General features: G+C 32.8%; 53 protein-coding genes and 1 other RNA gene (2 of these 54 running past the window's edge). 28 read left to right on the plus strand and 26 right to left on the minus strand.

The genetic code is table 11. From position 1 onward, the window contains the following. The 6 genes from ACRHNM_RS10670 to ACRHNM_RS10695 all read left to right on the plus strand — a co-directional run. A protein-coding gene (locus ACRHNM_RS10670; RefSeq protein ID WP_431136399.1) for a glycoside hydrolase family 3 N-terminal domain-containing protein crosses the window boundary here: on the plus strand, positions 1 to 2,488 show its 3' portion. Its footprint begins 431 nt before the window's first position; 2,488 of the gene's 2,919 nt are visible here — the last part of the coding sequence; the start codon falls outside the window, past its left edge; its stop codon occupies positions 2,486 to 2,488. Between the two features lie 139 nt (positions 2,489 to 2,627). Beyond that, entirely contained in the window at positions 2,628 to 3,764 is a 1,137-nt protein-coding gene (gene bshA, locus ACRHNM_RS10675) for an N-acetyl-alpha-D-glucosaminyl L-malate synthase BshA (RefSeq protein ID WP_431136401.1), read from the plus strand. A 13-nt stretch (positions 3,765 to 3,777) separates the two neighbouring features. Next, positions 3,778 to 4,575, plus strand: coding sequence for a tryptophan-rich sensory protein (locus tag ACRHNM_RS10680; RefSeq protein ID WP_431136403.1), 798 nt, complete (start codon positions 3,778 to 3,780; stop codon positions 4,573 to 4,575). Between the two features lie 88 nt (positions 4,576 to 4,663). Beyond that, on the plus strand, positions 4,664 to 5,950 hold the full coding sequence (locus ACRHNM_RS10685; RefSeq protein WP_431136405.1) for a DEAD/DEAH box helicase: 1,287 nt from the start codon (positions 4,664 to 4,666) through the stop codon (positions 5,948 to 5,950). A 1-nt stretch (position 5,951) separates the two neighbouring features. Continuing rightward, the gene (locus tag ACRHNM_RS10690) at positions 5,952 to 6,167 is read left to right on the plus strand and encodes a DUF6500 family protein (RefSeq protein ID WP_431136407.1); all 216 of its coding nucleotides are present in this window, start codon (positions 5,952 to 5,954) and stop codon (positions 6,165 to 6,167) included. Next, positions 6,167 to 6,391: a VF530 family DNA-binding protein gene (locus ACRHNM_RS10695; RefSeq protein WP_431136409.1), complete on the plus strand. Its 225-nt coding sequence runs from the start codon at positions 6,167 to 6,169 to the stop codon at positions 6,389 to 6,391. The genes ACRHNM_RS10690 and ACRHNM_RS10695 overlap by 1 nt, the downstream gene beginning before the upstream one ends. Here ACRHNM_RS10695 and ACRHNM_RS10700 read toward each other — a convergent pair whose 3' ends face one another. The 15 genes from ACRHNM_RS10700 to ACRHNM_RS10770 form a co-directional block, all read right to left on the minus strand. Next, the gene (locus ACRHNM_RS10700; protein WP_431136411.1) at positions 6,392 to 7,306 is read right to left on the minus strand and encodes a YitT family protein; all 915 of its coding nucleotides are present in this window, start codon (positions 7,304 to 7,306) and stop codon (positions 6,392 to 6,394) included. It lies immediately after the preceding gene. Positions 7,307 to 7,340: 34 nt separating this feature from the next. Further along, positions 7,341 to 8,138 (minus strand): class I SAM-dependent methyltransferase, encoded by a 798-nt coding sequence (locus ACRHNM_RS10705; RefSeq protein WP_431136413.1) that lies wholly within the window; start codon positions 8,136 to 8,138, stop codon positions 7,341 to 7,343. A gap of 68 nt (positions 8,139 to 8,206) precedes the next feature. Further along, positions 8,207 to 8,662: a tRNA (cytidine(34)-2'-O)-methyltransferase gene (locus ACRHNM_RS10710; protein ID WP_431136415.1), complete on the minus strand. Its 456-nt coding sequence runs from the start codon at positions 8,660 to 8,662 to the stop codon at positions 8,207 to 8,209. After that, positions 8,652 to 8,876 (minus strand): hypothetical protein, encoded by a 225-nt coding sequence (locus ACRHNM_RS10715; protein WP_431136417.1) that lies wholly within the window; start codon positions 8,874 to 8,876, stop codon positions 8,652 to 8,654. The genes ACRHNM_RS10710 and ACRHNM_RS10715 overlap by 11 nt, the downstream gene beginning before the upstream one ends. Before the next feature lie 59 nt (positions 8,877 to 8,935). Then, positions 8,936 to 9,085 (minus strand): hypothetical protein, encoded by a 150-nt coding sequence (locus ACRHNM_RS10720; RefSeq protein WP_431136419.1) that lies wholly within the window; start codon positions 9,083 to 9,085, stop codon positions 8,936 to 8,938. 116 nt (positions 9,086 to 9,201) lie between these two features. Then, positions 9,202 to 9,930 carry an FkbM family methyltransferase gene (locus ACRHNM_RS10725; RefSeq protein WP_431136421.1) on the minus strand — a complete coding sequence of 243 codons (729 nt, stop codon included), beginning with the start codon at positions 9,928 to 9,930 and terminating at the stop codon, positions 9,202 to 9,204. An 82-nt stretch (positions 9,931 to 10,012) separates the two neighbouring features. After that, complete coding sequence (trpA, locus tag ACRHNM_RS10730) at positions 10,013 to 10,795, minus strand: tryptophan synthase subunit alpha (protein ID WP_431136422.1); 783 nt, start codon at positions 10,793 to 10,795, stop codon at positions 10,013 to 10,015. Between the two features lie 237 nt (positions 10,796 to 11,032). After that, positions 11,033 to 12,217: a tryptophan synthase subunit beta gene (gene trpB / locus ACRHNM_RS10735; RefSeq protein ID WP_431136424.1), complete on the minus strand. Its 1,185-nt coding sequence runs from the start codon at positions 12,215 to 12,217 to the stop codon at positions 11,033 to 11,035. 60 nt (positions 12,218 to 12,277) lie between these two features. Beyond that, on the minus strand, positions 12,278 to 12,904 hold the full coding sequence (locus ACRHNM_RS10740) for a phosphoribosylanthranilate isomerase (RefSeq protein ID WP_431136426.1): 627 nt from the start codon (positions 12,902 to 12,904) through the stop codon (positions 12,278 to 12,280). Then, the gene (gene trpC / locus ACRHNM_RS10745; RefSeq protein ID WP_431136428.1) at positions 12,901 to 13,686 is read right to left on the minus strand and encodes an indole-3-glycerol phosphate synthase TrpC; all 786 of its coding nucleotides are present in this window, start codon (positions 13,684 to 13,686) and stop codon (positions 12,901 to 12,903) included. Before trpC ends, ACRHNM_RS10740 begins: the two co-directional genes overlap by 4 nt. Before the next feature lie 102 nt (positions 13,687 to 13,788). Further along, positions 13,789 to 14,781, minus strand: coding sequence for an anthranilate phosphoribosyltransferase (gene trpD / locus ACRHNM_RS10750; protein ID WP_431136429.1), 993 nt, complete (start codon positions 14,779 to 14,781; stop codon positions 13,789 to 13,791). A gap of 85 nt (positions 14,782 to 14,866) precedes the next feature. Continuing rightward, positions 14,867 to 15,430 (minus strand): anthranilate synthase component II, encoded by a 564-nt coding sequence (locus ACRHNM_RS10755; RefSeq protein WP_431136430.1) that lies wholly within the window; start codon positions 15,428 to 15,430, stop codon positions 14,867 to 14,869. 273 nt (positions 15,431 to 15,703) lie between these two features. Next, positions 15,704 to 17,104 carry an anthranilate synthase component I family protein gene (locus ACRHNM_RS10760; protein WP_431136432.1) on the minus strand — a complete coding sequence of 467 codons (1,401 nt, stop codon included), beginning with the start codon at positions 17,102 to 17,104 and terminating at the stop codon, positions 15,704 to 15,706. Positions 17,105 to 17,366: 262 nt separating this feature from the next. Further along, a complete protein-coding gene (locus ACRHNM_RS10765) occupies positions 17,367 to 17,939 on the minus strand; it encodes a YceI family protein (protein ID WP_431136434.1) in 573 nt (190 codons plus the stop codon). Next, positions 17,936 to 18,400, minus strand: coding sequence for a MarR family winged helix-turn-helix transcriptional regulator (locus ACRHNM_RS10770; RefSeq protein ID WP_431136436.1), 465 nt, complete (start codon positions 18,398 to 18,400; stop codon positions 17,936 to 17,938). Before ACRHNM_RS10770 ends, ACRHNM_RS10765 begins: the two co-directional genes overlap by 4 nt. A gap of 102 nt (positions 18,401 to 18,502) precedes the next feature. Here ACRHNM_RS10770 and ACRHNM_RS10775 point away from each other — a divergent pair, with 102 nt between their 5' ends. From ACRHNM_RS10775 to ACRHNM_RS10795, 5 genes are all read left to right on the plus strand, one after another. Beyond that, positions 18,503 to 19,021, plus strand: coding sequence for a TlpA family protein disulfide reductase (locus tag ACRHNM_RS10775; protein WP_431136437.1), 519 nt, complete (start codon positions 18,503 to 18,505; stop codon positions 19,019 to 19,021). A gap of 9 nt (positions 19,022 to 19,030) precedes the next feature. Then, positions 19,031 to 19,645: a thioredoxin family protein gene (locus ACRHNM_RS10780; protein WP_431136438.1), complete on the plus strand. Its 615-nt coding sequence runs from the start codon at positions 19,031 to 19,033 to the stop codon at positions 19,643 to 19,645. Positions 19,646 to 19,765: 120 nt separating this feature from the next. Further along, positions 19,766 to 20,080, plus strand: coding sequence for a rhodanese-like domain-containing protein (locus tag ACRHNM_RS10785; RefSeq protein WP_431136440.1), 315 nt, complete (start codon positions 19,766 to 19,768; stop codon positions 20,078 to 20,080). A 17-nt stretch (positions 20,081 to 20,097) separates the two neighbouring features. Continuing rightward, a complete protein-coding gene (locus ACRHNM_RS10790; RefSeq protein ID WP_431136441.1) occupies positions 20,098 to 20,496 on the plus strand; it encodes a rhodanese-like domain-containing protein in 399 nt (132 codons plus the stop codon). A 146-nt stretch (positions 20,497 to 20,642) separates the two neighbouring features. Continuing rightward, positions 20,643 to 23,054 carry a protein-disulfide reductase DsbD domain-containing protein gene (locus ACRHNM_RS10795; protein WP_431136442.1) on the plus strand — a complete coding sequence of 804 codons (2,412 nt, stop codon included), beginning with the start codon at positions 20,643 to 20,645 and terminating at the stop codon, positions 23,052 to 23,054. Here ACRHNM_RS10795 and ACRHNM_RS10800 read toward each other — a convergent pair whose 3' ends face one another. Beyond that, positions 23,055 to 23,783, minus strand: a complete 729-nt coding sequence (locus ACRHNM_RS10800) for a nitroreductase family protein (protein WP_431136444.1) — start codon at positions 23,781 to 23,783, stop codon at positions 23,055 to 23,057. It abuts the gene before it with no gap. A 24-nt stretch (positions 23,784 to 23,807) separates the two neighbouring features. Further along, positions 23,808 to 24,050, minus strand: coding sequence for a DUF7672 family protein (locus tag ACRHNM_RS10805; protein ID WP_431136445.1), 243 nt, complete (start codon positions 24,048 to 24,050; stop codon positions 23,808 to 23,810). Between the two features lie 114 nt (positions 24,051 to 24,164). On the opposite strand from ACRHNM_RS10805, the gene ACRHNM_RS10810 reads away from it, so the two are divergent. The 4 genes from ACRHNM_RS10810 to ACRHNM_RS10825 all read left to right on the plus strand — a co-directional run bounded on the left by ACRHNM_RS10810 (position 24,165) and on the right by ACRHNM_RS10825 (position 31,291). Next, on the plus strand, positions 24,165 to 26,465 hold the full coding sequence (locus ACRHNM_RS10810; protein WP_431136447.1) for a transglycosylase domain-containing protein: 2,301 nt from the start codon (positions 24,165 to 24,167) through the stop codon (positions 26,463 to 26,465). A 360-nt stretch (positions 26,466 to 26,825) separates the two neighbouring features. After that, a complete protein-coding gene (locus tag ACRHNM_RS10815; RefSeq protein WP_431136449.1) occupies positions 26,826 to 30,056 on the plus strand; it encodes a T9SS type A sorting domain-containing protein in 3,231 nt (1,076 codons plus the stop codon). A gap of 10 nt (positions 30,057 to 30,066) precedes the next feature. Further along, complete coding sequence (locus tag ACRHNM_RS10820; RefSeq protein ID WP_431136451.1) at positions 30,067 to 30,228, plus strand: hypothetical protein; 162 nt, start codon at positions 30,067 to 30,069, stop codon at positions 30,226 to 30,228. A gap of 295 nt (positions 30,229 to 30,523) precedes the next feature. Continuing rightward, complete coding sequence (locus tag ACRHNM_RS10825; protein WP_431136453.1) at positions 30,524 to 31,291, plus strand: hypothetical protein; 768 nt, start codon at positions 30,524 to 30,526, stop codon at positions 31,289 to 31,291. Between the two features lie 144 nt (positions 31,292 to 31,435). On the opposite strand, the gene ACRHNM_RS10830 is transcribed toward ACRHNM_RS10825, so the two are convergent. Together ACRHNM_RS10830 and ACRHNM_RS10835 are read right to left on the minus strand one after the other, a co-directional pair. Then, a complete protein-coding gene (locus ACRHNM_RS10830) occupies positions 31,436 to 32,452 on the minus strand; it encodes an AI-2E family transporter (RefSeq protein ID WP_431136455.1) in 1,017 nt (338 codons plus the stop codon). A 6-nt stretch (positions 32,453 to 32,458) separates the two neighbouring features. Next, positions 32,459 to 32,698, minus strand: a complete 240-nt coding sequence (locus ACRHNM_RS10835; RefSeq protein WP_431136457.1) for a DUF7218 family protein — start codon at positions 32,696 to 32,698, stop codon at positions 32,459 to 32,461. Positions 32,699 to 32,975: 277 nt separating this feature from the next. Here ACRHNM_RS10835 and ACRHNM_RS10840 point away from each other — a divergent pair, with 277 nt between their 5' ends. Next, positions 32,976 to 36,572 carry a metallophosphatase gene (locus tag ACRHNM_RS10840; protein WP_431136459.1) on the plus strand — a complete coding sequence of 1,199 codons (3,597 nt, stop codon included), beginning with the start codon at positions 32,976 to 32,978 and terminating at the stop codon, positions 36,570 to 36,572. 381 nt (positions 36,573 to 36,953) lie between these two features. Here the strand turns inward: ACRHNM_RS10840 and ssrA are convergent. Both ssrA and ACRHNM_RS10850 read right to left on the minus strand, forming a co-directional pair. Next, positions 36,954 to 37,349, minus strand: a transfer-messenger RNA (tmRNA) gene (gene ssrA, locus ACRHNM_RS10845). Between the two features lie 381 nt (positions 37,350 to 37,730). Further along, on the minus strand, positions 37,731 to 38,501 hold the full coding sequence (locus tag ACRHNM_RS10850) for a DUF1206 domain-containing protein (RefSeq protein ID WP_431136461.1): 771 nt from the start codon (positions 38,499 to 38,501) through the stop codon (positions 37,731 to 37,733). A gap of 138 nt (positions 38,502 to 38,639) precedes the next feature. On the opposite strand from ACRHNM_RS10850, the gene ACRHNM_RS10855 reads away from it, so the two are divergent. From ACRHNM_RS10855 to ACRHNM_RS10875, 5 genes are all read left to right on the plus strand, one after another. Beyond that, positions 38,640 to 38,852, plus strand: coding sequence for a DUF2945 domain-containing protein (locus ACRHNM_RS10855; protein WP_431136462.1), 213 nt, complete (start codon positions 38,640 to 38,642; stop codon positions 38,850 to 38,852). Between the two features lie 67 nt (positions 38,853 to 38,919). Next, complete coding sequence (locus tag ACRHNM_RS10860) at positions 38,920 to 40,125, plus strand: NAD(P)-dependent oxidoreductase (RefSeq protein WP_431136464.1); 1,206 nt, start codon at positions 38,920 to 38,922, stop codon at positions 40,123 to 40,125. A gap of 132 nt (positions 40,126 to 40,257) precedes the next feature. Next, positions 40,258 to 42,657, plus strand: a complete 2,400-nt coding sequence (locus tag ACRHNM_RS10865) for a hypothetical protein (RefSeq protein WP_431136466.1) — start codon at positions 40,258 to 40,260, stop codon at positions 42,655 to 42,657. A 283-nt stretch (positions 42,658 to 42,940) separates the two neighbouring features. After that, positions 42,941 to 45,487 carry an adenosylcobalamin-dependent ribonucleoside-diphosphate reductase gene (locus ACRHNM_RS10870; protein ID WP_431136467.1) on the plus strand — a complete coding sequence of 849 codons (2,547 nt, stop codon included), beginning with the start codon at positions 42,941 to 42,943 and terminating at the stop codon, positions 45,485 to 45,487. A gap of 193 nt (positions 45,488 to 45,680) precedes the next feature. Then, entirely contained in the window at positions 45,681 to 46,040 is a 360-nt protein-coding gene (locus ACRHNM_RS10875) for a DUF1801 domain-containing protein (protein WP_431136469.1), read from the plus strand. Here ACRHNM_RS10875 and ACRHNM_RS10880 read toward each other — a convergent pair whose 3' ends face one another. The 3 genes from ACRHNM_RS10880 to ACRHNM_RS10890 form a co-directional block, all read right to left on the minus strand. After that, positions 46,041 to 46,514 carry a GNAT family N-acetyltransferase gene (locus tag ACRHNM_RS10880; protein ID WP_431136471.1) on the minus strand — a complete coding sequence of 158 codons (474 nt, stop codon included), beginning with the start codon at positions 46,512 to 46,514 and terminating at the stop codon, positions 46,041 to 46,043. 37 nt (positions 46,515 to 46,551) lie between these two features. Continuing rightward, a complete protein-coding gene (gene kdsA / locus ACRHNM_RS10885) occupies positions 46,552 to 47,370 on the minus strand; it encodes a 3-deoxy-8-phosphooctulonate synthase (protein WP_431136473.1) in 819 nt (272 codons plus the stop codon). An 89-nt stretch (positions 47,371 to 47,459) separates the two neighbouring features. Beyond that, positions 47,460 to 47,819: a hypothetical protein gene (locus ACRHNM_RS10890; protein ID WP_431136475.1), complete on the minus strand. Its 360-nt coding sequence runs from the start codon at positions 47,817 to 47,819 to the stop codon at positions 47,460 to 47,462. Positions 47,820 to 48,114: 295 nt separating this feature from the next. On the opposite strand from ACRHNM_RS10890, the gene typA reads away from it, so the two are divergent. Beyond that, positions 48,115 to 49,914, plus strand: coding sequence for a translational GTPase TypA (gene typA, locus ACRHNM_RS10895; protein WP_431136477.1), 1,800 nt, complete (start codon positions 48,115 to 48,117; stop codon positions 49,912 to 49,914). A gap of 118 nt (positions 49,915 to 50,032) precedes the next feature. Further along, a complete protein-coding gene (locus tag ACRHNM_RS10900) occupies positions 50,033 to 50,752 on the plus strand; it encodes a glycosyltransferase family 2 protein (RefSeq protein ID WP_431136479.1) in 720 nt (239 codons plus the stop codon). Positions 50,753 to 50,761: 9 nt separating this feature from the next. Here the strand turns inward: ACRHNM_RS10900 and ACRHNM_RS10905 are convergent, their stop codons facing one another. Further along, positions 50,762 to 52,087, minus strand: coding sequence for a hypothetical protein (locus ACRHNM_RS10905; RefSeq protein WP_431136481.1), 1,326 nt, complete (start codon positions 52,085 to 52,087; stop codon positions 50,762 to 50,764). Positions 52,088 to 52,205: 118 nt separating this feature from the next. Here ACRHNM_RS10905 and ACRHNM_RS10910 point away from each other — a divergent pair, with 118 nt between their 5' ends. Genes ACRHNM_RS10910 through ACRHNM_RS10930 form a run of 5 tightly spaced genes read left to right on the plus strand, consistent with a single transcriptional unit; the run spans position 52,206 to position 57,474 of the window. Then, positions 52,206 to 53,162, plus strand: coding sequence for a FemAB family protein (locus ACRHNM_RS10910; RefSeq protein ID WP_431136482.1), 957 nt, complete (start codon positions 52,206 to 52,208; stop codon positions 53,160 to 53,162). Then, positions 53,155 to 54,258 carry a DegT/DnrJ/EryC1/StrS family aminotransferase gene (locus tag ACRHNM_RS10915; protein ID WP_431136484.1) on the plus strand — a complete coding sequence of 368 codons (1,104 nt, stop codon included), beginning with the start codon at positions 53,155 to 53,157 and terminating at the stop codon, positions 54,256 to 54,258. Before ACRHNM_RS10910 ends, ACRHNM_RS10915 begins: the two co-directional genes overlap by 8 nt. Next, entirely contained in the window at positions 54,259 to 55,560 is a 1,302-nt protein-coding gene (locus ACRHNM_RS10920; protein ID WP_431136486.1) for an O-antigen translocase, read from the plus strand. A 41-nt stretch (positions 55,561 to 55,601) separates the two neighbouring features. Next, positions 55,602 to 56,915 (plus strand): O-antigen translocase, encoded by a 1,314-nt coding sequence (locus tag ACRHNM_RS10925; protein ID WP_431136488.1) that lies wholly within the window; start codon positions 55,602 to 55,604, stop codon positions 56,913 to 56,915. After that, positions 56,908 to 57,474 (plus strand): acyltransferase, encoded by a 567-nt coding sequence (locus ACRHNM_RS10930; protein ID WP_431136490.1) that lies wholly within the window; start codon positions 56,908 to 56,910, stop codon positions 57,472 to 57,474. The genes ACRHNM_RS10925 and ACRHNM_RS10930 overlap by 8 nt, the downstream gene beginning before the upstream one ends. Here the strand turns inward: ACRHNM_RS10930 and ACRHNM_RS10935 are convergent. After that, on the minus strand, positions 57,471 to 57,671 hold the 3' portion of the coding sequence (locus ACRHNM_RS10935; RefSeq protein ID WP_431136492.1) for a glycosyltransferase. The gene runs 942 nt beyond the window's last position; only the last 201 of its 1,143 coding nucleotides appear in the window; its start codon lies beyond the right edge, outside the window; it ends in the stop codon at positions 57,471 to 57,473. The genes ACRHNM_RS10930 and ACRHNM_RS10935 overlap by 4 nt on opposite strands.

A 57,671-nucleotide genomic window follows, 5' to 3' on the forward strand; every position in this document is an offset into this window, starting at 1 on the left:
ACGTACAGGATATCATATTGGTGAGCATTGTAAACGAATTGGAGTGCACTTTAATTTTGCTCCAGTAGTGGATATCAATACAAATCCTAAAAACCCGATCATTGGAAACCGTTCTTTTGGTGAAGACCGCAATAATGTCACCGAAAAAGCATTAGCTTTTATGAAAGGTATGCAAGATGCAGGTGTGTTGGCTAATGCAAAACATTTTCCTGGTCATGGTGATACCGAAAGCGATTCGCATAAAACGTTGCCTACGATACGTTTTGATGAAAAACGTATTGATTCTGTAGAATTATATCCTTATCGAAAGCTTATCGAAAAAGGTTTATCTAGTGTTATGGTTGCGCATTTAAACGTGCCTAGTTTAGAGCCTCGTAATGGATTTCCATCCTCACTTTCAGAACATATTGTGACAGACATATTAAAAGATTCTTTAGGATTTAAAGGATTGATTTTTACGGATGCTCTTGAAATGAAAGGAGTTTCAAATTATAGTGTTCCAGGAGAAATTGATTTGGCTGCTTTCAAAGCCGGAAATGATGTACTTCTGATTTCTGAAGACGTTCCCAAAGCCATCGAAAAAATCATTGAAGCTTACAATAAAAAAGAGATTTCTGAGGAACGCTTAGCCCATTCCGTTAAAAAAATATTGATGGCAAAATATAAAGTCGGACTTCAATATTATATTCCAATAGGAACAGCAACCTTGTATGAAGACCTTAATCGTATTGAAGATGATTTGCTATACGAAGAGCTATTAGAAAATGCCATTACAGTGGTGAGAAATAAATCAGAGGTGTTGCCATTACGAAACCTTCAAACAAAAAAAATAGCTTATGTTCAATTTGGTGATGATGATGGAACAACGTTTTACAACGAATTGAAAAAATATAGTAAAGTGCATCGTATTGAAGCTGAAAAGCTAGATGAAATGATTACAAAACTTCAAAACTATAATACAGTTATTATAGGCTTGCATCGTTCTAATAAACACGCTTGGGAGAAGTTTGAATTCACAGATAAAGAATTAGTCTGGCTTTATGAAATAGCACGAACCAATACAGTAATTCTTGACGTATTCACAAGACCTTATGCTCTTATCGATTTAAAAACGGTTGAAAATATTGATGGTATTGTAATGAGCTATCAGAATAGTGAGATTGCTCAACAAAAATCTGCTCAAGCCATTTTTGGTGCTATTCCAGTTAAAGCAAAATTGCCAGTATCTACAGGTGACTATTTTAAGGTTAACGATGGGATTACCTACAATTCACTAAATTCTTTGAGTTATGGTTTGCCAGAACGTGTAGGAATGAGTTCTGAACTTTTAAAACGTGTTGATTCGATTGCAAATTATGCGGTTGATAATGAAATGACACCTGGTATTCAGTTGCTTATCGCTAGAAGAGGAAAGGTTATCTACAATAAAAATTTTGGGCATCATACCTACAGTAAAGAGCAAGCTGTCAAGTTTGATGATGTGTATGATGTGGCTTCACTAACAAAGATATTAGCCACTTTACCACTCATTATGGAATTAGAAGAAAAAGGAGCAGTTACTTTAGATACCAAATTGTCTAAAATGCTACCTGAATATACGTCTTCTAATAAAAAAAATGTCACTATAAAGCAGATGCTTTCACATTATGCAAGGTTAAAGCCTTGGATTCCCTTTTATGCAGCTACTTTAGATTCGGTTACAAAAAAACCAGATCTAAAATATTACAGAAAGGAGGCAAGCTCTAAATTCAATATTAAAGTTGCTGAAAATTTATACCTGAGACAAGATTATCCAGATTCGATTCAAAAAATAATAAAAGACAGTGATTTATTATCCAGTTTACGCTATCGATACAGCGATATGCCATATTATATTTTAAAAAAATACATTGAGAAATATTATAATAAGGGTCTGGATGAATTGGTTCAGGATCATTTTTATCAATCTTTAGGAGCAAATTATACTACGTATAACCCATCGGTTAAGTTTAGTGATTTAAATATTATACCTACCGAAGTTGATGATTATTACCGTTATCAGGAAGTTCATGGCTACGTTCATGATATGGGAGCAGCCATGCAAAATGGAGTTGGAGGTCACGCAGGTATTTTTAGCAATGCAAATGATGTCGCCAAAATTATGCAGATGTATTTGCAAAAAGGTTATTACGGTGGAAAACGATATATAAACACAGAAACCTTAGATAAGTTTAATACCTGTTACTATTGTAACGATGACAACAGACGAGGTATTGGTTTTGATAAACCACAGTTAGGAGAAGAAGGTCCAACATGTGGTTGCTTATCTATGACAAGTTTCGGGCATTCTGGATTTACAGGAACTTACGCCTGGGCAGACCCTGAAGAAGAAATTGTATATATCTTTTTGGCCAATAGAACGTATCCAAAAGCAGGAAAAAACCTGTTGCTTAGAGAGAATATCAGAACCAATATCCAAGAAGCCATCTATGAAGCTATTATAGATTAATGATATCTAAAACCTTTCAAAATGTTAAAACGCTTCTCATTACACTGTATTAATCTTTATCTTTACAGTGAGTCTAATTAATTAGTTGAGTTGTCGGTTTATAGAATTCAAAACACTTCTCAGCTTAAACCCATATTCAATGAGAATAGGAATTGTATGTTACCCAACCTTTGGTGGTAGTGGAGTTGTAGCCACAGAATTAGGATTAGAGTTATCAAAACGCGGACATGAAATTCATTTTATTACGTACAGTCAACCTGTGCGATTAGAATTGTTGAGTAACAACGTGCACTATCATGAAGTTACTGTTCCTGAATATGCTTTGTTTTTGTACCAGCCTTACGAGTTAGCATTGTCTAGTAAGTTAGTGGATATGGTCAAACTTCACAATATTGAAATTCTTCATGTGCATTATGCAATACCTCATGCTTATGCTGCCTATATGGCAAAAAAGATGTTACAGGAAGAAGGTATTTACATTCCAATCGTTACTACACTTCACGGAACAGACATTACCTTAGTTGGAAGTCATCCATTTTATAAAACTGCCGTAACATTTAGTATCAATAAATCTGATGCTGTGACTTCGGTATCTCAAAGTTTAAAGGACGATACATTGCGTTTATTTGATATTAAAAATGAAATAGATGTGGTTCCAAACTTTATCGACTTAGACAAATACGAAAATCATTTTACGGATTGCCAGAGAGGAATGATGGCAACAGATGATGAAAAAATAATCACACATATCAGTAATTTTAGAAAAGTCAAACAGATTCCTGATGTCATTAACGTGTTTTATAATATTCAAAAGGAAATGCCAGCTAAATTGATGATGGTTGGTGAAGGACCAGAACGTGAACCAGCAGAACAGCTGTGTGAGAAATTAGGTATTAGTGATAAAGTAGTTTTCTTCGGAAACAGTAACGAAATAGATAAGATACTTTGCTTTAGCGATTTGTTTTTATTGCCTTCTTTAACTGAAAGTTTTGGTTTAGCAGCTTTAGAAGCTATGGCATCTGGAGTTCCTGTGATTTCAAGTGATACTGGAGGGATTCCCGAAGTGAACACCCATGGTGTTTCAGGATATTTAAGTCCGGTTAATGATATTGAAAACATGTCTAAAAATGCCATTTACATTCTCAGCGATTTGAAGCGTTTGTCTGAATTTAAAGCAAATGCGAAAGAAGAATCAAAACGATTTGATATTCATGCCATTGTTCCGCAATATGAAAAAATATATGAAGATACATTACGCAAATGTTTAGTGCTGTAAAATTATTATACTCATGAAAAAAGTACTTCAAATTGCAAACGGATTAGCGTTAGGTTCGACGGTATTTGTTAATTATTTATCAAATACAGGTATGATGAATGATACGACTATAGGAGAGGTTTCAGGAGGTTTAAGAACCTTATTTACACCAGCTGGTTATGCGTTTGCAATTTGGGGATTAATTTATATAATGCTTTTAGGTTTTGCTATCTACCAAGGAAGAAGTTTAGTCATGAACGTTAGAGATGATGAATTTGTAACTAAAACTGGTTGGTGGTTTGTGCTATCATGTATTGCTAATTGTGCTTGGGTTTTTAGCTGGATTTATGGCTATACAGGATTATCGTGCTTTTTTATCTTCTTACTGCTCATCTCATTACTCAAAATCGTATGGAATAATAGAATGGAATTATGGGATGCACCAATATCAGTCATTGTATTTTTATGGTGGCCTTTCGTAATTTATAGTGGTTGGGTAACCGTTGCGAGTATTGCAAATGTTTCAGCTTATTTAGTGAAGGTGGACTGGAATGGTTTCGGACTGTCTCCTGTAACATGGACCATCATAATGATAAGCATTGCAACACTTGTTAATTTGGCAGTGACCTGGAAACGCAACATGCGTGAATTTGCTTTGGTTGGAGCTTGGGCATTAATTGCTATTGGTGTTGCCAACCAAAACGGAGAACTTATTATTGTAAATATCGCTTACATTGCAGCTGGCATTTTAATCGTTAGTAGTTTTATTCACGGATTTTTAAACCGACAAACGAATCCTTTTAAAAAGTTGATAGCGTTTAAAAACAACTAAATCTTAGGTATCGAATAAATTAGCCTTACCTTTGCTGTTCATTAAAGAGGTAGCCTAAATAATAGTGTTTATCTCACAATTATTATTTATGTCATTTCAATCTTTAGGCTTGTCTGATGCCTTGTTAAAAGCAATTAGCAAAAAAGGATACGAAACTCCCAGTCCAATTCAAGAAAAAGCGATTCCTCCAGTATTAGAAGGTCGCGATGTATTAGCATCAGCACAAACAGGAACTGGAAAAACAGCAGGATTTACACTGCCACTTTTACATTATTTATCTGAAAACCCTAAAGAGAAATTCAGACCAATTCGTGCATTAATATTAACACCAACACGAGAGCTCGCAGCTCAGGTGCATGAAAGTGTTAAAGATTATAGTGAGTTTTTAAACATCAGTAGTATGGTAATTTTTGGAGGTGTCAATCAAAAACCTCAAGTTGCCAGATTGCGGCAAGGTGTCGATGTTTTAATTGCAACTCCTGGACGTTTATTAGATTTACACAATCAAAATCTATTGTCTATTAAACGTGTTGAGGTGTTTGTTCTTGATGAAGCCGATCGTATGCTCGATATGGGATTTTTGAGAGATATAGAACGTATCATGAAATTGATGCCTGAAAAACGCCAGAATTTGATGTTTTCTGCTACCTTTTCTAAAGATATTAGAAAGCTGGCTAATGGTATTTTGAATCATCCAGTTCAAGTGGAAGCCACTCCAGAAAATACAGCGGTAGAAGCTATTTTTCAAAAGGTTTATCGTGTAGCCAAAGGAAAGAAAACAGATTTAATTATCAAGTTGATTTCTGATGGCAACTGGAAGCAGGTTCTTGTGTTTACACGAACAAAACATGGAGCAAATAAACTTTGTAAAAAAATGATAAGTTCTGGAATTACAGCAGCTGCTATTCATGGTAATAAAAGTCAAGGAGCAAGAACCAAAGCCTTGGCTGGTTTTAAAAATGGAAGTGTAAAAGTACTGGTCGCAACAGATATTGCTGCTCGTGGATTAGACATACCTTTATTGCCTCATGTAGTGAATTTTGAGTTGCCCAATATTTCTGAAGATTATGTACACCGAATTGGCAGAACAGGAAGAGCAGGAGCAAACGGACAAGCTATATCTTTGGTAAGTGCAGATGAAACAACGTTTTTAAGAGATATTGAAAAGTTAATCGGACAAGATATTGAAGTAGAAATTTTAGAAGGATTTGAACCAGATCCAAATGCCTCAACAGAACCAATTAGACCTGGTCAAAACAGACAAGCACGAAATTCTCGTAAATCTGGATCTAAGAATTCCAAGACATCTGGAAGAAACAGAACCAATAGAAATAAGAATAATAATTCCAGACATCGTAACGACAGGCGAAATTAAAATGACTCCTATTTTAAAAACTAAAATTTTAAGGGTTTGCGATGCTAAGATTGCTCAAAAAGGAGATGATGTTGGTCTTTCTTTTTATGCCTTTTTCAAAAATAAAAATGACAATCCAGAATTATTAATGGAAGCTGCAATCTGGTGGATTCAAACGCATCAATTAGACCATTTTGAAAAAGCCATAAAAATTAAGAAATTAGTTAAGCAACTGTAATGGAAACACAGAAGAATAATCCGCTTCATGGTATAAAGTTAGAACAAATTATAAGCGATTTGCAAGCCCATTATGGTTGGGAATATATGGCTTACCAGATAAATATTCGTTGCTTTACGCATGATCCTTCAGTAAAATCAAGCCTAAAATTTCTAAGACGCACACCTTGGGCACGAACCAAAGTTGAGCAGATGTATTTAAATTATTTGAAGAATATCAAATAGCTATAAGTTATGTTCAGTAAGAAAAGTTGCAAGTTTTTTACCTTTCTTTTTACTTAAGTAGCGACGCAAAACACCTCCTTTTACACTATTGACATCAAATTCTATGATGAATGCATGTTCATCTATGTCAGCCACAATGCGATACATTTTTTTGATGTCAATACGATTAATAATGGTATGAATGATATCAAAATCTTGAATATTTCCTTTACTTCCAAATCCTTTCTTTCCTTTGTAAATAGTCATTCCTGCTCCTAATTCTTTTAAGATGGCTAGTTTGATCGCTTCATATTCTTTCGATACGATGGTAATTCCTATAAAATCTTCAAAACCTTCTATGATTAAATCGGTAACTTTAGCTGTGACGATGTAGGTGAGAATAGAATAGAGAGCAACTTCAACGGTTAATAAAAAGGCTGTAATGCTAAATAAAATCAAATTAAAAACTAAGATGACTTTACCTATACTTATCCCAAAACGATCATTTATAAATACTCCTAAAATTTCAGAACCATCTAAAACAGATCCATTTCTAATTGCGATTCCAATTCCTAAACCTAAAAATAAGCCTCCAAAAATGGAAATTAAAAGTTTGTCATCTGTTAAGGTTTCAAAGTTTTCAAAATGAATAAATAGCGCTAAGCCTAAAATACTAATGATAGATTTCATTATAATTCGTTTTGAAACAGTATAATAACCTAGTATCAAAAACGGAATACTAAAAATGATTAACAGATAAGACAGGTTAATATCTACAAACGTTTTAATTAATAATGCAACACCAGTAACGCCTCCATCAAGGAAACCATTTGGTAATAAAAAAGCATTTAAACCAATACTTGCAAATACAATAGCTGCAAACAGTTGAAAATACTCAGACAGTGATTTGTAAATTTTAGTACGTTTTGAAAGCATAGGTTTTGTATTTTAAATGAATACTTTTAATATTTTAAAGTTTTTTAAAAACGACAACGTCTTGATAACTGCTGTCTTTTGAATAATTACTATGGTCTTTCCAATAGCCATCAACAATAGTTACTAGTTGAAGATTTTCTCTGTCTAGCATGGTGTTTAAAGTGGTTTTATGGATGGCAATATTTCCAGACTTTACATCTTCATTCATTAAACGATAACCATTTTTTTTAATTGGAAATTTGAATTTGTTTTCAGTGCTAATATGGTTTTCATTTTCATCATCATATAGGAAAAAAGTAGAGAAAGCCAATCCGTCAGTTTTAAGAACTCGGTATATTTCTTTAAAATAATTTTGAATCTCATTAATTTGCATGTGCGTAAAAACTGAAAACGAGAATATTTTATCAAAGCAGCTTTTATCGTATGGAAACACAAATTCTTCGGCTTTTAAAGCTGAAGTATTGTACAAATCATTAAATAGTGGAACATATTTAAACTCAAAGTTTGAGAAATCCTTACCAATTTTAGAATTGCACCAATCGACACCGAGTTGAACAACATCAAACCCTTTGTAATGACCTTCTGGCTCAAGATATTCTGTTAATGCAATAGCCGTTCTTCCAATACCACTACCTATATCTAAAACGGTATCAGTTGGTTTTAAATTGATGTGATTTTTTAATAAAGTAAGTTGTTGTTTACCTTGTTCAATATAAGCTTTTGCATTTGCTGGAGATCCAGTATATATAGAGCCTCTGGGTGGAACATACTGATGACGCTTACCTTGAATTTTATCCAATGTATCTATTGGAAAATAGTATAAACGTCTCATTAAAAAGCGATGTTTAGGAGTTAAGCTATACCAAAATTTCCTTAGAGATTCTTTGTTCATAAAAACGGTTAATTGTTAAGTTGTCTTAATCCTTCATAAATGACAATACTTACAGCATTTGCTAAATTTAAACTTCTGATATGCTCACTATATAGAGGAATTTTGTACAACTGATTTTTATAGGTTTCTGATAGTGATTTTTTTAATCCAACAGATTCTTTTCCGAAGATAAGAAACAAATTATGTTCAAAAGAAATATCCCAATGCGATTTATGACCATGACTTGAAAAGAATGCAAATGTCTTGTCATATTGAATTCTGAAAAAATCTTCAATAGATTCATATATAGTAACATCTAAATGTTGCCAGTAATCTAATCCTGCGCGTTTTAATCTGCTGTCAGACAATTCAAACCCAAAAGGTTTCACAAGATGTAATTTTGAGCCTGAAGCCAGAGCCAATCGACCAATATTACCTGTGTTGTTTGGGATTTCTGGTTCAAATAAAACGATATTAAGCGCCATTTTTACGAAAAGATTTTACAAATATGATACGAATGAGAAGCAGCCATGGCAATCCATGAAGTAAGACATCAAACCAATCTTGGAGTTGCATGCCATTTGCACCTCCAGCAATCCATTTTAATTTTCCCCAAATATGAGGTTGAGGAAAAAAAGGTGCCAAACCTAAGGTTAAGCATAATAAAATGATGAGTTTGTAATTGTTGAGTAATTCCATAAATAAAAAGCCTATTCAAATGTAATGAATAGGCTTGAGAAATCAGGTGTGTTTTCTAATTAGCTATTGGTTTTATTTTGTTGTTTTTTTATCGTTTTTTCATCGATATCAAAATCGTTTGTTTCTTTCTTAGTATATCCTTTCGGATTTGTTGGAGTAGTTTGTTCTACTGTTCTTTCGAATTTCTTTTTATCTTTTATAATTCCCATATCTTTAGTTTTTTATTGTTCACTAAAATATAAAAAAAGTATTCCAATAGGACTCATAAAAACTCGTTAACATTGAGTTTTATAATGTTAAACTATCTTAAAAACAAGCGATTAGCTTATTGAAGTTTTAGTTGATTTAAATCAATGCCTACAATGTCTAGATCTTCATAAAAGACATAGTAATCATTGTCGAGAAGTAATTTTTCTAAAGTGGTTTTCTGTTCATCACTTAAATTGACAACTTCAGCTTTGACAAGTTTTGGATGGAATTTCGAAAAATCAAACATAGTTACAATTTCGTAGTCATAACCTTCTGTATCAGATTGGAAATAATCAAACTCTTTAATATTATAGTCATTAATAATATCCATTAAAGGAGCTGCTTCTACTTTTTCTTCAATGATATCTTCTTCTTTTATAAAGTCATGTTTTGCAAGGTGATTTTTATCAAATGAAGCCATTCCTTTTACCCAATCGGGATAAGTTTCTATTGTGTTTTTATCCATTTTGTAAATACTCACATGAGTTGCGGTTCGGTGAACAGCTTTGTTGATTTTTAAAATGTTGTCATATGATTTGTAATTTTCTGATAATTCATCAAAGTATTCTTTTATAGGTTCGATGAGTGCTCCTGAAATATTGCGATTGACTACAAAATCATATAAAAAGTCGAAACTTTTACCATCATTGGCGCCTATTTGTAAAAAACTGAAAGAACTGTTTTTCGGATAATTTTTTCTAAGGATTCTCTTTGTTGAAAATAACCTCTTTCTAAAAGATTTAAAAATCCCTAGTGATTGATAGGTGTTAGCTAAAAATAAAAGAACTTTATTTCTAAATTTCATAACTGATAGTGAATTGTTTCAGGCAAATATAATTGGAAGTCTTTAAAATTAATAATTATTAACGATTTTAGATATAAGTAAATTAAAGATGCTCTATGTGGTTGTCCTTAATGGAATGAATGAACGATGATATACTCTTGATTTTTTCACATTTCAAATGTTTAATAAAAGCACTTCCAATAATAGCACCTTTACTGTACTTTGTAGCTTGAGTGAAAGTCTCATTATTCGAAATACCGAAACCTACGATGAGTGAATTTTTAAGATTCATACCTGCAATACGTTTAAAGTACGAAGTCTGTTCATCTCCAAACCCTGAATTACTTCCAGTTACACTTGCCGAACTTACCATATAAATAAATCCGTTTGAAATTGAATCGATAAAATGAATACGTTCAGCAGAGGTTTGAGGTGTGATTAAAAATACATTGATTAAGCCATAGGCTTCAAACGTAGCTTTGTATTGCTCATTATAAACATCAACTGGTAAATCAGGAATTATGAGGCCGTCGATACCAATCTCCTGACATTTTTTGCAAAACGCTTCAACACCATATTGCAGCATAGGGTTGAAATAGCCCATAATTATCAACGGAATAGAAACCGTTTTGCGAATATCTTTTAACTGATTAAAAAGAATTTCGGTAGTCATTCCATTTTTTAAAGCTTGAGTAGAACTTGCCTGAATGGTTGGCCCATCGGCTAAGGGATCGCTAAATGGTAATCCGATTTCTATCATATCGACACCGCTTTTTTCAAGGTTTTGAATGATGGGAACGGTATCATTTAAATTAGGGTATCCTGCTGAAAAGTAGATGGAAAGAAGCTTTTTGTCTTCTTTTAGTTTTTTGTTTATTCTATTCATTGTTTTTAATTTCTAATCTAGTGAAATGCTGAAATCGAAGATTCATGAATACCTTAATTTGAAATAGATATTTATGAATAAACGAGTTCAGCATGACGTACTTTTTATTAACATTCGTCAATCTGAACTTGTTTCAGTTTCTCATTATTTATTCTGCGTTAAGGATTGAGGCATTTGTTGGAGCTCCTCGTAGAGAGCGACTGCCGAAAGCCTGACCCTTGTGGTAACGCTATAATTCTATAATTTAAAATAATCAATATAATTCTGTAAATCTTTATCGCCTCGACCAGACAGATTAATGATTACGATGTCATCTGTTTTAAATGATTTATGTTTAAAAATGGCTAAAGCATGTGAGCTTTCAATAGCAGGAATAATGCCTTCTAACTGGCTCAATTCTAAACCAGCAGTCATAGCTTGGTCATCTGTAATTGAGAGAAATTCAGCACGACCAGATTTGTACAAATGCGCATGCATTGGTCCAACACCAGGATAATCCAAACCTGCAGAAATAGAGTAAGGCTCAGTTATTTGTCCGTCGTTAGTTTGCATCAGCAAGGTTTTACTTCCATGAATAATACCTTCGCGACCTAAAGCAAAAGTGGCAGCACTTTTACCAGAATGAATGCCTTTTCCAGCTGCTTCAACAGCAATGAGATTTACATCTGTGTGGTCTAAATAATGATAAAAAGCACCAGCAGCATTGCTTCCTCCACCAACGCAAGCTACCATGTAATCTGGTTTTGTCGTGCCTTCTTTATCGTTGAGTTGCCATTGAATTTCTTCGGAAACTATAGCTTGAAAACGCGCCACCATATCTGGATAAGGATGAGGTCCGACAACACTTCCAATAATATAATGTGTATCTACAGGATTATTTATCCAATCACGAATGGCTTCATTAGTTGCATCTTTAAGCGTACGACTTCCAGATAAAGCTGGTCTTACTTCTGCACCTAACATTTTCATTCGAGCTACATTTGGTGCTTGACGAGCAATATCAATTTCTCCCATATAAACGATACATTTCATTCCCATTAAAGCACAAACTGTTGCTGTTGCTACACCATGTTGACCAGCTCCAGTTTCAGCTATAATTCTTGTTTTGCCTAAACGTTGCGCCATTAAAATCTGACCAATAGTATTATTGACTTTGTGTGCTCCTGTATGATTCAAATCTTCACGTTTGAGATAGATTTTTGTATTGTATTTCTCACTGAGTCGTTTGGCAAAATAGAGTGGAGAAGGACGACCAACATAATCTTTTAATAATTGGTCGAATTTTTTTTTGAAAGAAGCTTCAGCCATTATCTTGAGGTAGTTTTGTCGTAATTCTTCTACGTTTGGATAGAGCATCTCTGGAATGTATGCACCTCCAAATTCACCATAGTAGCCTTTGTTATTAATGTTATATGTTTTCATAAGTTGTCATGCTGAGTGCAATCTCAGCATCTCATTTTTTTCTTTTTTACATATTCCGCATCATGTGCAGAATGACAATTCTCTTTTAAATGATTTTAGTTGTTCTAAATTTTTCAATCCAGCTTTAATTTCAAATTTACTGTTCACGTCAATGGCATAGCAGTATTTAGATTCCTGACTTCGCAAGAATGACAACACGTTTTCAATTTCGTTTAAACCAATACCACCACTTAAAAAGTATGGTTTTGTAGATGGATAATTTTTTAAAATATCCCAATTAAAGAGGTAACCATTTCCTCCTGGCTGTTTCCCTTTGGTATCGAACAGAAAGTAATCACAAACAGCTTCATAAGGTTCTAAAGTGTTAAAATTGAAAGAGTCTTTAATTGAAAACACTTTTATAATTGTACAATTCAGGTCATGAAGTTGTTTACATAGTTCTGGAGATTCATTACCATGTAATTGCACACCTTGTAAATCGTGTTTCTTTACAATGCCTTTTATGTCATCAAAAGTTGCATCGACAAATACGCCAATTTTTTTGATGTGCTCAGGTAATTCTGGAATAACACCATTAAAATAACGAGGTGAGTTTTTGTAGAAGATGAAGCCCATAAAATCTGTATTTAATTGAGCAACATTCCATATGTTGTCTTTATATTTCATTCCGCAAACTTTCAGTTTCATCGTTGTAAATTTTTAATAAATTGAGTTGCACTTGCTCCTGGATCATGAGTTTTCATAAAATTCTCTCCAATTAAAAATCCTTTATAACCATATGGCTGTAATATGTTAATGGCTTCAATGTTACTAATGCCACTCTCAGAAACTTTTACAAAATCGTTAGGGATTAATTCACTAAGTTGTTTGCTGGTTTCCAGGCTTACTTCAAACGTTTTTAGATTTCTATTGTTAACACCAAGCATGTCTATAGTTGGTGTAACTGATTTTTGGAGTTCCTCTTTACTGTGTACTTCAAGTAACACCTCTAATTGTAATTGTTTTGCTAATTTTGAAAATTGCTTAATTTCATTGGTCGTTAAAATAGCTGCAATTAATAAAATAGCATCAGCTCCATAGGCTTTGGCTTCCAGTATTTGATACTCATCGATGATGAATTCTTTTCGAAGCAATGGTAAATTACAACTGGAACGTGCAGTTAGTAAATCGTTTAAACTTCCTCCGAAATATTTTCCGTCTGTAAGTACAGACATACCACAAACACCGGCGTTTTCGTAGCCTCGAGCAACATCAAACACGTTTAAGTTTTGATTGATCATCTGTTTTGATGGTGAACGACGTTTATGTTCTGCGATAACTCCTGTGTTACTATGTCGCAATTTATTTGCTAATGAAATGGTATGACGCTCAAACAAAACAGATTGCTCTAATTGTTTTACAGGAATAAGTTGCTTTCGGAAGTTGATTTCGATGCGTTTGTCGTTTGTTATTTTATCTAGAATATTCATTTTCTTCTAATTGTCATTGCTAAGCAAATTTTATGTACTGTGGCAATCTATTTGTTTTAATAGATTACCACGTTGCGTTGCTCCATATAACGACATTTTTATTTATTTACTTAACTCGATTAATCGCTTTAAACTATTTTTTGCTTTACCACTTTCAAGGCTTTCTTTAGCCATTTGAAATCCGTCTTGATGTGATATTTTATGTATAGTAGCAATCGCTAAACCAGCATTGGCACAAACCACATTGTTTTGTGCTTTAGTCCCTTTATTGTTAATGATATTTTTGAAAATTTTGGCAGCATCATTAACTGTTGTGCCTCCATAAATCTCAGATTGTTCAATTTGATTAATTCCTAAGTCTGACGGATTTAACATTGTTTCAGAAGTATTAGATATAATTCTCGTATTACCAGTTAAAGAAATTTCATCATAACCATCTAATGCATGTACAATGCTGTAATGTTTATCTGTGTTTTGGTATAAATAACCATAGATTCGTTGCAATTCTAAATTAAACACGCCAACCATCTGGTTGTTAGGAAACGAAGGGTTTACCATTGGGCCAAGCATATTGAAAAAGGTTTTAACGCCAAGTTCTTTTCTGATGGGAGCAACATTTTTCATGGCTGGATGAAATAGAGGTGCATGCATGATACAGATTCCGGTTTTATCAATCGTTTGTTTTAATTTGTCAACATCATTAGTGAATTTAACACCTACAGCTTCCATAACGTTAGATGAACCTGATGAAGACGATACTCCATAATTACCATGTTTAGCAACTTTTATTCCAGCACCTGCTGTTATAAAAGATGCCAAGGTTGAAATGTTGAATGTATTTTTTCCATCACCACCAGTGCCACATAAATCAATTGTATTGAAATCTGATAAATCTACAGGAATACAGAGTTCCAATAAAGCATCGCGAAAGCCTTGTAATTCTTCAATAGTGACGCTTCGCATCATATAAATAGTTAAAAAAGATGCAATCTGACTTTGGTTGTATTTTCCGTCTGATATATCTACCAATACACGTTTAGCTTCTTCGCTTGAGATGCTTTCATGATTTATTAATCTGTTAAGTATTTGTTTCATATTGTCATTCCTACGAAGGCAGGAATCTTTTTAATTCAACTTCAATTTATTTAATGGATTCCGCATCAAGTGTGGAATGACAGTGTTAACTGTTTACCCAATTTTCTAAAATTTGTTTTCCGTTTGGTGTTAAAACCGATTCTGGATGGTATTGTACACCTTTGACATCGTATCGCTTATGTCTTAATGACATTATTTGTCCGTTACTATCAAAAGATGTCGCTTCTAATACTTCAGGTAAATTTACATTAACAGCCCACGAATGATAACGGCCAACTTCAATAGATTTATCCATATTTTTAAATAATATTTCATCATCAACTGTGATGTTGACTCTAGTAGCTACGCCATGATACACCTCTTCAAGATTAACAAGTGAACCTCCAAACACTTCAGCGATAGCTTGTTGTCCTAAGCAAACACCTAAGATGCTTTTAATTGGTGCATACCTCTTAATGATGGCTTTTAAAAGTCCTGCTTCATCAGGAATTCCTGGACCAGGAGATAATACAATCTTTTGAAATGCAGCAACGTCTTCTAGAGTTAATTTGTCATTTCGTTTTACGGTTACGTCGCAGTTTAAGTCCTCTAAATAATGGACTAAATTATAGGTAAAACTGTCGTAGTTATCTATTACTAATACTTTCATATTTCTGCCTGCGAAAGCAGGTATCTTTTTATATTAATTCAATTTATTTTGGATTCCGCATCAAGTGCGGAATGACAATTGTTTTAACTCTTTCAATTGATTTGGGACCTGATTTTTTATTTTGGTTGAGTCCCTTTTTCTGTTTTTAATATTCTTTATTTTTTCTCAAAATTTACTTTCAGTTCTAATTTGCGTTAAGGATTGAGGCGTTTGTTGGAGCTCCTCATAGAGAGCGACTGCCGAAAGCCTGACCCTTGTGGTAACGCCATTATTTTAAATATCTTCTGCCATTTTAATCGCTTTAGTTAAAGCACCTAATTTATTATATACTTCTTGTAATTCGTGTTCTGGGTTGGACTTTGAAACTAATCCAGCTCCAGCCTGCCAATGCAATTTGTGGTTTTTACTCATAAAAGTTCTTATCATTATGGCATGATTATAATTACCTTCAAAATCCATAAAACCAATGGCACCACCATAAAACGTTCGACTTGTTTTTTCGTATTTTTCAATCAATTGCATTGCTTGATGTTTTGGAGCTCCACTTAATGTTCCAGCAGGAAATGTATCTGCTACAACTTGCATGGTAGGTGTATTGGTATGAATTTTTCCAGTGACTTTACTTACTAAATGAATCACGTGCGAGAAGAATTGTGCTTCTCTGTAGGTGTCTACTTTAACCTGACTTCCATGTCTGCTTAAGTCATTTCTTGCCAAATCAACCAGCATGACGTGTTCAGCATTTTCTTTATCGTCTTCGGCTAGTTTTTTTGCTAAGATTTGATCTTCTTCATCATTTCCAGTTCGTTTAAATGTGCCAGCAATTGGGTGAATTTCGGCTTGACCTTTATTAACTACGAGTTGCGCTTCTGGAGAGCTTCCGAAGATTTTAAAGTCGCCATAATCGAAATAAAATAAATAAGGCGACGGATTAATACTTCGTAAAGCACGATAGACGTTAAACTCATCGCCTTTAAAATCTTGAGAAAACTTTTTAGACAATACCAATTGAAATACATCACCTCGAGCACAATGTTCTTTAGCCAGTTTTACATGCGCTTTATATTCAGCATCTGTAAGGTTTGATGAGATATTTGAATTTGTTTTAAAATTATAAGACGCAAAATTTTTGGAACTAATTAAGCGAAGGATGTCATCAATATTATTTTCGGCTTCAAAACAATGCGCAAAAATGTATGCTTCATTTTTGAAATGATTAATGGCAATTATATTCTGATATACTGCATAATATATATCTGGAATGACTAAGGAATTTGGTTTTTTGCTAATCTCAACATCTTCGAAATATTTTACGGCATCATAAGCTGTATAACCAAAAATACCATTATTGATAAATTTAAAATCAGCTTCAGAATTTACTTTAAAACGTTTTGTGAATTTGTGAATCTCGTCGGTAACTGAAACTTTTGTGGTGTAGTTCTTTTTAGAACTGCCATCAGGATATTGTTGCTCAATAGTATTATCATTGACTTTTATAGATGCAATTGGGTTAAAGCAGACATAGGAAAAGCTGTTATCGTTAGCATGATAATCACTACTCTCTAATAGAATGCTGTTTGGATATTTATCTCTAATCTTAAGATATATGCTAACAGGAGTAATGGTATCTGCTAAAATCTTTTTATAGTGTGTATACAGGCTAAATGTTTTCATTTTTTTTAATTAAAAAAGGCTTGTCGTGAATGACAAGCCTTTTAGATATTTTTAATTTAAATATACGATAGGATCAGTTCACGAAGATTGATTTTCGAGAATTCCACCACCATGTATGATTTAAAATTGTGTTCATTGTTGTTATAAAGTTCAAATATAGAAATGAATTGTTACAATTTAAAATTTATTTAAAAAATAAAAAAAGATTCCCATTATTTTGGGAATCTTTTTTTCAAGTGGAACTATTAATCAACGTATAGGGTTAAAAGGTTAAGTTTACATTTAAATCAAATTCGTCGTAAATAGCTTTGTCTTTTAAATCATCGAAAAAGCTACCAGATTTATATTTAATGCCATATTTTGTTCTATCAATCTTAAAGCTAGCCGTTGCACTGTTGTCTTTAATTGTCATTTGAAACGTTGCAGGTTTTGTGATTCCTTTGATAGTTAAATCTCCAAAAACTCTGTATGTACCTTTATCACCAGTAACGTTGTTGATTTTGAACATGGCTTTTTTATGGTTGTTTACACCAAAGAAATCATCAGATTTTAAATGACCTTCTAATTTTTCCTTTCCGTTGCCAGCTTCTAAGTCGGTTACTGTAATTGATGTCATATCTATGGTAAAATTCCCACCAGTTAGCTTTTCGCCTTCAAACATTAAAGTTCCTTCAGACAAGTTAATGGTGCCTTCATGCGATCCTGTTACCTTATGACCTTTCCAGGTGATATTGCTATCTTTTACATTGACACTTTTTTCTGATACAGTTGTAAATGATACAATTGTAAGTGCAAAAAGCATGATAAATCCAGTTTTAAGAATGTTGTTTTTCATTGTTCGTTTTGTTTAAGTTTTAATAATAATTTGTTTAATTGTTCTAATTCAGTTTTGGATAGGTTTGAGGTAATGTTTTTTTCAGTTTGGTCGATAATTATATCTAATTTTTTTAAACTATCTAAGCCTTCTGAAGTAATATAAATTTCAATTTTACGTCTGTTTTCTTCACACTGATTACGTTTTACAAATCCCTTTAAAATAAGTTTGTCAACTAAACGCGTCGTGTTACTCATTTTATTTACCATACGTTCTTGAATGTCTTGAAGATTAACAGGATTTCCTTTTTGTCCTCTCAAAATCCGTAAAACATTAAACTGTTCTAAAGAAAGATCGTGAGGCTTTAATACACTCAATAAATCGTTCTTTATCGAGGTATTGGTTAAAAACATGTTTATGACTGTCTGTCTAGACAATGGCAATTGCGATGTTGTTTTTAATCTGCGTTCTAATTCTCTCATATACAACAATTGTATATACAAATGTAATGCAATTATTGAGTGGTTTGTCTAATTTTTTGTTAAAGTTTTAAAATGACACCACAGGATTAATAACTTTATCTCATGAAGTATATATTAGTAACCATTTTGATGTTGTTATTCTCTTGTAAAAATGCAACAGAAAAAGAACAAATTGCTGAGATAAACCAAGAAATAGATACAGAAATATCTCTTGAAGTGTATGATTTTAATGGTTTGCAACAGTTTTTGAATACTAACGATGATAAAACCTATGTTGTTAACTTTTGGGCAACCTGGTGTGCACCTTGTATTAAAGAGTTACCCTATTTTGAAAAACTGACTAAAAACTACTCAAAAAATGTTGAAGTGATTTTAGTCAGTCTTGATTTTCCTAGTAAGTATGACACTAAATTAAAGCCTTACATCGCAAATAATAATTTAAAATCTAAAGTAGTTGCATTAAATGATGTAGATTCAAATACCTGGATTCCAAAAGTTGATGAAAGCTGGACAGGGGCTATTCCTGCAACGGTAATCTTTAATAAAAACAAACGTAAATTTTACGAAAAGTCATTTAATTATGACGAATTAGAAACTGAAGTTAAACAATTCCTTAAATAATATAAAACCATGAAAAACGCACTTAAAACACTTTTTGCAGTATTAACGTTAGCTATTCTTTCCTCATACACGTATTTAGGTGGAGGTCATGGTTATCATGTTGGTGATGTAGCAACCGATTTTGAACTCGAAAATATTGATGGTAAAACCGTGTCGTTATCAGATTTTAATTCTGCTAAAGGCTTCATAGTAATATTTACATGTAATACATGTCCTTATGCTGTTGCTTACGAAGATCGTATTGAAGCATTAAATAAAAAGTATGCAGATTTAGGATATCCTGTTATTGCTATTATGCCAAACAATACTGAAGTTAAACCTGGTGATAGTATGAAAGCAATGCAGGCACGTGCTAAAGCAAAAGGGTTTACATTTCCCTATTTAATGGATGAAGGTCAGAAAATTTATCCGCAATATGGAGCAACAAAAACACCACATGTGTATGTCTTAGAAAAGACTAACAAAGGCAATGTTGTGAAATACATAGGTGCCATAGATGATAATTATCAAGATGCCAGTGCAGTAACAAAGACATATGTTGAAGATGCAGTAGATGCTTTACTTTCAGGAAAAGAAATTAAAGAAACTCAAACCAGAGCAATAGGTTGTTCTATTAAAGTTTAATCTGAAAAAAATATAATTTTAACAATCCGAGGTGTAACACTTCGGATTTTTTTTCGTCTTTATCTAAAGGAAATGTTAAATTTGCATGGTTTTTGATATTTATTATTTTATAAAATTATTATGGCAGATTTATCACAACACGAGTGGATTACAAAACTAGAAGCAGACAATAACGCTGTAGTTTTAGACGTTAGAACACCAGAAGAGGTTGCAGAAGGCATCATACCTAATGCAATTCACATTGATATTTTTAAAGGACAAGGTTTTATTGATGAAGTTCAGCAGCTTGATAAAACCAAAACGTATTTTGTGTATTGCAAAGCGGGAGGACGAAGCGGTCAAGCCTGTGGTGTTATGAATCAACTCGGATTTAACAAAACATACAATCTATTAGGAGGCTTCAGCGAATGGGAAGGTGAAGTATCTTCATTATAAATCAAAATCAATCAAAAATGAAAAAAATCAGTATCGTTCTTAGTCTTATTTTCGCACTATCACTTACCAATTGCGAAAAAGAAACACATTCAGAAATTAAAGTCATTTCTCCAGAAGAAATGCAAACCCTTTTAGAATTAGATGATATTCAAATTGTAGATGTACGCACTCCAGAAGAATATAGAGAAGGGTTTATTGCTAATTCTCAAAATATCGATTTCAACTCACCTACATTTGATGAAGATATTTCTAAATTAGACATCACAAAACCAGTTATTTTGTATTGTAAATCGGGAGGACGAAGCGCAAAATGTTCCAAAAAATTAAAAGAAGCTGGATTTGTAAAAATATATGATTTAAAAGGAGGCATCACGCAGTGGAAATTTAAAGGTCTTGAATTAAAAACTTTAGAATAGCAACTTATTTAATCCGCTTATAAACCGAACAAATTGTTCGGTTTTTTTTGTTTAAAAATTGATATTTGTTAATCAACACTTAATACTGTCTGTTAATCCCTTTGTTTTTTTTAAATTAGCTCCTTTCAAATACCTAATTATTACTAATGAAAAATTTAATAATTACGCTATGTAGCTTCATCGTTTTTTCAATTACCGCAAAAGCTCAAGTGTTCGAACCTGTAAAATGGAATACTTCAGTTGAAAAAATTTCTGATACAGAATACGATTTAATAGCCACAGCTACTATCGACAGTGGATGGCATTTATATAGTCAGAGTGTTCCGGAAGATGGCCCAATTCCTACGACTTTCAATTACACCAGATCATCTGATTTTGAATTAAACGGAAAAACGATAGAAGAGGAAGGTCATATTGTAGATGATCCTGTATTTGAAATGAAAATTAAGTTTTTTGAAGATAAAGCCGAATTCAGACAGCGTATTAAAGTACTCAATCAGGAACTATCTATCGTTAAAGGTGAAGTAGAATTTATGGTTTGTGATGATACTAAATGTTTACCACCAGATTATGTAGATCTTAGTTTTAGTATCCATACCGATAAAAAGGTAAAAGCTAGAGCTTCAAATACAAACCTTTTTCAAACTGATGTTTCCGACGATACCTCTCAAATTCTTGAGCCAGTAAAATGGGAAACAGCTGTTGAAAAAATTTCAGATTCTGAGTTTGTATTAGTTTCTCAAGCAGCTATCGATAAAGGCTGGAAATTATATTCTCAAAAGGTGCCTGAAGATGGACCACTTCCTACTGAATTTATATATAATTTACCTGAAGGAGTTGAATTAGTAGGTGAAACTTCTGAAGAAAAAGGTAAAGAAGTACTGGATAAGGTCTTTAATATGAAGATTAAATTCTTTAAAAATACAGCAGAGTTCAGACAGCAAATAAAAGTGAATTCTACAGATATTAATACTGTTGTCGGAGAAGTAGGATTTATGGCTTGCGATGATGAAAAATGTTTAACGCCGAGTTATGTTGATTTGAATTTTGACTTAACAAAAACAACTAAAGCCAAAACAGTTGAAAACGTCTCTGAATCTTCATCAAATGATAAATCAACACGTGGATTATGGTCTATATTTTTTGTCGCTTTTCTTTCTGGTTTTGTCGCTTTGCTGACACCTTGTGTGTTTCCAATGATTCCAATGACTGTGAGTTTCTTCATTAAACAAAGCCAGTCAAAAGCCAAAGGAATTCGCAATGCCATTATCTACGGATTATCTATCATCATTATTTATGTTCTATTAGGAACAATCATTACAGCTGTTTTTGGAGCAGATGCTTTAAATGCATTAGCAACTAATGTATGGTTCAATGTCATATTTTTCTTATTGTTAGTCGTATTCGCCATATCCTTTTTAGGCGCTTTTGAAATTGTACTACCAAACTCATGGGCTAATAAAGCCGATCGTCAAGCCGATCGAGGCGGTCTTATAGGAATCTTTTTTATGGCTTTAGCGCTTGCTATTGTGTCTTTTTCGTGTACAGGACCAATTGTTGGAACCATTTTGGTTGAAGCAGCTTCCAAAGGTGGAATTGCACCTGTAATTGGTATGCTTGGCTTTTCTACAGCAATTGCGTTACCATTTGCATTATTTGCAGCATTTCCGGGTTGGCTAAATTCATTACCAAAATCTGGAGGATGGCTAAACACAGTTAAAGTTGTTTTAGGATTTTTAGAATTAGCTTTGGCATTTAAATTTTTATCACAAGCCGATTTGGTATTGCAATTACATTTCTTAGAACGCGAAGTCTTTATTGCGATATGGATTGCTATTTTTGGAGCATTGTCTTTATATCTCTTCGGAAAAATTCAATTGCCTCATGACTCACCTTTAAAACATATTTCTGTTGGACGTTTGTTACTTGGATTATTGACATTATCTTTTACTGTTTATATGATTCCAGGACTTTGGGGAGCGCCTTTAAATTTAATAAGTGCCTTTCCTCCTCCATTAGATTATAGTGAATCACCTTATGGCGTAGGTAACTCAAAAGGAGGTAGTACTGTAAGCTCTCTTGATCATTCTGATTTGCCTGATGGAGCACATTTATTAGCACCACATGATATTCTTGCGTTTAACGATTATGACAAAGGTCTGGCTTATGCGAAAGAAGTTGGAAAACCTGTTATGATTGATTTTACAGGTTGGGCTTGTGTAAATTGTCGTAAGATGGAACAAAATGTTTGGGTAAAAGATAAGGTTTTAAATACTTTAAAAAATGACATCGTACTCATTTCATTATATGTTGATGATAAACGAAAACTGCCTGATGATGCTATCTCAGATTCTAAATTAAAACCTGGAAAAAAACTGAGGTATATCGGTCAGAAATGGAGTGAATTACAAACTATTAGGTATAAAACCAATACGCAACCTTTTTATGTACTGATGAATCATAATGAAGAGAATTTGATTGATCCTGTTGGTTACACACCAAATGCTGATGAATATTATGATTGGTTATCTGAAGGTATCGATAATTTTGAGAATTAATTATCTTTCAAAATAAACATCTTCAAAAGGCACACGAAAACGTGGACCATAAATGCCTTTGTCATCTCGAATACCACAACCAATAATCATGTTGATTTCTGCACCACGAGGCAAATTTAAAATTTGTTTCACTCTTAAGGTATCACTGCCTTCCATTGGGCATGTGTCATAACCAATTGCTGCCATGCTTATCATAAAATTTTGAGCTGCTAATCCAGCGCTTTTATGAGCAACGATGCGCATATCACTTTGTCTGGTTTGTCTGTAAATGGGTCTGAAAAGCCCAACAATTTGAAATATCCAGTATTTAATAAATCCTAAAACTCCCAAAACATCAAAATAGATTGTCGGAATCAGTTTTTTATAATAATCAGTGGCTTGCTGTTTTCGTTTTGTCAACCGAGGTTCTAAATCAGGTTTGTCAAATGCGTTATTTAAAAAATCGATATTTGCCTGAGCACGTTTGCGCCATAAATCTTTTCGGGTTACAACAACAACCAATTGCTGTGCTGTTTTTGCTGCATTCTGATTAAAACATGCTTTAGTTAATTTTTCTAAAGTGCCTTTTGAAGTCACATGATAAAACTCCCAGAGTTGTAAGTTACTACTTGTTGGTGCTAATGATGCATTATATAAACACTCCTTTATTTTGTTATCATCAATAGGTTGGTCTCTGTAAACTCGTGTTGAACGTCTATAAGCAATGGCTTCAGATACTGTTTTTTCCATGTAAGTAAAATACGTAATTATATGTTATAAGAAAAACCACTTATAGCACTTTAAACCAATTAAGTAGCCACATCCTAAAACTAAAGGATAACCAAGGAAAAGCCATATATAATCTAGAATTTGGAGTTTAGCAAAAGCTTTTGAACCATCACTGTTAAGTAAATCAATAAAGTCGTACCAAGATTTAAGTCCGACATTAACAATGATTCCATTAGCTATAATGGCAATGATAAGAATGAAAATTCCAATAATGTAAAGTTTTAGCATGATCTATTTTATTATGTACATTTCAATATAATAAAAAATCAGTGAAATATTCTGACACTTAAAACATCGAATCTTTTTTTTCGTTCGTATATAAATCATACCTAATATGTGCTTATGAGTTTGAAATTCAAAAAATCTTGGTTTAAATGGATGCTTAAATTATGTGTAAGCGGTATATTTTTGTTTTTAATTTTCTGGTTTTCAGTATATTTTGGTTTATGGGGAAAACTGCCTTCCAAAGCAGATATTTCAAATATTAAACAGGCAGAAGCCAGTGTTTTACTCGATACTAATAAAGAGTTATTAGGGAAGTACTTCATTTTCGATAGACAAATTGTGACGTATGAGAATCTTCCGAAACATCTTGTTGATGCATTAGTCGCTACTGAAGACGTAAGATTTTATGAGCATCATGGTGTTGATTATACAAGTTTATTTCGAGTACTTATTAAATCTATTTTATTACAAGATAATTCATCTGGAGGAGGAAGTACTATCAGTCAGCAATTGTCAAAAAACATCTATGGAAGAGGTGATTATGGTTGGTTTACAATGCCAGTAAACAAGACTAAAGAAATGATTCTTGCATCTCGTTTTGAAGATGTATATTCAAAACAAGAGATCATAGCCCTGTATTTAAATACTGTGCCTTTTAGTGAAAATGTTTTCGGAATAGAAAGCGCTTCTCAACGTTTTTTTAGTACTTCAGCTAAAGATCTCAATTTATCACAATCGGCTACATTAATAGGCACATTAAAGGCGCCTCATAGTTATAATCCGAGATTATTTCCAGAACGCAGTCAGTTTAGACGTGATGTTGTTTTACAGCAAATGGAAAAATATGAGTATATAAATCAGGATAAAAGAATAAAAACTAGTGAACAACCTTTAATTGTTAATTATAGAAAATTCAATCATGCCGAAGGCACTGCAGCATATTTTAGAGAAAAAGTAAGATTAGACGTCAATAGGATTCTGGATAGTATTGCAACCGTAAATAAGGAATCTTATAATTTATATAAAGACGGATTAAAGATTCATACAACTTTAGATATCGATATGCAGTATTATGCAGAACGTGCTATGGAAAAGCATCTCGCATCATTACAATCACAATTAGAAACCGCTTATGGGAAACGAGCCCCTTGGATTTCTAATACCTCATTAATTGATAAACGAATAAAAGAACTGCCATTATACAAACGATTGAAGGCTCAAAAACTGAGTGAAAAAGCCATCATAGATTCTTTGAATGTTAAAACTAAAAAGAGTTTGTTTTCATGGGAAGGTGAAATCCTTAAAGAGGTTTCTGTGATTGACAGTTTAAAACACACCATAAAGTTTTTAAGCACAGGATTTGTAGCTGTAAACCCTAAAAATGGTGCTGTAAAAGCATACGTTGGAGGTATCAATTTTGAACGTTTTAAGTTTGATCATGTATCTGCTTCAAAACGACAAGTTGGATCTACATTTAAACCCATTGTATATGCTGCTGCCTTAGAAAGCGGAATGGATGCATGTACCTACTACCCAGTAAAGGAAATCACATATACCAATCAAAAAGACTGGACACCAACTAATGGAAATAAAGATGAAGTAGACCGACATCTCAATTATTCGTTTGAAAAAGCCTTAAGTGAATCTGTGAACACAATAGCTGTAAAGGTGCTTGAAGATGTTGGTATAGACGCTGTTATTGAACAAGCTGATCGAATGGGAATACAATCAGAATTGCCAAAAGTACCATCACTAGCTTTAGGAACAGCACAACTTTCAATGCTGGAATTAGTAAGTGCTTACACGAGTTTTGTTAATGAAGGTCGTGTTTCAAAACCATTTTATATTACTAAAATAGAAGACAAATTAGGAAACATCATTTATGAAAAGCCAGAACTTGAAGTCACCACAGAAGCAATTTCTGAAAACACAAGGCAAATTATGGTTGAGATAATGAAATCAACAATCAATACAGGAACTGCAAAGCGCATGCGAAGTACTTATGGATTAACCAATGATTTAGCAGGAAAAACAGGAACAACTCAAAATAACAAAGATGGTTGGTTTGTAGGTTTGAGTCCTAATTTAGTGATGGCATCTTGGGTTGGTAATGACGATCATCGTATTGGTTTTAGTAACACATCTATTGGTCAAGGTGCGAATTCAGCATTGCCAATTGTAGCGTTGTTTTTAAAAGAATTAAACAAAGACTCAAAATTCAATTCCATCACCAAAGCTACCTTCGCAACACCTTCAGAAAAAACTATAACAGCTTTAGATTGTGAACCAGAAAAGCGAGACGGCTTTTTAAAACGACTTTTTACTAAAGATAAAAAAGAACGTGAGTTTGAGACAGATTCTGAAGACAAAAAGAAAAAGAAGAAAGGCATCTTTTCGTTTTTGAAGAAAAAAAGTTAACAGTTTGATTGAATATGATTTAGAGCTTTTAAATACGCTTTTACAACCAATACTCTATTTACATCGATTGTAAATTATCGATAAAACTTCTTATTTAAAATTCTAAAACTCTACTGGAAATCAACGTGGTTTTTACGTCATAAATTTATGAAGCCTATTGCAGATTGTTCTAAATGCTTTCGAATGATCTCTCACTATGGAATGACCTGTATTTCATAAAAATTAGCAAAAGAGTTATTTTTTTAATGGATAGAAATAATAAAAACAGACGTGTTAATGTATCATGTATTTCAAATAAATACTAGGCTATAGCTTAATTTCAAGCAGTCAGATAGCCAAAAACCTATAAATTTTACAACTATGAAAAACATTTACACATTACTTTGTGCCTTATTAATTTCAAATTTTGGATATGCCCAAATTCTTACATTTGATTTTGATGGCCTTGTAGGTAGTGAAGCTACTGCAAATTCAAACTTCAATAATACGAACATTTCAAACTCAACCATTTCCAGAGGATCTGGTTTAACAGCAGCCAATAACGGAAATAGATTTAATGCGACAGGTTGGACTGACTCTCCAGATATTGAAACTGCGGTTACAGATAACGACTATATGGAGTTTACCGTAACTCCAGATTCAGGTTTTGATTTAAATATATCTTCTCTGGAGGTTAACATTCAGAGGTCAGGAACTGGTCCAAGAGAAGTAATACTAAGAAGTTCTTTAGATGGATTTGTACAAAATCTTGGAGGAAGTCAAAGTTTAGACGATACTTCAGCCAGTCAAATTATAACGTTTACGTTTAACCAAAATAACATTTCAACACCAATTACATATCGATTCTACATGAGAGCAGAATCTGATGGTGGCTCTGGAGGTTTTGAAGGTACAGGAAACGATATAACCGTTAACGGTTCGGTTGTGGCCACATCAAATGATACTTCGGTTCAGTTTACGTCCACTTCAGCTTCAGTTGCTGAAGGTATTGGTACGTACAGTTTAGAATTTAGTATTACCAATGAGGATGCAGTTGCGACTACCTTTGATGTCGTGTTAACATCTGGTGATGTATCAGATATAGAGTTTTATACAACAGAAACTGTAATGTTTCCCGGAGGGTCAAGTGCTAACGAAACTGTTGTTGTGACAGTTACTGATGACGGATTGAATGAAGCTGCTGAAAATTTTGAGTTTCAAATACAAAATGTTTCAGGTGGAAATAATGCAAGTGTTGGAGTTAATGATACGTTTACCTTGACAATTGAAGCTAATGATGCACCTCCAGTAACGGAAGGATGGCAAATTATAAATGAAGATACTGAATTTACTATAGATTTTGATAATACCGTTTCTAATGTAAATATCGATGCTTTTAATGGCTCAGGAATAGTTCCGTCACCAACAAGTGGACGATTAGATTCTAATGCGTTTAGAATTGTAGGTTTATCAAGTAATCCTGGATTTAACTTTGGAGATATTGGATCAACTGATGATTTTGCAAGAGGGTCGAGTACAGGAGGTGTTGGTACTGGTGGAGTTTATGCCTTTGAAACAGAAAGTGGTAATGCTGCTTTAGGAATTCAACCAGGCGGAAGTGATTTTACTCCAGGATCTATTACTCTAAAAAGTCAAAACCAAACTGGCGAAGAAGTAACACAAATTCTTGTTGAATATACGATATATACATACAATGATCAAGATAGTAGTATTAGTTTCGATTTTGCTTGGAGCGATGACGATATCACGTTTATTGATGCACCTACATTAAATTTTACTACGCCTGAAACAGCTTCTGGAAGTCCAGAGTGGGTTTCTGAAACTAAAAGTATTCTCTTAGAAGGCTTGAGTATCAGTGATACTAATAATTTTTATTTAAGATGGTTAGGTGACGATGCAGCTTCAGGAGGTTCCAGAGATGAAATTGCTATTGATGATATTAAAGTGACTTTTAACCCTTCAGTAGCCACACCAGTAATTTACACCTATGATGGTTCTAGCTGGTCTCCTTCAGACCCTAATGGAATAGGGACAAGTATTGATAATATTATCATAAATGCTGGTAATCCAACACTTAGTGTTTCAACAACTGTAAATGATATTAATGTAGAGTCTGGAGCTGCCATTACGATTGATGCTGAGGTAAATGTTTCTGAGATTAACTTAGAATCTACCTCTTCAAATTACTCCAGTTTAATAATTACAGAAAGCGGAGTTGTTAATGGAACAGTGAATTATGCAAGATATACAAATCAGGTAGGAACAGGTGTGTCAGGTGGTAATGACCTTATCTCTGCTCCAGCAATAAGTAATGATGCATCATTTTCTAACTTTTTAACTTATGGTTTGCCAAATAATGCGTCTAAATTAGCGACCAATGGTTCTGTTTATGCATTTGGACCTTATGACAATGATTCATCATCACCAAGCTATGTTAATTTTGCGACAGATGCCAGTACTAATTTGGAAGCTGGTGTAGGATATAGAGCTGCAACTACTAGTGGTGAAACAATTAGATTTTCTGGAGATGCTAATACTTTGGATGTTTCTGTTCCTGTCGCTAGTCCGATTAATGGTAGTGAATGGAACTTGATCGGTAATCCTTATCCAAGTTATGTAAGCGCATCAGCATTTTTAAATCCTGTTAACACTGATGTGATGGATAGTGAAGCTGTTGGTATTTATGGCTATAACAATGGACAATATACTGGAAGTGCTCCAACAACTGGAAACTTTACAATTATTAACATGGCGACTTTAAACTTACCAGGAGAAAATTTCAATATTGCTCCAGGTCAAGGGTTTTTTATTGCTTCTAATGATGTTGGTGGATCGATTGAATTTAATACTACTATGCAAACTGCAGATGGATCTGATGATTACATCAGTAATAGAAATTCAAGCCCAAATTATTTACTAAAGTTGAATTTAATCGGTGAAGAGGTTCAAACTACTAGTTTTTATTTTGATGATAATTCAAGTTTAGGATTGGATGTAGGGTATGATGCAGCTGCTCTTAATATTTCAACTACAGATTTAAAATTTTACTCTCATCTGGTAGAAGAAAATTCAGGAAGGCCAATGACACTTCAGGCATTGAATATTTCAGATTTATCCGACTTAAATATTCCTTTAGGTGTAAACATGAATCAAGGTGAACAAATCACAATAAGTATAGAGGATTCAAACATACCTGAATCTATAAATGTTTATTTAGAAGATGCAGTTGAAAATGCGATTGTGTTGCTTAATGACACAGATTATTCTGTAACCTCTCCAACAACGATATCAGGAACTGGTCGATTCTATTTAAGATTTTCAGAAGATGTGTTATCAACTATTGAAAATGATCTAACTAATATAAATGTATTTGCATCTAACAGCTCTCAGCAGATTATAGTTAGCGGACAACTTCAAAAATCCACAACATTTGAATTACATGATATTCAAGGTCGACGTATAATGTCCTCAGAGCTTAATGAATCTGAATTAGAAAATCGAGTAAATGTTTCAACTTTGAGCGATGGTGTATATATAGTCACAATTAAAAACAATACTGTACATAAATCTCAAAAAGTAATCATAAAATAAAATGTATAAGATGAAAGATAATCTGTCTAAAAATAAAATAACCAGAAAAGAAGCCTTAAATAAGATAGGGAAATATGCAGCTTTAACGGCTATTGGAACCTTTGTGGTGCTCAATCCAAAACAAGCTCAAGCGTCTTCACCTCCAGATCCAGGTGGAAATCCCTTCGATTAAACAAAAAAAAGTGTGTCTTAAAAAAGATGCACTTTTTTTGTTTGAATATGTGAAAATAGTGTTCTTATTTATTATTACTCTAAAGGCTATTCGGTAAATATTAAACCGCTCTCGTACATTAATTGGGTGCTTTCGTCCTAAGTTGGTTGTAAAAAGTAAAGTGCTGCCTTACTTTTAACTGTCTTCAAATCTGATCTATATCTTAAATGTAAGCATAACAACTTCATTTATTATACGCTATTAATTTTATTTCAGCTCTTAAAAGGGTATTACTAACCAATAAAAACAATCAATTATGTTTAAAAAATCAATTGCATCTTTAATGATGCTAGCACTGATGTTTACATTCTCTACGACTGTAAATGCTCAAGAATCTGAAGACTATACAATGTGGCAAAGTGTCATGTTAACACCAGACTACACCAAGTTGAAAACATTGGGTGAAAATATGCGTAAACACAATGAGACCTATCATAAGGAAGGACCTTACAAAGCTACAGTGTTTAATATTACAGCTGGACCAAACGCAGGAAGCATGATATGGCAAATGGGACCACTCATGTTTAAGCATGGTGATGATCGGCCTGGAGATGGTGGTCATGATGCTGACTGGCGAGATAATGTCATGCCATACATAAAAAAGATTCATACGATTGAGTATTGGTCTCAGGATGATGAAAAATCAAATACCAGTATGTTAACAAGTCCTGAGTTTAGTCATCCTATATTATTTATCAGGTATTTTGAAGTTTCTGATGATCATGACTATACAATGAACAACCACTTCAAACAAGTAAGCGAAACAATTAAGTCAATGCCAGGAGACAATCCTTGGGGATTGTATTATAATCAGTTTTTACAAGGTGATTTAGGACGTCATGTTGCAGGTGTACGCTTTTACAAAGACTGGAAAGACTTTGATAAGGACAGAGAATTTAAGGCTGCTTACAAAAAATTGTTTGGAGCAGATCAATGGGATGTATTTATAGAAAACATTAATGATACATTTACAAATCAGTGGGATGAAATTTGGGTGTATAATAAGAATTTAAGTGGAGATTAGTCTAATTTAGTTTTATGTTTGAAAAAACCGCTCAATTGAGCGGTTTTTTTAATAAATGGGGTTAATTTAATGTTGATTTTTCCAAGTATGTAAATGCAGTTGTTGTGATATATTTTTCTGTAAAATCTAAAAGCAAACAAGTTACTATAACATGTCATCATTATTGTGCGCATATTCCTCTTTATAAATACGCACAATTATTAATAGAAGGCTAACGAGTAAAGGCCCAAAAATAAGGCCCATAAACCCAAACAACGGAATCCCTACCAATACACCAATAAGTGTAATTAGAGGATGAACATTATCTAGTTTTTTTAACACAAACAATCGAATAAGGTTGTCAGTAGCTCCTACAATTAGAATGCCATAAATTAGAATTCCCCATGCCTGAAAAGTTTCGCCATTAGTAATGCTTAATATAAAAACAGGAATGGTACCGAGCATACTACCAACAAAAGGAATCATTGAGCCAATGGTCACTATTACAGCCCAAAAAAATGGATTTGGTATTCCAAAAATAAAAAATCCAATAAGAGCAACACCACCCTGAGCAACGGCGACAAGCGGTATACCTAAGGCATTAGCTTTGACCATTTCATAAACATCATCTTCCATGAGTTTTAAGTTGTCTTTACCAATTGGAATGTATTTATAAATAGATTCTCTAACCTTATTTCTATTAATCAGCATGAAGTACAATAAAAAATACATCAATGCGATAGCAATAAATCCGTTGAAGGTGCTTCCTAAAAATGCCTGAGAATTTTCCGATAGCCAACCAGATATTTTATCTGTTTGAATTTGTGAGGTGAGATCATAATTTAAAAAAGATTCTAAGGAGTTGAGTTCAGTTTTAAACACCTTTATAATCTTCTCAGAATTGTCTATTGCATTACCAATTTTATTGCTCAACATTAATATAACTCCAGCTAAAGGAATAGTAATAACAATAAAAGAAATAAACATTAAAACGCCAGCAGCAAGCATAGAGTTCCAACCCTTACTTTCTAATTTACTCATAAATTTTTTTAGCAATACAAAAAGTGTTATCGCTCCAAGAACACCAGATAAATAGGGAGAAAGCTCTTTGAAAATTAATATGCCAATCGACAGTATTAATAATAGTATAAAAATCTGTCTTATGGTTTTTGCCTTTATCATAACGTTTTAGTTGTTTCTGAGAACTTTTATTAATTCTTCTTTATTCATCTTAGACCTACCATCAATACCAACATTTTTTGCTTGTTCGTAAAGTTCGTCTTTTGTCCATTCTTCATAAGGGCTAGCTTTACCACCTTTCTTTCCAGAATTGGTTGTATTTGCAATACGCGCTGCTTTTTCCTTACTATAGCCTTTATCTTTAAGGGCTTCATACTGATCTTCATTTTTAATTCTTGAACCTGCCATTTCTCTTTAGTTAAAATAATTTATATCGTTAATTAAATAAAAAGCCTTGTTATGTTTTAACACAGACAAGATAAATATTAGCTGAAATAGATTTTTTAATTATGATTTTCAAGATGTTATAGTTGGTTTTATGTAAAAGAAAATAATAGCATATATAAAAGAAAAACATGAGTGGTTTGATGATATTTATTACAAATGGTTCAATCATAATTTTATTATAGCACTGTTTTAAATAATTAAATGATGACTTTTGCAATTCCTGACTTAAGTTTACAATATGATGATTAATCTATTTTCAAAAGACATTTGGAGCCTCAAATTATTTATAATACCTATTCTAATGTTAGGTTTTAGTCCTCTGATGTATTCTCAAGAAACTTCAAAAGAAATTTCTAAAAGCATTTATATGATATCCAACTTAGGTTTGGATAATAATTATAATTCTGATGCCATACTAAAGGCGATAGTTGAAGCGTCTAAAAATGATTCGAATGCAACTTTTATTGCATTAGGAAACACTACAAGACCTAGTGGTTATAGAAAAAACTATGAAGCTAGAAAAAGTGACGAAGCATTTCTTAGGTCTCAGGTTTTAGAGCCTTTATCTGGTTTTAATGGTCAGATTGTTTTTATTCCTGGAAAAAACGAGTGGAATAAAGGTGGTCATAAAAATATTGATGATCTCGAATCTTTTTTACAAGATAACAGTGAGGCAAAATTTTGGCCAAACGATGGCTGTCCTTTAGAACGGGAAACCTTAAGTGATGACGTAGAATTGCTCATGGTAGATACCCAGTGGTATCTTGAAGATTGGGATAAACATCCTTATATTAACAATGATTGTGAGATAAAAACAAGAGAACAATTTTTTATTGAGTTTAAAGACGAACTCAAAGATGAACAGAATAAAACCATTGTGGTCGCTTTACACCATCCTATATTAACAGCTACACGTCAAGGATTTATTAATCGTATGGGTGGACTTTCAAAACAAGCGTATTATCATGATGACATGCAGTATCTAGTTGGTCGATTAGAAACTTTAGCAAGTCAGTTTAATGATGTCATTTTTGTATCTGGAAGCGATAAGAATTTGCAGTTTTTAAAGGATGATGGTATACCGCAAATTATCAGTGGAGCAGTAGGAAATACTAAAAAAGCAAATCCAGATTTTGAAGATGGTCATTATAGTTCTGCTGAACATGGGTTTTCAAAACTCAATATTTACAAAGATGGAAGCTCAGAAGTTGAAATATATACCGTAACTGGAAACCAGACGGCTAAGGCGTTTTCTTCTATTATAAAGTTGAAAAAAGGAACTCTAGAAGATTTTGAGTACCACACAAAACAAGACTTTGCTTCTACACATAAAGCTTCTATTTATTCAGAAGAAGAAGTGAATAAATCAGGATTCTACAAATGGTTTTGGGGTAATCATTACAGAGAAATTTATGGAAGAGACATTGAAGCTCCAGTATTATTTCTCCAGGATTTACCACATAATGTTAGAGCAATTACTGAAGGTGGCGGAAATCAATCCAGAAGCTTACGATTAATGGATGATAATAAACATGAATATACCGTTAGAGAACTCCGTAAAAGTGCTGTAAGATTTATACAATCTAGAATTAAGGATCATTATGTAATAGAATATGCAAATAATACTGTTGTCGAGGATATTATTCAAGATTATTATACCACAGCGCAACCTTACGCACAATTTGCTATAAACGAACTTTTAGATGCTATAGATATAGCACATGCCAATCCTAAAATTGTATATCTGCCAAAACAAAAAAGGTTAGGTCGTTTCAATAAAAATTATGGAGACAAGCTCTATATGTTTGAAAAACATGTTGGTGATGAAAACAAGAGTTTTAAAACATTTGGTAATGCAGATGACATTATTAGTACAAAAGATCTATTAATTGAATTGCGAGAAGATAAAGATGTAAAAATAGATGAAGATAGTTACTTAAGAGCACGCTTGTTTGATATGCTTATTGGAGATTGGGACAGACATGCAGATCAATGGCGTTGGGCTCTGCACGAGCAAAGTGACGGAACTCAACTTTATAAACCAATTCCTAGAGATCGTGATCAGGCATTCCCAAAATATGATGGTGTATTTCCATTTATACTAAAAGCAGTATCTCCATTAGCACGAAATATGCAGACCTATGCTCCTGAAATGCATAATGTTAAAACATTCAATAATTCTGTATATTATTTAGATAAAAACTTTATCAATAGAGCAGAATGGAACGATTGGAAAAAGCAGGCAGAAACCATTCAGAATGAATTAACAGATAAGGTCATTGATAGTGCCTTTGCAAACCTCTTAGAAGATACTCAAGATGAGAGTATCGATAGTATAAAATCCATTCTAAAACAACGACGTCAACATATGGTTTCGATTGCCAGAGATTATTACGATTATTTTAAGAAGCATGAAATCATAGTGGCTACAAACAAAGACAATACAATTGATGTGTTAAGACATCCAAACGGAAAAACAACAATTACTATCAGTCAAAAAGACAACATCATTTTTGAAAACACTTATCTAAAAGATGAAACAAAAGAAATATGGATGTATGCACTCGATGGTGATGATACAATTTCAGTGTCAGGCGAAGGAAGTGATTACATCAAACTCAAAATTTTTGGAGGCGAAGAGCATGATATTTATAATATAACTAATAAACGAGCCGTAAAGGTTTATGATTATAAATCTAAAGACAACACCTTTAATACTTCGGTGTCTAAAACGCTAACAGACTCTTATGATATTAATAATTTTGATCCTCAAAAACGTCAATATTCAAATAATGTATTGCTGCCAAGTGTTGGGTTTGATCCAGACGCTGGATTTAGTGCAGGAATAGCAAATACGTTTACCACCTATGGCTTATTAAGAAACCCATTTACGACACGACATACTTTAAGTGCTTCATACTATTCAGCCAATCAGGGTTTTGAATTCACTTATAATGGTGAGTTTGCACACGTATTCTATAACTGGAATTTAGCTGTTGATGCTCGTATTACCAGCGCAAATTATGCCATTAATTTTTTTGGTGTTGGAAACGAAACCAATTACGATGAAGACGATGTTGATATGGATTTTAATCGTACCAAAATTAGCCAGTGGCATTTTGAACCTTCTTTAATTTACAAAACAAGTGGTAATGTAAGTGCTCATGTATCAGCACGCGTAGAGTCACATAAAGTTGAAGATTCTGAAAATGGTTTCACTCAAGCATTCTTCAATTCAGATGATGATATTTTCGAGAATCAGGTTTATGCAGGAGGTGAAATAGGAATTAATTTTAATAATAAAAGTAATCTGCTTGCGTTTCCTAGAAGAGGCATGCAATTTGCTTTCGTTGCAGGTTATAAACAAACTATCGATTCTAAATTTGATAACAAATTTTCTTATGTATCACCAACAGTTTCGTTAATTTATCCAATTCATGAAAGCGGATTAGCAACATTAGCCACCAAAGCTAAGGCAAATTTTATTCTTGGTGATTCGTATGCGTTTTATCACGCAGCCACAGTTGGTGGAAATACAAGTTTACGAGGCTATAGAAATGAACGGTTTTTAGGTCAAACCTCATTTTTTCAAACCACAGATTTGAGAGTTTGTTTTATAGAAACACGCACAGGATTCATTCCTCTACGAATCGGAGTTACAGGTGGATTTGATTTTGGTCGTGTCTGGAATGAGAATGGTAATTCTAACAAATGGCATAATAGTTATGGAGGTTCGGTTTTTATAAACGGTTTTCAAGCACTTACCGCTAATATAGGCTATTACAAAAGTGTTGAGGACAGTCGTATTATATTTACAGCAGGATTTCGTTTTTAATCTTTAAAGTGATTTTACATACAGACGTAAATTTTTTCTTATATACAGCGTAAACTCTGCATATCATTCTTTATTATATGTTATAATTAATTACATAACAATAAGAAACTTATGACTCCATTAAAAGAAAAACAATACTGTAAAAATACATTGCACAGAAAAATTAAAACATGAAGAAGTTTTAATGGTTCTCAAGGGTATGAAGCATTAGAGTTTACCTTATAGACAAGGGATTTTAATTTCTGGCTTTAAAAAAGCAGTGGTTGACGTTCTAGTTAACAAAGCTTATGGCGATACTAAAAAGGAATTATTTCATAAAATATCAACAGAACTATCAACCAAAAAACAAAACCCTTGTATTTATTACGATACAAGGGTTAATTGTGGAGTCGGAGAGAATCGAACTCTCGTCCAAACAAGCTATTAAAGAGCTTTCTACACGTTTAGTCTTTTATTAGGTTTTAGATGGTAAGCTGGCAAAAGACAACCTACTTCCCACTTAGCTTCTTTATCTCGAAAAGGTACCGAAGCATTACCTTATCTAAGTCAATATTTACGATGCCTCTAATAAGAACGCCATTAACCAAGGCTTTCTGGAGACATTTAGCCTTCCTACCTCGTAGGAACTAGCACAATCTTACTGTAATTCAGATTACGCAGCTAAAGCGTAGTTATTCTCGCCGTTTAAAAAGTTGACCTAGCCTTTTACGTGTTTCAAAGTCATTACACGACGTGCTTACCATTTAATGAGTCTCGCTGTCAAAACCAGTCGACCCCTTAATGAGATAGCAAACTTTTATTTTGCGTAATCGAATTAATCCTGAATTAATTTATTCATACATACTTATTTTAAATTTAGGTATTCATGAATCTTCGATGTCAGGATCTCATCAACATATCTCTGATAATTATTTTAGCGTTCCCTTACAGGTCAGGCTTTCCGATATATCTTTTTGTTAGGTCACCTTGAGCGCAGTCGAAAGGTCAGTCAAAAACAAAAGGATGTTGCTTCAAATGCCGAGCATTCACGAACTCATATTTATTAAAATAATAATAACGTGAGTAACCCTTAACGCAGAATGCAAAGTTATTGAAAACTATTCATACTTCCACTATTAAAAGTTAAGCAAATAGTATTCCAAAATCACATTCTTGACATTATTGCAGGTTCACATCTGGATATTTAGATTTTATAAGCATAAATACACCATACAGGGCAATGCCTAAGGCTACGAGTCCAAGAACGATAGATCCAAATTCATCTTGTAAAAAGTTAAAGGCATTCGCCCTGTTAACTTTTTCACCATTGCTTTGAAATCCAGCTTTAAAGAATAAAAAAGACATGATAGCAACAACAATGCCTCTTGCTGTAAAGCCCATTTTTCCAGATTTAATTAGCATATTTTGTGCGCTGGCATCAATATCTGTATGTTCAATCTCTTCTCTGTACTTGCCAGAGTATGCCTTATAAAACTCATAAATGCTTTTTCCTGCTAAGGCAATTGCGATTAATATTGCTATGATATTACCGTATTCAGAATTTAATATATCTGTAACATAACTAGAACCATTACTGGAATTTCCCATGCTCATTTTAAACGCTGAAAACGCAAGAAAACCATAAACTAATCCACTAATGAAATAGCTAGCTCTCATAAAATAACCTTTAGCATCGTCATCATGATTTTTTAAGTTTGCAACAGCTTGATAGAATCTATAGAATAAGTAACCAGATAATCCAATACCAATGAGAATTAACAATATCCTTCCATAAGATTGTTCGGCTAAAAATTGAAGTGCATCCTTTTTACTTGTTTTATTTCCACCTTGATTAAAAGCTGCGAGAGCTGTCAATACACCAATAAGAACGTAGACAATACCCTTTGAAGCTATACCAATGCGCGAAAGTGTTTTCTTTTTAGAACCCATTTGAATTTGTTTTTTGTTAGAGTTAATTTAATAAACTTACATTTCATAAATTCAATTAGCGTTATCACAATTTTTTGTAACTTAATTCATTTAAATACAGTTTATTAAAAAACGAATTGTAAGCAATATCAAGTAAATATGATTAAAGAAGGTTCAAAAGTCCAATGGAAATGGGGAAACGGAACAGCAACTGGAAAAGTTCAGGAAACCTATACTAAAACAGTTACAAAAACCATTAAGGGAAATGAGGTTACCCGAAAAGGAGAACAAGGTAATAAAGCATTGTATATCAAACAAGATGATGGTAATTACGTTTTAAAAAGTGAAAGAGAAGTTGAACGAACAGATTGATTATTTAATCAATAACCTGTTTGTTTAAGCCATAAAATCAGCTTATTTTCGTGAAAAATTCTCATATATGAAATTCGCCATCATCAAAGAACGTAAAAATCCACCAGATCGACGAGTGGTATTCTCTCCCGAAAAATTAGCTGAAGCCCAATTGCAATTTCCTCAAGCTCAGTTTGTAGTAGAATCTTCAGATATACGTGTGTTTTCTGACGAAGAATATCGTAAACAAGGATTTACAGTAACCGATGATGTGTCTGATTGTGATGTGATGATTGGTGTAAAAGAAGTACCTTTAGAGTATTTAATTCCGAATAAAAAATACTTTTACTTTTCGCATACTATAAAAAAACAACCCTATAACAGGAAATTGTTAGTCGATATGCTCAATAAGAATATCGAAATGTACGACCATGAAACGATTGTTAAAAAAAGTGGTGCACGATTAATCGGTTTTGGGCGTTATGCTGGTCTGGTTGGTGCTTATAATGGATTTAGGGCATTAGGTTTACGTGATGGCTTGTTTGAGCTTTCTAAAGTAGAAACACTGGCAGATTTAAAGGAAGTTAAAGCCGAACTTGATAAAATTACCTTACCAAATATTAAAATTCTACTCACAGGAACCGGAAAAGTTGCTATGGGAGCAAAAGAAATCTTAGATCACTTAAACATCAAACAAGTGAGTGATGCATTGTATTTAACCTCACAATTTTCAGAACCAGTGTATGTCATGGCAGATGTTATGGAATACAATAAGCGTATCGATGGTAAAGTAGGCGAAAAGTGGGAGTTTTATAAAAACCCAACAGGTTACGAAAGTAATTTTATGCCATATGCTAAAGAAACCGATTATTTTATTGCTGGGCATTTTTACGGTAATAATGCACCTTATTTATTTACAAGAGAAGACGCTAAGCATCCAGATTTCAGAATTAATTTGGTAGCCGATATTTCTTGTGATATCGACGGTCCAGTTGCAAGTACAATTCGACCATCAACCATTGCAAATCCTTTTTATGGTTATGATCCACATACTGAAACCGAAGTTGCTTTTGACGCAGATGAGGCTATCACAGTAATGGCAGTAGATAATTTGCCTTGTGAATTACCTAAAGATGCAAGTGAAGGTTTTGGTGAGATGTTTTTAGAGCATGTCATTCCAGCTTTTTTTAATGGCGACGAACGTGGTATTTTAAAACGTGCTAAAATTACAACTGCAGATGGTAAATTGACTGAACGATTTAAATACTTACAGGAGTATGTAGAGGTAGGGTAAAACCATTCTAAGTTGTTTTATTTATATACGTTAACTTGAGTCGAGAGATGACTTGACTAATTTTATTTACTTTTAACAAGCAACCTTTAGCTGTAAATTGCATCTATTGGTTATAATCAACATCATAACTCTATGAAAATATTTAAAAGTTTAGTATTTATTGTTCTCGTTTTTACAATATCAACGTGTTCAGAAGACGATAACTGGAATACCGATAAACCAGCAGAACAACAAGAAGAAGACTCCAATTTTTCTGAAAATTTTGGAAGTCCATACAATGCACGTTTTATGGGAAAAGTCATTAACGAAGATAATAATCCTGTTTCTGGTGTTACAATTTCGGTTGGGTCTAGTATAACTACGACAGATACTAATGGAATTTTTTCAATAACAGAGGCTTCTGTTTTTGAGAAGTTTGCTTACATAAAAGCGTCTAAAGAGGGTTTTATTGATGGTTCAAGAGCATTAGTGCCTTCATCAGGAGTTAATCAGGTCACTATTATGTTATTAAGTTTAGATACTACGGCAACTGTAAATTCAGGTGAAACCAGTACTGTAAACTTACCAAATGGAACACAGGTTGTGTTTGATGGGAATTTTGAAAATTTACAAGGTGTTAGTTATAATGGAGCAGTTAAAGTTGTTTTAAAACATTTAAATCCAGACGATAATCGTATGGAGTTACAAATGCCAGGAATGTTATTTGCTGAAAACGCTAACGGAAGTCCGAGAGTATTGGAAACCTATGGTATGATAGCTGTAGAATTACGCAGTGCTTCAAATGAAGAATTGCAGTTAGCTGAAGGTAGTACTGCAACCATATCTGTTCCAGTGCCCTTAAATGTAACAGATACACCTTCAACAATTCCATTATGGTCTTTTGATGAAGAAGGAGGTTACTGGAAAGAAGAAGGTCAAGCTACACTTCAAGGGAATAACTATGTTGGAGAGGTCTCACATTTTTCGTTTTGGAATTGGGATTTTCAATATCCTGCTGTGACACTTTGTATTACGCTTACAGATACCAATGGAAATCCGCTGCCTTACACAGCAATGGATTTGTACTCTCCGGCTTTGGCTTCAACAGGGACTTATGGCTATACAAATATTGATGGTGTAGAGTGTGGATTAGTACCGCAAGATGATGAACTAACTTTAGAGGTTCCAAATTTTGGATGTATTGGAACTAGTTTTACAACAACTATCGGACCTTTTTCTTCAGATGAAAATATTACAATACAAGTGCCTGATGCAGATGCATTAATAACAAATTTTACCGGAACTTTTAATAATTGCTCTGGAGACCCAATCACTAACGGTTACATGCAGTTGGTTTATAATGATTCTACTCAAACTATTCCTATTGATAATGGCATGTTAGATGTATCTATTGCTTATTGTAGTGATGATGTATCATTCTCAGCTTTAGTTGTCGATTTGCTAAACAACCAAACCACAGATGTAACAACGGGTAACTTTACAGTGCCAACTACAGATTTAGGCATGCAAATGTCTTGTGTTGAGTTAACAGATTCAGATAATGATGGTATTTTCGATATCGACGAAGATATTAATGGTGATAACGATTTTGAAAATGATGATAGTGATAACGATGGTATCCCAAATTATTTAGATGAAGACGACGATGGTGATGGAGTGGGCACTGCTGATGAAGATCGTGATAATGATGGCGATCCAACAACAGATGATAGTGATGGCGATCAAATACCAGATTATTTAGATGATTTAGATGTTTTTATTTATGCTGCTGAAACTCCATATTCAGGTTGCGCTCCAAATTTTATAATAGATTTTGATGCTATAATTATGCAAACTTATTCAGGTTTAATAAATAATACTTATTCGTTTTATGTGTTAGAATCTGATGCTGAAGCCGAAACAAATGCTTTGCCAAATCAATTTACAGATGATGGAACTATAGATTCCGTTTTTGTAAGGGCAACTAACACTCTAACAAATCAGTCTGATATTTCTGAATTGTTTTTTTATGAAAACTATGTAGATTCTGACCAAGATGGTTTAACCGATTGTGAAGAAATTACTGGTATTGATGAATTTCCTCAAAATTCTAATTGTAATCCAAACGGAAACATTACCGATCCTAATGATCCAGATAGTGATGATGATGGCTTTGATGATTGTTATGAGGCTTTAATTGGAACAGATCCTAATGATTCAAGTAGTTTTCCTCAAGATTCAGATGGTGATTCTGTTCAAGATTCACAGGAGTTAATCGACGGAACAGATCCAAACGATTGGTGCGATTATAACGATGCTAGTTTTGATTATAGCTTAGTTTGGGATACTTGGTATAGTGCTAATTGTGATGGCGATATATCCGTAAATGAATGTGATCCTGCTCCACTAGATGAATGTGATTTTAATTTGAATTGTAATTTTGGAAGTGTTGAAACTGCAGCATGGAATGCCTTAGATTGCGATGGTGATAGTTATACAAATGGTGAAGAAATGGCAGCAGGTACAGATCCTAGTGATCCAACAGATAATTAGATAAATAATATTCAAACAAAAAAAGGAAAGCATTTGCTTTCCTTTTTTTTATAGGTTTATTTAAATTTTAGAATTTGAAATTGTTTTGAGTGATATATTTTAGTTAAAATGATGAGTGTCAGAATAAGATTTACTTTGAGTTTAATATGTTATTTCTTTTGTCGAAATTTAAAAGTTAACATTTAATTGGAGTTATTAACAAGTATGATATTTGTCATATTCTGATTTCAAAGGTCTGTTAATTTTGTTGAGGTTAATTAATCTTTCAAAATCTCTAATCGATATGATCACTCCAACCTTGAAGAGAAAAACATACACCTATAACGATGTTTTTAAACATGCTTTGCCTTACTTTAATAATGACGAACTTGCTGCAACGACTTGGATTAATAAGTATTGTTTAAAAGATAATCAAGGAAATTACTTAGAAAAAACACCTGATGAGATGCATTTGCGCATGGCAAAAGAATTTGCACGAGTCGAAAAAAAATATGCAGTTAGCCAAGCAGCTCTAGATAATTTGTCGGCATATGGAAAACAACGAAACCCTTTAGACGAAACTAAAATTTATCAATTGTTTAAAGACTTCAAATATGTTATTCCACAAGGAAGTGTGATGTTTGGGTTAGGTAACGACCAAGTTATAGCGTCATTGTCAAATTGTATTGTGGTGCCTTCGGTTTTAGATTCTTATGGAGGTGTTTGTTATACCGATGAACAATTGGCACAATTATTTAAAAGACGTTGTGGAGTAGGAGTGGATTTATCAGAATTGCGTCCTAAAGATGCACAAGTGTCTAATGCAGCTGGTTCTACCACAGGAGCAGTGTCGTTTATGAATCGTTTTTCTAATACGACAAGAGAAGTAGCTCAAAATGGTAGACGAGGTGCTTTAATGCTTACTATGGACGTCAAGCATCCAGATATTGAAGATTTTATTACGATAAAACAGGACTTAACAAAGGTCACAGGAGCTAATATTTCTATACGTTTATCAGACGAGTTTATGCAAGCTGTTGTGAACGATACAAAATTCACCCTTCAATGGCCAATTGAAAGCAAAACACCAACCTATACAAAAGAAATTAATGCTAAGGATTTGTGGCAAAAAATCATAACCTGTGCGCATAATACTGCTGAACCTGGTTTGATTTTTTGGGATAGACAACATCATTATTCAACATCTTCTATATATCCTGAGTTTAAAAATAGCTCTACAAATCCCTGTTCTGAAATCGCTATGCAAGGTGGTGACAGTTGCCGATTGATTGCAGTAAATTTATTCAGTTTTGTTGAGGCACCTTTTACTAAAAAAGCAAAATTTAACTTTAAGAAATTTTATGAAGTTGTTTATGAATCTCAACGTTTGATGGACGACTTGGTCGATTTAGAATTGGAAGCTGTTGAAAAGATTTTAGATAAAATTAATACTGATCCAGAACCTGATACAATTAAACGAACAGAAAAAGAAACTTGGGAGTTATTAAAGGAAACAGGCAGAAAAGGACGACGAACAGGCTTAGGTTTTACAGCTTTAGCTGATGCCATAGCAGGTCTGGGAATCAAGTTTGACACAGATGATGCTTTATCAGTTGTAGATGACATCATGAAAACAAAAATGACTGCTGAATTTGATAGCAGTATAGATATGGCAATTACTAGAGGTCAGTTTGAAGTGTTTAACCGAAATATAGAAGATACCTCTGAGTTTGTACAAATGATGGCAAAAGAATTCCCTGAAACTTATGAAAGAATGATGGAATTTGGTCGTCGTAATATCTCTATTAGTACTGTTGCTCCAACGGGTTCTTTAAGTATGCTGGCTCAAGTGTCTTCTGGTATTGAGCCTGTTTTTTTATTGTCTTACATAAGACGTAGAAAAGTAAATACCAACGACGAAAACTCAAAAGTAGATTTCGTAGATGATTTAGGTGATGGGTTTGAAGAATTTACAGTGTATCATAAAAAGTATGAAACATGGATGAACACCACTGGTAAAACGGAAGTGTTTAAAAGTCCGTATGCTGGAGCTACAGCACCAGAAATCGATTGGAAAAAGCGTGTTGAGATGCAAGCTTTGGTGCAGAAATACACAACACATTCTATCAGTTCAACCATTAATTTAGCATCAGATGTTACTGTAGATTTGGTTGGTGATATTTATATAGATTCTTGGCAAAAAGGACTAAAAGGGATTACAGTTTACAGAGATGGTTCACGAAGTGGAATTTTAGTGTCAACCGATGATGATTCCAAAGAAAAGAACACCAAAGTCACTGAAACTTTAATCGCTAAACGTCCAGATGTTGTTGAAGCAGAAATTGTACGCTTTCATAATGAATCTGAAAAATGGTTAGCTGTAATTGGTTTAGTAGATGGACGACCTTATGAAATTTTTACAGGAAAAATGAAAGATGCGTTTAACCTGCCACAATGGGTTGAAAAAGGTTGGGTCATAAAGAATAGAAATGAAGATGATACCTCTCGATATGATTTTCAATACATTGATAACGAGGGTTATAAGATAACAATTGAAGGTTTGTCACGTTCATTTAATAAAGAATTCTGGAATTATGCCAAACTTATTTCAGGAGTTTTACGTCATGGAATGCCAATTCCTTACGTGGTAGATTTAATTCAGAATTTAAATTTATACGATGACCATATCAATACCTGGAAAAATGGAGTCGCCAGAGCATTAAAACGTTTTGTGCCAGAAGGAGCGGAAGCCGTAGATAAAAAATGTCCGAGTTGTAATGATCCTGAAGGGTTAATTTTTGAAGAAGGTTGCTTAAAATGCAAAAGTTGCGGGCATTCAAAATGTGGTTAAAACCTACTTATAATTTTATTGAATATATCATTGTAAAATACAAATACGAACAGATTTTTTTAAACCTTGTCATAGTTTTGTTGAATTGATGTCAGCTTAAATATGATAAGGTTTTTTGTTTAGATAATAAACTTTAAATTTGGTATGTCGCTTAAGGCTTTCAAACTGAAACTTAAAAATACGGACTACTATTTTGAAACCAGCAGAAGCTTATATTTTAAAACAATCAGAACCATTCAAGTCTATATTATTGCACTTGCAAATTCTTATTGAGCATACATTTCCTGAAGCTGAATTGAAATATAAATGGCGAATTCCGTGTTATTATGTGAATTCAAGACCAATATGCTATTTGAATCAGAGTAAAGATTATGTCGACGTTGGGTTTTGGCATTCGGCTCATTTAACAAAATATACCGAACACATGGTTTCTGAAAACCGTAAAGTTGTTAGGTCAATGCGTTACAAACAGCCTGAAGATATCAACGATGACTTATTTATTCTCATTCTGAAAGAAGTAGAGCAACATAAGAATAAGTCGTTTTTAAAGTAGTTAAAGCTCTTTAAATACAATGTAAGTATCAAAAACTTTTCCTTTAAAAGATGTTTTCTGTTTTTTTTCTACATCATAAAAATGTGAATCAAAGAACTCAAGTGCTGTAGTACTGATGTCAGATTTTATAACGTCATGACCATTCATTGACACTTGAGATTCCATTATTCGTAATAATTTAGAGCCTATGGTTTGACGCTGAAAATCTTTATGAACAAATATGTTTTCCAGATAGTATCCGTTTTTTAAATAGGAAAAACCAACAATTTGATTGTTGATTTCAGCGACCAAGAAATAGAATTTTTTAATCCGATCTTGCCACTTTTTGATATCATCTGCTCCTTTTGACCAAGCATCAACTTGAGTTTCAGAATAATCCTTAGAATTAACAACTCTAATGGTATCTCTGTAAATGGTAGTAATTTCTGGCAAATCATCCTGAGTCGCTTCTCTAAAATCTAAACCTTCTATCATTGTTACGAATTTGAATTCAAGTATTGCTTACCAACTACTAAAGATTATTAATTGTTTTTCTAATAGCAACTAGGTTGGTCAATAATTTTTCTAGATTATCAAGATGTAACATATTTGCACCATCACTTTTAGCATTTGCAGGATCAAAATGGGTTTCTATAAACAAACCATCTACATTGTTAACAATACCAGCTCTGGCAATAGTTTCAATCATATCTGGTCGTCCACCAGTAACACCAATACTTTGATTAGGTTGCTGTAACGAGTGTGTGACATCTAAAACTGTCGGAGCAAATTGACGCATGGTTGGAATACCTCTAAAATCGACAATCATATCTTGGTAGCCAAACATGGTTCCACGATCTGTAATCCAGACTTTTTTATTTCCAGAATCTTTTACTTTTTGTGTAGCATGTTTCATCGATTCAGGACTCATAAACTGACCTTTCTTTAAATTTACAACTTTACCTGTTTTGGCTGCAGCGACAACTAAATCGGTCTGGCGAACTAAAAATGCTGGAATTTGTAATACGTCAACATATTCTGCTGCCATAGTTGCATCAGAAACTTCATGAATATCAGTGACTGTTGGGATGTCAAATGTTTCAGAAACTTTTTTAAGAATTTTCAGCGCTTTTTCATCACCAATTCCTGTAAAACTATCTATGCGACTGCGATTAGCTTTTTTAAAACTTCCTTTAAATACATATGGAATTTTTAAATTACTGGTAATACCAACAACTTTTTCGGCAATACGCAATGCCATATCTTCACTTTCTATAGCGCAAGGACCACAAAGTAAAAAAAAGTTATTTGAGTTGAGGTGATTGAGTTTCGGAACGTCTTGAAGATTCATTGAACTTAAGTTTCAAATTAAAGCGCAAAGTTACGAAAATATAACGCGTTATTTACCGATTTAAATTCTAGAATTTCGAGATATTATATTTAAAAAGCACGTTTCATACTATTACGAATCATCCATAAAGACATGACAAAATTTGCAGCTACAAAAAGCCCACCATAAACCATAAGTTGCTTTATGCTAAACGACAAGTTCACAATATTAAGCAAGTCTGAGAGGTATGCTAAGATAAGGTAAGACGATATACATACAAAGGTAATTCCCAAAGTGAAATTAAGATTTTTACTGGGTCTTATCAGTTGCCATATAAATGGAATGCTAAATAGAAGAATTGGATATGCTGTAACACCAGAACTTCTGTTTACGTCTGTAAACCAATATGCAATTACCGCAATAAAGTAGAGGTAAGGAATAAATTTTGAATATCTACTAATCAGTTTCATCTGTTCAATATTTTTTAATTATCAGATGTAAATTGCTCGAAAAATGGCTGGTTGAAGTGGCTATTTACTATTAATCAATTACAGAACGTAAATTACAAACTGAAATTATATCTTAAAATAATTATAACATTTAATTAACTAAATAATAGTGTTGAGATATTTCGATTTGCTCAAGTATAGCTTGAGTTTTGAACTTATTCATTAATAATTATCAGCAAGTATTAAAATATTAAACGGAATCACTTTTTAAACAGGAATTTAACGTACCTTTGCACGCTTAAAATAAGGCATCATTATGGCTAATATCAAAAACATTGCAATTATTGCACACGTCGATCATGGTAAAACAACTTTGGTTGATAAAATAATGTATCACTGTCAGTTATTTCGTGAAAACGAAAACACAGGAGATTTAATTCTAGATAATAACGATTTAGAACGTGAAAGGGGAATTACAATTACATCTAAAAACGTATCTGTAATTTACAAAGACACAAAAATTAATATTATTGACACACCTGGTCACGCCGATTTTGGTGGTGAAGTTGAACGCGTGTTGAACATGGCAGATGGTGTATTACTTTTAGTTGATGCTTTTGAGGGTCCGATGCCGCAAACGCGTTTTGTATTGCAGAAGGCAATCGATTTAGGATTAAAACCTTGTGTGGTTATTAATAAAGTTGATAAAGAAAACTGTACGCCAGACGAAGTTCACGAAAAGGTATTTGATTTGATGTTCGAATTAGGAGCAGAAGAGTGGCAATTAGACTTTCCAACGGTTTATGGTTCAGCAAAAAACAACTGGATGAGTGACGATTGGCAAAATGAAACGGAAAATATCGAGCCCCTTTTAGACATGGTAATCGATCATATTCCTGCTCCAAAAATTGAAGAAGGAACAACACAGATGCTCATTACATCACTTGATTTCTCATCGTTTACGGGTCGTATTGCAATTGGACGTTTAACACGCGGACAATTAAAAGCAGGTCAGAATATCTCGTTAGTGAAACGTGATAAAACGGTTGTAAAATCTAAAATTAAAGAACTTCATGTATTTGAAGGACTTGGTAGAAAAAAGGTAGACGAAGTTCAAACTGGAGATATTTGTGCCATTGTTGGATTAGAAGGATTTGAAATTGGAGACACAGTAGCTGATTGGGAAACTCCAGAAGGTTTAAAAACCATAGCTATTGATGAGCCAACCATGAGTATGTTGTTTACTATTAATGATTCTCCTTTCTTTGGAAAAGATGGAAAATATGTAACATCACGTCATATTAAAGAAAGACTGACTAAAGAATTAGAAAAAAACTTAGCCCTTAGAGTTGAAGAAACAGACAGTGCAGATAAGTTTATGGTGTTTGGTCGTGGCGTTTTACACTTATCGGTTTTAATTGAAACCATGCGTCGTGAAGGTTATGAATTGCAAATTGGTCAGCCTCAGGTAATCATCAAGGAAATTGATGGTGTAAAATGTGAACCAGTTGAAGAAATGACAATCGATTTACCTGAAACAGTTTCTGGTAAAGCCATTGAAATGGTAACAATGCGTAAAGGAGAAATGCTAAGCATGGAAGCTAAAGGCGAACGAATGGTATGTCAGTTTATCGTACCATCAAGAGGTATCATTGGTTTACGTAACCAATTATTAACAGCCACTGCTGGTGAAGCGATTATGGCGCATCGTTTTAAAGAATACCAACCTTTAAAAGGTGGAATTCCAGAACGTCAAAATGGATCTTTAGTGTCTATGGAAAAAGGACAGGCCATTCCTTATTCAATCGATAAATTACAGGAAAGAGGTAAGTTTTTTATTGATCCAGGTGAAGATATTTATGAAGGTCAGGTCATTGGTGAAAACTCTCGTGGTGATGACATGGCTGTTAATGTCACTAAAACTAAAAAATTAAGTAACGTACGTTCTTCAGGTGCTGATGACAAGGCAAAGATTGTACCTGCAATAAAATTTTCTTTAGAGGAAGCTTTAGAGTATATTCAAAAAGATGAATATGTAGAAGTAACTCCTAATCATTTAAGATTGCGTAAAATTTACTTAACAGAAGTTGAGCGTAAACGTAATAAGAGTATATAAATACTTAGTCGATGCAAAAAAGAGGAATTCAAATTTTGAATTCCTCTTTTTTGTTTAAAAGACTTATTAGTTTATGACAAAAGTATTACTTTACAAAAATTAATGTAGATTAAAGTTTATGGACATCTTAAAGCTTTCTATTATCATACCTGCTTATAATGAGTCTGAAACAATTCATTTGATTTTGGATAAGATAAAAAAAGTTAAACTCATTAAAGATATAGCTAAAGAAATTATTGTCGTAAATGATTTTAGTAGTGACCTTACAAAAGAACGTATTCTTTCATACATTAAAGTAAATCCTGAGTTGAATATACATTATTATGAGCATGATAAGAATAAAGGTAAAGGAGCTGCAATACATACTGGTATTTCTAAAGCTAGTGGAGAATGTTTAATCGTACAAGATGCAGATTTAGAATATGATCCAGAAGAGTACAATAGGCTTTTAAAACCAATAAATGATGGTTTTGCAGATGTTGTATATGGATCACGTTTTATGGGAAGTCAACCACATAGAGTGCTTTTTTTCTGGCACACAATAGGCAATAAGTTTCTTACATTTCTTTCAAATATGTTGTCGAACTTAAACCTTACAGATATGGAAACCTGTTATAAACTGTTTAAGACGAGTATTATTAAAGATATTCAGTTAAAAGAGAAAAGGTTTGGATTCGAGCCAGAAGTGACCATGAAAATATCAAAAATTCCTAAAATCCGAATTTATGAAGTTGGAATTTCATATTATGGACGAACATATGAAGAAGGTAAAAAAATTGGGTGGCGAGATGGATTTAGAGCTATTTATTGCATTGTAAAATATAGTATCGTTCATTAATAAAACAAGTTAATATCCTTTTGTTTTTCTCATTTTAAATTCTCGTGTTAATAATTGTATTAGAATGATAAAGCATAAAAAAATTAATGGATAATTATAAAATAAAAGCCTTGGTATAGAGTAAGTAAAAAGAGCACTTATCATTGCGTTAAGGATAGATAGGCTAGAAAAAATAAACAATACTGAATGCCATTTGCTGTAAGAAAATATGAGCTTTATCAAGCTGAAAATAAAAGCGAAAACGATGGTTGTAAATATAAACCAATTATTAAATCCATGTAGAATATTTGCAAAATAGAGTTGAATCCATTTTTTAAAATTTTGTTTTATGAGGATGAAAGTTAAATTTTTGCATGTTTTATCTATATCGTAATAGGCTTTGGCATATGTAATTTGTTTCTTCAATAAGGCTGGTGAATTTTTTTGTAAATAATACTTTTTTCCAGATTCATGTATTGTTAAATTACAAATAGTGGTTAAGTTTTTTTGAAAGTGATCATATTGTTGCCTATAGTTTTCAGCTTTATTTTGAGATAATAATAGTTTTTGCTGGACAAGAGATTCATAGCAAGATTTAAAAATTGCTTTATCATCTTCATTTGTAATGAAGTTTATGTCATCACTATTAGCAACGTAAAATGCAGATGTAGATGTGTTAACAAAACCAAAAGGAGTAGTCATAAAAATGCCATCTTTTAGTTTGTGATAACTCAATTCTCCCAACACTGCCACAATCGGAATTAAAAGTAATATGGACAAATGGATTAAATGTGGTTTTTTAAAAACCTGTTTTCTGTTCTGAAGAAAATATACGAACGCAAAAATTAAAGAGGTAAAAAGGAATTGTCCTCTGGTAAAGACTAAAGCTAAAAACGTTATAATGACGAACTTTAAAACTTTTGTATTATGGTTGAAAAGGAATTCTAAATTTAAGGCTACAAAAAGTAAATACAACGAATAACTTAAACCTTCAGGGCAAACATTATTGGCAATATGAAGCGGACTGAAAAAAGGAAAAAGCAATACGACAAGTAGCACAAAAAATAAAATGGTGTTTAAACTAAGAATTTTCGCAACCTTTTTTAAGAAAAAATTTACAGCAAATAAGCCAAAAACAGATTGAAAACCTATAATGGCAAGGTCAAAATTATCAGAAAAAAGGAATGTTATAGTCTTAACAAAGATCACATAACCTAAATGCCTGTAAGGAAGAGCTAATAAGTAGCTGGAAGTATCAGGTGAGTAAATTGCCTCTTTAGTGATTAAAGAAAAAAAAACAATACAATAAACAGCCAATAAAATGGTGTTTTCTTTTAGAATATTTTTTAGTTTCAAAAAAGCAACGTTTATATACTTCAAATATAAATAATTGAATCTAAAACAGACTTTAACAATGAAAATATTGTAATTTAGATTTTTAATACCTACCAATTTCTAATATAGAATTTACGCATTGAACAACTATTCAATCAAAGCATACCATTCAGAATTTAAAAACCAATGGAATGAATTTGTAGCAAATTCTCAAAATGCAACATTTTTATTCCATAGAGATTTTATGGAGTATCATCAAGATCGATTTGAAGACTTCTCTTTAATGGTATATGCCGGAAATAAATTACTTGCCATTTTTCCTGCAAATAAAGTCAATGGCACAGTACATTCACATCAAGGATTAACTTATGGTGGTCTGTTTTTTAGAGATCAATTAAATTTAAAAGATGTTGAAGTCGTTATTGCAAAACTTTTAGAATTTTTAAAAACTCATAAGATTCGATCTGTAATCGTTAAATTATTACCTGAATTTTACCATTTTGAATCCTTTAAAACAATCTGTGATTTGCAAAACTTTAAGAATACTTCAATTCTCAAACAGAATATTGTAATGGCTATTGATTATCATCAGGATTTTAAGATTAATAAAACGAAAATCAAGCGATTTAAGAAACTTCAGACAAATGGATATTCTATTAAAGAAGGACAGTTGGAATTTAATGTGTTTTGGAACAGGCTTTTAGTAAAACGATTAGCAGAAAAACACAACTCGAAGCCTGTACATAGCTTGTCTGAAATAGCATATTTGCACAGTAAATTTGAAGATGAGATTCTACAATACAACATCTATCGAGATGAAGAAATTTTAGCTGGAATTACCATATTTAAAAAGGGAAAAATCGTGAAGTCTCAATATGGTATGGCTTCAATTGAAGGAGAAAAGGTAAATGCGTTAGACATGCTATTCGTATTTCTAATTTATAAATTTAAAGAAGAAGGTATGCAATATTTTTCGATGGGAACTGTTAGTAATGACACGAAACTGGGCTATAGTAAAGGCATGCTGAACCAGAAAAAGGAATTAGGCTGTGACCAATACGTACAAAACATTTTGAAAATAGAGATGAATGATTAAATTTCTTGACTTACATAAATTAAATGCCAGATATGAAGATGAATTTGCTTCAAAATTCAAGTTATTTTTAAATTCTGGACATTACATTCTAGGAAGTGAAGTGCACTCTTTTGAAACCAACTTTTCTGACTATTGTGGTACAAAATATTGCATAGGAGTTGCCAATGGTTTAGATGCACTTACTCTAATTTTTAAAGCCTATATCGAACTTGGAAGATTACATCCATCAGACGAAATTATTGTACCTGCTAATACGTACATAGCAACAATAGTATCTATTATAAATGTAGGCTTGAAACCTATTCTTGTAGAGCCAGATGAATCAACTTTCAATATATCGCCTTCCGAAGTAGAAAAACACATTACTCCTAAAGTAAAAGGCATTCTTGCAGTTCATTTGTATGGTCAGCTAGCAGATATGAAACGAATTAATAGCATCGCAAAAAAACATAAGCTCTTAGTTGTGGAAGATGCAGCACAAGCTCATGGAGCAGTATCAGATCATGAAGCTAAAAAGGCAGGTGATTTGAGCGATGCAGCTGGATTTAGCTTTTATCCTTCAAAAAATCTAGGAGCCTTAGGAGATGCTGGAGCAGTAACTACCAATAGCACAGAATTAGCTGCTAAGATTAAACTATTGCGTAATTATGGGAGTTCTAAAAAATACATTAATGAAACGATAGGTATTAATAGCCGTTTAGACGAATTACAAGCCGCTTTTTTGAATATAAAACTTAATCATCTCGATGAAGACAATAAAAGAAGACGTGATATTGCTAAGATGTATTTGAAAAATATTAAAAATAAGAACATTCAGCTTCCCACATACAAGCATTCTGAAAATCATGTGTTTCATGTATTTGTGGTTCGCGTTACAGACAGGTCAAAGTTTACCTCATATTTAGAAAATAATGGTGTAGGTTATCTGATTCATTATCCAACTCCTCCTCATAAGCAAAAAGCACTATTGACTTTTAAAACCTTATATTTGCCAATAACAGAATCTATTCATAACTCTGTGGTGAGTATACCAATAAGTCCGGTAATGACAAATGAAGACGTTCAAACTGTTATTAAAGTCCTAAATCAATACTAATTGAAAAAGCTTATCAAGTACATTAATACCAATGTGCTGTTTAAAGTAGCACATCTTAATTCGGCGACTATTGCAACCAAAATAATTGCTGGAGTTTTAACTTCTAAAGCTATAGCAATATTTATTGGAGTAGAAGGGATGGCACTTATTGGTAATTTGAGAAATTTCTTAAGCGCAATACAATCCTTTGCCATTCTTGGCTTTTATAATGGATTTGTAAAAACAATAGGAAAATGTAAAGAGGATGCTTTAGAACTGAGTAAAACAATTTCTACAACGTATTACTTAGGATTCTTTTCAACGATTTTAATGTCTTTTATATGCTATTATAATGCAGATTTTATAAATGATTTTCTGTTTTCTGAAAACTATAATTATGCCTATGTCATTCGGGTTTTAGCTTTAGCATTGCCATTTTATTCTTTGAACATGTTCTGTTTTGGTATCATGAACGGATTTTCAAATTTTAAAATGTTATTGATTATTAACATTATTGGTCAGATTCTCGGACTTGCAATTACCTTATATCTTATTTACATAGAACATATTGATGGAGCTTTGGTTGCAGCCGTAATTGCACCTTCGCTCATATTTTTAATCACTTTGGTTGGTATCATCAACCGAAGAAGCTTAATGTCTCAAATTAAGATATCGCATGTCAGTTTAAGTGTTTTAAAAACATTTGCTCCTTATGCTGTGATGGCTTTGGTAACGGCTATAGCATTACCCTTTGTCTCTATATTGATTCGAAATTTTATCATTGAAGAATTAGGTATAAAACAAGCAGGATACTGGGAAGCTATGAACAGAATATCAGATTATTACCTGATGTTTGTAACGTCTATAATGACACTTTATATCATTCCGAGATTTAGTGAAATTGATAACAAAAGAGAATTTAGATCTGAGGTCTTCGGTTTCTATAAATCTGTAATGCCCATTTTTGGATTGGGATTATTAGTTATTTACCTTTTAAGACCTTTTGTGGTAAGCTTAGTATTCTCAGAAGATTTTCAGCCTGTTGAGCACTTATTTTTATGGCAATTGTTAGGCGATTTTGTAAAAGTGCTATCCATTGTAATTGCTTACCAGTTTTTAGCAAAAAAGATGTTTGCACAATTTATCATCATCGAAATTTTTCTGGTGATAATGTTGTACTTAACAAGTGTGTATTTAATAGAGCTTTACGGAATAGAAGGAGCAGTTATGGGACACTTTTTTAGTTACTTAATGCATTTTCTTGTGGTGTTGTTGGTGTTTAGTAATTCGCTTTTTGGAATAATTACTGAAGACAAGAAGTAATAGTAATAATTACCTTATTTTTATATGGTATTTCGTTTGTGATGATAGATAAAATAAAGCTTTTTTTAGATAAAAATCAACTTGTCAAAATAGCATCCTTAAACTCTTTTTCAGTCTTGGTAAGAGTTGTATCTGGTTTCATAACATCTAAATTAATAGCCATATTTATTGGTCCTGAAGGTCTGGCTTTTATTGGCAACTTTCGGGATTTTATAAAATCTGGTCAGGCATTTACCACGTTAGGAATTAATAATGGTATCGTTAAATATGTTGCTGAATTAAAAAATAACATACATGAGTTAAGTAAAATTATTTCAACATCATTTTACCTTATTTTATGTTCTGTTATACTTATTTCCTTAGGCATCTACTTGAGTTCAGAATCTATTAATCATTTTATTTTCACAGATCAAAAAAATTATGCTAACATAATCAGGTTAATTGCTGTAAGCTTGCCTTTTTATGCTTTCAAGACGTTTGTTTTTTCAATTTTAAATGGCATTTCAAAATTTAAAAAGATTCTGGCCATTAATATAGTTGGACAGATCTTAGGCACCATAACCAATGTGTTTCTAATTTGGAAATTTAAATTAGAAGGTGCTTTAATTTCCATATTATTAATCGAGATTATTTTATTCATTATTCTATGGTTAAGTGCTTCAGGAGTTTTTCAATATTTAAAGTTGATTTCTTTTAGAAAAATTAATTTACATAGTTTTAAAAACCTTGGTGCTTTTTCAATAATGGCATTGTTTTCAGCAACCTTATTGCCACTAGTAATGGTGTATATTCGAAACTATATTATTCTTGAAATTGGAGAAGCTCAAGCAGGTTTTTGGGTTGCTATGCAAAGAATTTCAAACTATTATTTAATGTTTGCTACTACTTTAATTGCGCTATATATCTTACCAAAATTTTCTGAGATAAAAACATCCCAAGCATTCAGAAATGAAGTCTTTAGTTTTTATAAAACAATAATTCCCGTTTTTGGTTTCGGTCTTGTTCTGATTTATTTTTTTAGGAATTTTATTGTTAACTTAATTTTTTCTGCAGAGTTTGAACCTGTGACAGAATTGTTCCTTTGGCAAATTTTAGGAGATTTTATAAAAGTATTGACCTTGGTCATTTCATATCAGTTTTTAGCAAAAAAAATGGTATGGCATTATGTTATAATTGAATCTATAGCAATTTTTATTACCTATTTGTCAAGCATCTACTTTATAGATTGTTATGGTTTAGTTGGTGTTGTTAAAGCTCATTTTGTATCTTATCTTGTTCATTTTATGATTTTGCTTTTTGTTTTTAGAAAAGCTTTATTTGGTATATTGCCAAACAATACTTCAAATCATGATTAAACATTATATAACTAAACTCATATTAAAATTCAGAAAACTAGGTTATAAGTGTTTTAACACGAATAAAAATATAAATGGTAAGTATTTACCATTACAACCTGTAGTTTTTAGAGGAAAGGGTAATGTCGCTTTTGGTCAAAATGTAAAATTTGGAATTGTTAACTCTCCAATGTTTTATAATACATATGCGTATATTGAAGCGAGACACTCTGAATCAAAAATTGTATTTGGTGATGATATTAGTATCAATAATAATTTTAGTATTACTGCTGAAAAATCTATAACCATTGGTGATCATACTTTAATAGGATATAATTGTAGTATCTCTGATAGTAATTTTCATGATTTAAATCCGCTTAACCGACTAAACACAGATGCTCATCCTAAAGCAGTTATTATAGGTAAAAATGTATTTGTAGGCAATGATGTCTCCATTTTAAAAGGTGTTACCATAGGTGATAACTCTGTTATTGCAGCAGGATCGATTGTGACCAAGAGTTTTCCAGAAAATGTTGTTATAGCTGGAGTTCCTGCTAAAATAATAAGAGAATTAGATTAATTTTTCATCCAAGTATTGAGATAAGTTTGAGCTATTTTTTTATAATTGTGTTCTTTTTCAATAAACGCTCTGGCATTTTCTGAGATTTCCATGATTTTTTGAGGATTTAAAATCAGCCATTCTAATTTTTTTGCAATGTGTTCAGCATTGGGCAAGGCATTAATAGCTACTGTGTCTGCTTCTAAATTATAATAATC

The organism is Psychroserpens mesophilus, assembly GCF_050617655.1.
GTDB classification, from domain to species: domain Bacteria; phylum Bacteroidota; class Bacteroidia; order Flavobacteriales; family Flavobacteriaceae; genus Psychroserpens; species Psychroserpens mesophilus_A.

Excerpts from the sequence above, each read along its gene's own strand:
- bshA (WP_431136401.1), top strand. The coding sequence starts at position 2,628 with ATGAGAATAGGAATTGTATGTTACCCAACCTTTGGTGGTAGTGGAGTT.
- ACRHNM_RS10680 (WP_431136403.1), top strand. The coding sequence starts at position 3,778 with ATGAAAAAAGTACTTCAAATTGCAAACGGATTAGCGTTAGGTTCGACG.
- ACRHNM_RS10685 (WP_431136405.1), top strand. The coding sequence starts at position 4,664 with ATGTCATTTCAATCTTTAGGCTTGTCTGATGCCTTGTTAAAAGCAATT.
- ACRHNM_RS10690 (WP_431136407.1), top strand. The coding sequence starts at position 5,952 with ATGACTCCTATTTTAAAAACTAAAATTTTAAGGGTTTGCGATGCTAAG.
- ACRHNM_RS10695 (WP_431136409.1), top strand. The coding sequence starts at position 6,167 with ATGGAAACACAGAAGAATAATCCGCTTCATGGTATAAAGTTAGAACAA.
- ACRHNM_RS10700 (WP_431136411.1), bottom strand. The coding sequence starts at position 7,306 with ATGCTTTCAAAACGTACTAAAATTTACAAATCACTGTCTGAGTATTTT.
- ACRHNM_RS10705 (WP_431136413.1), bottom strand. The coding sequence starts at position 8,138 with ATGAGACGTTTATACTATTTTCCAATAGATACATTGGATAAAATTCAA.
- ACRHNM_RS10710 (WP_431136415.1), bottom strand. The coding sequence starts at position 8,662 with ATGGCGCTTAATATCGTTTTATTTGAACCAGAAATCCCAAACAACACA.
- ACRHNM_RS10715 (WP_431136417.1), bottom strand. The coding sequence starts at position 8,876 with ATGGAATTACTCAACAATTACAAACTCATCATTTTATTATGCTTAACC.
- ACRHNM_RS10720 (WP_431136419.1), bottom strand. The coding sequence starts at position 9,085 with ATGGGAATTATAAAAGATAAAAAGAAATTCGAAAGAACAGTAGAACAA.
- ACRHNM_RS10725 (WP_431136421.1), bottom strand. The coding sequence starts at position 9,930 with ATGAAATTTAGAAATAAAGTTCTTTTATTTTTAGCTAACACCTATCAA.
- trpA (WP_431136422.1), bottom strand. The coding sequence starts at position 10,795 with ATGAATAGAATAAACAAAAAACTAAAAGAAGACAAAAAGCTTCTTTCC.
- trpB (WP_431136424.1), bottom strand. The coding sequence starts at position 12,217 with ATGAAAACATATAACATTAATAACAAAGGCTACTATGGTGAATTTGGA.
- ACRHNM_RS10740 (WP_431136426.1), bottom strand. The coding sequence starts at position 12,904 with ATGAAACTGAAAGTTTGCGGAATGAAATATAAAGACAACATATGGAAT.
- trpC (WP_431136428.1), bottom strand. The coding sequence starts at position 13,686 with ATGAATATTCTAGATAAAATAACAAACGACAAACGCATCGAAATCAAC.
- trpD (WP_431136429.1), bottom strand. The coding sequence starts at position 14,781 with ATGAAACAAATACTTAACAGATTAATAAATCATGAAAGCATCTCAAGC.
- ACRHNM_RS10755 (WP_431136430.1), bottom strand. The coding sequence starts at position 15,430 with ATGAAAGTATTAGTAATAGATAACTACGACAGTTTTACCTATAATTTA.
- ACRHNM_RS10760 (WP_431136432.1), bottom strand. The coding sequence starts at position 17,104 with ATGAAAACATTTAGCCTGTATACACACTATAAAAAGATTTTAGCAGAT.
- ACRHNM_RS10765 (WP_431136434.1), bottom strand. The coding sequence starts at position 17,939 with ATGAAAAACAACATTCTTAAAACTGGATTTATCATGCTTTTTGCACTT.
- ACRHNM_RS10770 (WP_431136436.1), bottom strand. The coding sequence starts at position 18,400 with ATGAGAGAATTAGAACGCAGATTAAAAACAACATCGCAATTGCCATTG.
- ACRHNM_RS10775 (WP_431136437.1), top strand. The coding sequence starts at position 18,503 with ATGAAGTATATATTAGTAACCATTTTGATGTTGTTATTCTCTTGTAAA.
- ACRHNM_RS10780 (WP_431136438.1), top strand. The coding sequence starts at position 19,031 with ATGAAAAACGCACTTAAAACACTTTTTGCAGTATTAACGTTAGCTATT.
- ACRHNM_RS10785 (WP_431136440.1), top strand. The coding sequence starts at position 19,766 with ATGGCAGATTTATCACAACACGAGTGGATTACAAAACTAGAAGCAGAC.
- ACRHNM_RS10790 (WP_431136441.1), top strand. The coding sequence starts at position 20,098 with ATGAAAAAAATCAGTATCGTTCTTAGTCTTATTTTCGCACTATCACTT.
- ACRHNM_RS10795 (WP_431136442.1), top strand. The coding sequence starts at position 20,643 with ATGAAAAATTTAATAATTACGCTATGTAGCTTCATCGTTTTTTCAATT.
- ACRHNM_RS10800 (WP_431136444.1), bottom strand. The coding sequence starts at position 23,783 with ATGGAAAAAACAGTATCTGAAGCCATTGCTTATAGACGTTCAACACGA.
- ACRHNM_RS10805 (WP_431136445.1), bottom strand. The coding sequence starts at position 24,050 with ATGCTAAAACTTTACATTATTGGAATTTTCATTCTTATCATTGCCATT.
- ACRHNM_RS10810 (WP_431136447.1), top strand. The coding sequence starts at position 24,165 with ATGAGTTTGAAATTCAAAAAATCTTGGTTTAAATGGATGCTTAAATTA.
- ACRHNM_RS10815 (WP_431136449.1), top strand. The coding sequence starts at position 26,826 with ATGAAAAACATTTACACATTACTTTGTGCCTTATTAATTTCAAATTTT.
- ACRHNM_RS10820 (WP_431136451.1), top strand. The coding sequence starts at position 30,067 with ATGAAAGATAATCTGTCTAAAAATAAAATAACCAGAAAAGAAGCCTTA.
- ACRHNM_RS10825 (WP_431136453.1), top strand. The coding sequence starts at position 30,524 with ATGTTTAAAAAATCAATTGCATCTTTAATGATGCTAGCACTGATGTTT.
- ACRHNM_RS10830 (WP_431136455.1), bottom strand. The coding sequence starts at position 32,452 with ATGATAAAGGCAAAAACCATAAGACAGATTTTTATACTATTATTAATA.
- ACRHNM_RS10835 (WP_431136457.1), bottom strand. The coding sequence starts at position 32,698 with ATGGCAGGTTCAAGAATTAAAAATGAAGATCAGTATGAAGCCCTTAAA.
- ACRHNM_RS10840 (WP_431136459.1), top strand. The coding sequence starts at position 32,976 with ATGATGATTAATCTATTTTCAAAAGACATTTGGAGCCTCAAATTATTT.
- ACRHNM_RS10850 (WP_431136461.1), bottom strand. The coding sequence starts at position 38,501 with ATGGGTTCTAAAAAGAAAACACTTTCGCGCATTGGTATAGCTTCAAAG.
- ACRHNM_RS10855 (WP_431136462.1), top strand. The coding sequence starts at position 38,640 with ATGATTAAAGAAGGTTCAAAAGTCCAATGGAAATGGGGAAACGGAACA.
- ACRHNM_RS10860 (WP_431136464.1), top strand. The coding sequence starts at position 38,920 with ATGAAATTCGCCATCATCAAAGAACGTAAAAATCCACCAGATCGACGA.
- ACRHNM_RS10865 (WP_431136466.1), top strand. The coding sequence starts at position 40,258 with ATGAAAATATTTAAAAGTTTAGTATTTATTGTTCTCGTTTTTACAATA.
- ACRHNM_RS10870 (WP_431136467.1), top strand. The coding sequence starts at position 42,941 with ATGATCACTCCAACCTTGAAGAGAAAAACATACACCTATAACGATGTT.
- ACRHNM_RS10880 (WP_431136471.1), bottom strand. The coding sequence starts at position 46,514 with ATGATAGAAGGTTTAGATTTTAGAGAAGCGACTCAGGATGATTTGCCA.
- kdsA (WP_431136473.1), bottom strand. The coding sequence starts at position 47,370 with ATGAATCTTCAAGACGTTCCGAAACTCAATCACCTCAACTCAAATAAC.
- ACRHNM_RS10890 (WP_431136475.1), bottom strand. The coding sequence starts at position 47,819 with ATGAAACTGATTAGTAGATATTCAAAATTTATTCCTTACCTCTACTTT.
- typA (WP_431136477.1), top strand. The coding sequence starts at position 48,115 with ATGGCTAATATCAAAAACATTGCAATTATTGCACACGTCGATCATGGT.
- ACRHNM_RS10900 (WP_431136479.1), top strand. The coding sequence starts at position 50,033 with ATGGACATCTTAAAGCTTTCTATTATCATACCTGCTTATAATGAGTCT.
- ACRHNM_RS10915 (WP_431136484.1), top strand. The coding sequence starts at position 53,155 with ATGATTAAATTTCTTGACTTACATAAATTAAATGCCAGATATGAAGAT.
- ACRHNM_RS10925 (WP_431136488.1), top strand. The coding sequence starts at position 55,602 with ATGATAGATAAAATAAAGCTTTTTTTAGATAAAAATCAACTTGTCAAA.
- ACRHNM_RS10930 (WP_431136490.1), top strand. The coding sequence starts at position 56,908 with ATGATTAAACATTATATAACTAAACTCATATTAAAATTCAGAAAACTA.